50 protein-coding genes (2 of these 50 cut by a window edge) are annotated in these 57,530 nt (G+C 66.9%); 18 read left to right on the top strand and 32 right to left on the bottom strand.

The features are described from left to right. Nucleotides 1-1,194, bottom strand: the 5' end (the start) of a protein-coding gene (gene ppsA / locus LGN19_RS24890) for a phosphoenolpyruvate synthase (RefSeq protein WP_226217673.1). It extends 1,206 nt beyond the left edge of the window; the window shows 1,194 of its 2,400 coding nt (coding positions 1-1,194); the start codon lies at nt 1,192-1,194; its stop codon lies beyond the left edge, outside the window. Nucleotides 1,195-1,570: 376 nt separating this feature from the next. On the opposite strand from ppsA, the gene LGN19_RS24885 reads away from it, so the two are divergent. Then, on the top strand, nt 1,571-2,386 hold the full coding sequence (locus LGN19_RS24885) for a pyruvate, water dikinase regulatory protein (RefSeq protein ID WP_043190854.1): 816 nt from the start codon (nt 1,571-1,573) through the stop codon (nt 2,384-2,386). 96 nt (nt 2,387-2,482) lie between these two features. Here LGN19_RS24885 and LGN19_RS24880 read toward each other — a convergent pair whose 3' ends face one another. The 16 genes from LGN19_RS24880 to rpsB form a co-directional block, all read right to left on the bottom strand. Then, nucleotides 2,483-3,265, bottom strand: a complete 783-nt coding sequence (locus LGN19_RS24880; RefSeq protein WP_226217671.1) for a TrmH family RNA methyltransferase — start codon at nt 3,263-3,265, stop codon at nt 2,483-2,485. Further along, nucleotides 3,262-3,906, bottom strand: a complete 645-nt coding sequence (gene rnhB, locus LGN19_RS24875; RefSeq protein ID WP_226217669.1) for a ribonuclease HII — start codon at nt 3,904-3,906, stop codon at nt 3,262-3,264. The genes LGN19_RS24880 and rnhB overlap by 4 nt, the downstream gene beginning before the upstream one ends. Further along, nucleotides 3,903-5,072, bottom strand: coding sequence for a lipid-A-disaccharide synthase (lpxB, locus tag LGN19_RS24870; protein ID WP_226217667.1), 1,170 nt, complete (start codon nt 5,070-5,072; stop codon nt 3,903-3,905). Before lpxB ends, rnhB begins: the two co-directional genes overlap by 4 nt. Before the next feature lie 3 nt (nt 5,073-5,075). Continuing rightward, on the bottom strand, nt 5,076-5,864 hold the full coding sequence (lpxA, locus tag LGN19_RS24865) for an acyl-ACP--UDP-N-acetylglucosamine O-acyltransferase (protein ID WP_226217666.1): 789 nt from the start codon (nt 5,862-5,864) through the stop codon (nt 5,076-5,078). Nucleotides 5,865-5,922: 58 nt separating this feature from the next. Next, nucleotides 5,923-6,390 carry a 3-hydroxyacyl-ACP dehydratase FabZ gene (gene fabZ, locus LGN19_RS24860; RefSeq protein ID WP_021159112.1) on the bottom strand — a complete coding sequence of 156 codons (468 nt, stop codon included), beginning with the start codon at nt 6,388-6,390 and terminating at the stop codon, nt 5,923-5,925. Between the two features lie 129 nt (nt 6,391-6,519). Then, complete coding sequence (gene lpxD, locus LGN19_RS24855) at nt 6,520-7,599, bottom strand: UDP-3-O-(3-hydroxymyristoyl)glucosamine N-acyltransferase (RefSeq protein ID WP_122945696.1); 1,080 nt, start codon at nt 7,597-7,599, stop codon at nt 6,520-6,522. A 16-nt stretch (nt 7,600-7,615) separates the two neighbouring features. Further along, entirely contained in the window at nt 7,616-8,113 is a 498-nt protein-coding gene (locus LGN19_RS24850) for an OmpH family outer membrane protein (protein ID WP_174953350.1), read from the bottom strand. Between the two features lie 64 nt (nt 8,114-8,177). Next, nucleotides 8,178-10,487 carry an outer membrane protein assembly factor BamA gene (gene bamA, locus LGN19_RS24845; protein WP_122945697.1) on the bottom strand — a complete coding sequence of 770 codons (2,310 nt, stop codon included), beginning with the start codon at nt 10,485-10,487 and terminating at the stop codon, nt 8,178-8,180. Between the two features lie 61 nt (nt 10,488-10,548). Further along, nucleotides 10,549-11,919 (bottom strand): RIP metalloprotease RseP, encoded by a 1,371-nt coding sequence (gene rseP / locus LGN19_RS24840; RefSeq protein ID WP_226217664.1) that lies wholly within the window; start codon nt 11,917-11,919, stop codon nt 10,549-10,551. An 11-nt stretch (nt 11,920-11,930) separates the two neighbouring features. Beyond that, nucleotides 11,931-13,127, bottom strand: a complete 1,197-nt coding sequence (locus LGN19_RS24835) for a 1-deoxy-D-xylulose-5-phosphate reductoisomerase (protein ID WP_226217662.1) — start codon at nt 13,125-13,127, stop codon at nt 11,931-11,933. 15 nt (nt 13,128-13,142) lie between these two features. Continuing rightward, nucleotides 13,143-13,964 carry a phosphatidate cytidylyltransferase gene (locus LGN19_RS24830; protein ID WP_175223076.1) on the bottom strand — a complete coding sequence of 274 codons (822 nt, stop codon included), beginning with the start codon at nt 13,962-13,964 and terminating at the stop codon, nt 13,143-13,145. Then, nucleotides 13,958-14,740, bottom strand: coding sequence for a polyprenyl diphosphate synthase (gene uppS / locus LGN19_RS24825; protein ID WP_175223075.1), 783 nt, complete (start codon nt 14,738-14,740; stop codon nt 13,958-13,960). The genes LGN19_RS24830 and uppS overlap by 7 nt, the downstream gene beginning before the upstream one ends. A 49-nt stretch (nt 14,741-14,789) precedes the next feature. After that, nucleotides 14,790-15,350 (bottom strand): ribosome recycling factor, encoded by a 561-nt coding sequence (gene frr, locus LGN19_RS24820; RefSeq protein ID WP_048248629.1) that lies wholly within the window; start codon nt 15,348-15,350, stop codon nt 14,790-14,792. Between the two features lie 91 nt (nt 15,351-15,441). Next, nucleotides 15,442-16,155 (bottom strand): UMP kinase, encoded by a 714-nt coding sequence (gene pyrH, locus LGN19_RS24815; protein WP_174918843.1) that lies wholly within the window; start codon nt 16,153-16,155, stop codon nt 15,442-15,444. Between the two features lie 163 nt (nt 16,156-16,318). Beyond that, nucleotides 16,319-17,200, bottom strand: coding sequence for a translation elongation factor Ts (tsf, locus tag LGN19_RS24810; protein WP_124501689.1), 882 nt, complete (start codon nt 17,198-17,200; stop codon nt 16,319-16,321). A gap of 162 nt (nt 17,201-17,362) precedes the next feature. After that, nucleotides 17,363-18,103 (bottom strand): 30S ribosomal protein S2, encoded by a 741-nt coding sequence (gene rpsB / locus LGN19_RS24805; RefSeq protein ID WP_128848401.1) that lies wholly within the window; start codon nt 18,101-18,103, stop codon nt 17,363-17,365. A 378-nt stretch (nt 18,104-18,481) separates the two neighbouring features. On the opposite strand from rpsB, the gene map reads away from it, so the two are divergent. From map to LGN19_RS24790, 3 genes are read left to right on the top strand one after another with little or no spacing between them, the layout of a single operon-like run. Then, a complete protein-coding gene (map, locus tag LGN19_RS24800) occupies nt 18,482-19,297 on the top strand; it encodes a type I methionyl aminopeptidase (RefSeq protein ID WP_046545985.1) in 816 nt (271 codons plus the stop codon). 43 nt (nt 19,298-19,340) lie between these two features. Then, nucleotides 19,341-21,917 carry a [protein-PII] uridylyltransferase gene (locus tag LGN19_RS24795; protein WP_174959559.1) on the top strand — a complete coding sequence of 859 codons (2,577 nt, stop codon included), beginning with the start codon at nt 19,341-19,343 and terminating at the stop codon, nt 21,915-21,917. A gap of 16 nt (nt 21,918-21,933) precedes the next feature. After that, nucleotides 21,934-23,937 carry a pseudouridine synthase gene (locus tag LGN19_RS24790; RefSeq protein ID WP_226217659.1) on the top strand — a complete coding sequence of 668 codons (2,004 nt, stop codon included), beginning with the start codon at nt 21,934-21,936 and terminating at the stop codon, nt 23,935-23,937. 91 nt (nt 23,938-24,028) lie between these two features. Here the strand turns inward: LGN19_RS24790 and def are convergent, their stop codons facing one another. The 5 genes from def to LGN19_RS24765 all read right to left on the bottom strand — a co-directional run bounded on the left by def (nt 24,029) and on the right by LGN19_RS24765 (nt 32,741). Continuing rightward, nucleotides 24,029-24,562 carry a peptide deformylase gene (gene def / locus LGN19_RS24785; protein WP_122945705.1) on the bottom strand — a complete coding sequence of 178 codons (534 nt, stop codon included), beginning with the start codon at nt 24,560-24,562 and terminating at the stop codon, nt 24,029-24,031. After that, nucleotides 24,559-26,634, bottom strand: coding sequence for an NAD-dependent DNA ligase LigA (gene ligA, locus LGN19_RS24780; RefSeq protein ID WP_226217657.1), 2,076 nt, complete (start codon nt 26,632-26,634; stop codon nt 24,559-24,561). The genes def and ligA overlap by 4 nt, the downstream gene beginning before the upstream one ends. A 144-nt stretch (nt 26,635-26,778) precedes the next feature. Next, on the bottom strand, nt 26,779-28,062 hold the full coding sequence (locus LGN19_RS24775; RefSeq protein WP_226217655.1) for a cell division protein ZipA C-terminal FtsZ-binding domain-containing protein: 1,284 nt from the start codon (nt 28,060-28,062) through the stop codon (nt 26,779-26,781). An 85-nt stretch (nt 28,063-28,147) separates the two neighbouring features. Further along, nucleotides 28,148-31,660 carry a chromosome segregation protein SMC gene (gene smc, locus LGN19_RS24770; RefSeq protein ID WP_226217653.1) on the bottom strand — a complete coding sequence of 1,171 codons (3,513 nt, stop codon included), beginning with the start codon at nt 31,658-31,660 and terminating at the stop codon, nt 28,148-28,150. A 139-nt stretch (nt 31,661-31,799) separates the two neighbouring features. After that, nucleotides 31,800-32,741, bottom strand: a complete 942-nt coding sequence (locus LGN19_RS24765; RefSeq protein ID WP_226217795.1) for a DMT family transporter — start codon at nt 32,739-32,741, stop codon at nt 31,800-31,802. 159 nt (nt 32,742-32,900) lie between these two features. Between LGN19_RS24765 and dapC the strand changes: the two genes are divergently transcribed. The 6 genes from dapC (at nt 32,901) to cls (ending at nt 39,070) form a co-directional block, all read left to right on the top strand. Next, nucleotides 32,901-34,133, top strand: a complete 1,233-nt coding sequence (dapC, locus tag LGN19_RS24760) for a succinyldiaminopimelate transaminase (RefSeq protein WP_226217651.1) — start codon at nt 32,901-32,903, stop codon at nt 34,131-34,133. 43 nt (nt 34,134-34,176) lie between these two features. Beyond that, a complete protein-coding gene (gene dapD, locus LGN19_RS24755; RefSeq protein WP_014896723.1) occupies nt 34,177-35,004 on the top strand; it encodes a 2,3,4,5-tetrahydropyridine-2,6-dicarboxylate N-succinyltransferase in 828 nt (275 codons plus the stop codon). Then, entirely contained in the window at nt 35,004-35,372 is a 369-nt protein-coding gene (locus LGN19_RS24750) for an ArsC family reductase (protein WP_034184733.1), read from the top strand. The genes dapD and LGN19_RS24750 overlap by 1 nt, the downstream gene beginning before the upstream one ends. 90 nt (nt 35,373-35,462) lie before the next feature. Beyond that, the gene (dapE, locus tag LGN19_RS24745) at nt 35,463-36,602 is read left to right on the top strand and encodes a succinyl-diaminopimelate desuccinylase (RefSeq protein ID WP_226217649.1); all 1,140 of its coding nucleotides are present in this window, start codon (nt 35,463-35,465) and stop codon (nt 36,600-36,602) included. Between the two features lie 11 nt (nt 36,603-36,613). Continuing rightward, nucleotides 36,614-37,522 (top strand): 50S ribosomal protein L3 N(5)-glutamine methyltransferase, encoded by a 909-nt coding sequence (gene prmB / locus LGN19_RS24740; RefSeq protein WP_122945711.1) that lies wholly within the window; start codon nt 36,614-36,616, stop codon nt 37,520-37,522. A 108-nt stretch (nt 37,523-37,630) separates the two neighbouring features. Continuing rightward, complete coding sequence (gene cls, locus LGN19_RS24735) at nt 37,631-39,070, top strand: cardiolipin synthase (protein WP_226217647.1); 1,440 nt, start codon at nt 37,631-37,633, stop codon at nt 39,068-39,070. Nucleotides 39,071-39,130: 60 nt separating this feature from the next. Here cls and LGN19_RS24730 read toward each other — a convergent pair whose 3' ends face one another. Continuing rightward, entirely contained in the window at nt 39,131-39,610 is a 480-nt protein-coding gene (locus LGN19_RS24730; protein WP_089425699.1) for a glutathione peroxidase, read from the bottom strand. 136 nt (nt 39,611-39,746) lie between these two features. Between LGN19_RS24730 and LGN19_RS24725 the strand changes: the two genes are divergently transcribed. Then, nucleotides 39,747-41,678, top strand: a complete 1,932-nt coding sequence (locus LGN19_RS24725; protein ID WP_226217645.1) for an ATP-binding cassette domain-containing protein — start codon at nt 39,747-39,749, stop codon at nt 41,676-41,678. Between the two features lie 210 nt (nt 41,679-41,888). Here the strand turns inward: LGN19_RS24725 and LGN19_RS24720 are convergent, their stop codons facing one another. The 3 genes from LGN19_RS24720 to alr form a co-directional block, all read right to left on the bottom strand. Then, entirely contained in the window at nt 41,889-42,155 is a 267-nt protein-coding gene (locus LGN19_RS24720; RefSeq protein WP_039342663.1) for a DUF2866 domain-containing protein, read from the bottom strand. A 146-nt stretch (nt 42,156-42,301) separates the two neighbouring features. Beyond that, the gene (radA, locus tag LGN19_RS24715) at nt 42,302-43,678 is read right to left on the bottom strand and encodes a DNA repair protein RadA (protein WP_122946708.1); all 1,377 of its coding nucleotides are present in this window, start codon (nt 43,676-43,678) and stop codon (nt 42,302-42,304) included. An 11-nt stretch (nt 43,679-43,689) separates the two neighbouring features. Continuing rightward, entirely contained in the window at nt 43,690-44,760 is a 1,071-nt protein-coding gene (gene alr / locus LGN19_RS24710) for an alanine racemase (RefSeq protein ID WP_122945714.1), read from the bottom strand. Between the two features lie 218 nt (nt 44,761-44,978). Here alr and lplT point away from each other — a divergent pair, with 218 nt between their 5' ends. Both lplT and thiD read left to right on the top strand, forming a co-directional pair. Then, on the top strand, nt 44,979-46,286 hold the full coding sequence (gene lplT / locus LGN19_RS24705; protein ID WP_226217643.1) for a lysophospholipid transporter LplT: 1,308 nt from the start codon (nt 44,979-44,981) through the stop codon (nt 46,284-46,286). A gap of 58 nt (nt 46,287-46,344) precedes the next feature. Beyond that, on the top strand, nt 46,345-47,154 hold the full coding sequence (gene thiD, locus LGN19_RS24700; protein ID WP_226217641.1) for a bifunctional hydroxymethylpyrimidine kinase/phosphomethylpyrimidine kinase: 810 nt from the start codon (nt 46,345-46,347) through the stop codon (nt 47,152-47,154). Nucleotides 47,155-47,172: 18 nt separating this feature from the next. Here the strand turns inward: thiD and LGN19_RS24695 are convergent, their stop codons facing one another. The 4 genes from LGN19_RS24695 to tsaB are packed head-to-tail and all read right to left on the bottom strand — an operon-like array spanning nt 47,173 to nt 50,429. Further along, nucleotides 47,173-48,138 carry a DUF1853 family protein gene (locus LGN19_RS24695; protein ID WP_226217639.1) on the bottom strand — a complete coding sequence of 322 codons (966 nt, stop codon included), beginning with the start codon at nt 48,136-48,138 and terminating at the stop codon, nt 47,173-47,175. Next, nucleotides 48,135-49,178, bottom strand: coding sequence for a uracil-DNA glycosylase (locus LGN19_RS24690; protein ID WP_226217637.1), 1,044 nt, complete (start codon nt 49,176-49,178; stop codon nt 48,135-48,137). Before LGN19_RS24690 ends, LGN19_RS24695 begins: the two co-directional genes overlap by 4 nt. Next, entirely contained in the window at nt 49,165-49,665 is a 501-nt protein-coding gene (rimI, locus tag LGN19_RS24685; protein ID WP_226217635.1) for a ribosomal protein S18-alanine N-acetyltransferase, read from the bottom strand. The genes LGN19_RS24690 and rimI overlap by 14 nt, the downstream gene beginning before the upstream one ends. After that, nucleotides 49,662-50,429, bottom strand: coding sequence for a tRNA (adenosine(37)-N6)-threonylcarbamoyltransferase complex dimerization subunit type 1 TsaB (gene tsaB, locus LGN19_RS24680; RefSeq protein ID WP_226217633.1), 768 nt, complete (start codon nt 50,427-50,429; stop codon nt 49,662-49,664). The genes rimI and tsaB overlap by 4 nt, the downstream gene beginning before the upstream one ends. 147 nt (nt 50,430-50,576) lie before the next feature. On the opposite strand from tsaB, the gene LGN19_RS24675 reads away from it, so the two are divergent. The 3 genes from LGN19_RS24675 (at nt 50,577) to aceA (ending at nt 54,478) form a co-directional block, all read left to right on the top strand. Continuing rightward, complete coding sequence (locus tag LGN19_RS24675) at nt 50,577-50,846, top strand: acyl-CoA-binding protein (protein ID WP_043189214.1); 270 nt, start codon at nt 50,577-50,579, stop codon at nt 50,844-50,846. 362 nt (nt 50,847-51,208) lie between these two features. Beyond that, nucleotides 51,209-52,759 (top strand): DEAD/DEAH box helicase, encoded by a 1,551-nt coding sequence (locus tag LGN19_RS24670; protein ID WP_226217631.1) that lies wholly within the window; start codon nt 51,209-51,211, stop codon nt 52,757-52,759. A 411-nt stretch (nt 52,760-53,170) separates the two neighbouring features. Beyond that, nucleotides 53,171-54,478 (top strand): isocitrate lyase, encoded by a 1,308-nt coding sequence (gene aceA, locus LGN19_RS24665; protein ID WP_122945722.1) that lies wholly within the window; start codon nt 53,171-53,173, stop codon nt 54,476-54,478. A gap of 199 nt (nt 54,479-54,677) precedes the next feature. Here aceA and LGN19_RS24660 read toward each other — a convergent pair whose 3' ends face one another. Together LGN19_RS24660 and LGN19_RS24655 are read right to left on the bottom strand one after the other, a co-directional pair. Beyond that, the gene (locus LGN19_RS24660) at nt 54,678-55,112 is read right to left on the bottom strand and encodes a universal stress protein (protein WP_043189208.1); all 435 of its coding nucleotides are present in this window, start codon (nt 55,110-55,112) and stop codon (nt 54,678-54,680) included. A gap of 159 nt (nt 55,113-55,271) precedes the next feature. After that, entirely contained in the window at nt 55,272-56,177 is a 906-nt protein-coding gene (locus LGN19_RS24655; protein WP_122945723.1) for a LysR family transcriptional regulator, read from the bottom strand. 154 nt (nt 56,178-56,331) lie between these two features. Here LGN19_RS24655 and LGN19_RS24650 point away from each other — a divergent pair, with 154 nt between their 5' ends. After that, nucleotides 56,332-57,093 carry a haloacid dehalogenase type II gene (locus LGN19_RS24650; RefSeq protein WP_226217629.1) on the top strand — a complete coding sequence of 254 codons (762 nt, stop codon included), beginning with the start codon at nt 56,332-56,334 and terminating at the stop codon, nt 57,091-57,093. A 67-nt stretch (nt 57,094-57,160) separates the two neighbouring features. Next, nucleotides 57,161-57,530, top strand: partial view of a malate synthase A gene (aceB, locus tag LGN19_RS24645; RefSeq protein ID WP_226217627.1) — the beginning only. Its footprint extends 1,223 nt past the window's final position; 370 of the gene's 1,593 nt are visible here — the first part of the coding sequence; it begins with the start codon at nt 57,161-57,163; the stop codon falls past the right edge of the window.

The following is a 57,530-nucleotide window of genomic DNA, read 5'->3' as shown; positions in this document are numbered from 1 at the left end:
CAGCACGTCGCCCGGCTGCACGCGTTCCATTTCCGACGGATCCTGGATCACGCGCACGGGACCCGCACCGATCTTCTGGCCGATCGCACGACCCGTCGCCAGCACCTGCGACTGGCCCTTCAGCTTGAAGCGCTGCTCGGCCTTGCCGGTTGCCTGGCTCTTCACCGTTTCCGGGCGTGCCTGCAGGATGAAGATCTTGCCGTCGCGGCCATCCTTGCTCCACTCGATGTCCATCGGACGCTGGTAGTGCTTCTCGATGATGACCGCGTACTTCGCCAGCTCGATCACGTCTTCGTCGGTGATCGAGTAGCGGTTGCGCTGCTCGTGCGACACGTCGACCGTCTTCACGCGGCCCGGCTCGCCCGGCTGCGTGAATTCCATCTTGATCAGCTTCGAGCCGATCGAGCGGCGGATGATCGGGTACTTGTCCTGTGCGAGCGTCGTCTTGAACACGTAGAACTCGTCCGGGTTCACGGCGCCCTGCACGACGGTTTCGCCCAGGCCGTAGCTCGACGTGATGAACACGGCGTCCTTGAAGCCCGATTCGGTGTCGATCGTGAACATCACGCCGGCGGCGCCGACGTCCGAGCGGACCATGCGCTGCACACCGGCCGACAGGGCGACTTCCGCGTGCGTGAAGCCCTTGTGCACGCGGTACGAGATCGCGCGGTCGTTATACAGCGACGCGAACACGTGCTTCATGCGATCGAGGACATCTTCGATGCCGACGACGTTCAGGTACGACTCCTGCTGGCCGGCGAACGATGCGTCGGGCAGGTCTTCCGCGGTAGCGGACGAACGCACGGCGAACGACAGCTCGCCCGGCGAGCTGTTCTTCAGGATTTCGAACTGTTCGCGGATTTCCTGCTCGAGACGTGCCTGCATCGGCGCATCGACGATCCACTTGCGGATCTCGGCGCCGGCTTCGGCGAGCGCCTTCACGTCGTCGATGTCGAGCGACTCGAGACGCTTGGCGATGCGGTCGGTAAGGTCGTTGTGCGTGAGGAAATCACGGAACGCGAGCGCGGTCGTGGCGAAACCAGTGGGTACACGAACGCCTGCTTCGGAAAGCTGGCTGATCATTTCGCCAAGCGACGCATTCTTGCCGCCGACGATCTCCACATCGGTCATCCGCAACTGCTCGAACGGAATTACATACGCCTGGTCCTTTGCGACGTTTGCTGCGTTAGTCATACAAGCCCCTAAGTGTGAAAAAAATGCTCGATTGCGCAAGTGGGCTCGGACGCGGGCGCTTGCAAAAAGGCGCGGCGCGTCTTGCGCAACCTGTTAGATAAACAATCGCAGCGGCGAAAAATCTTCCGACCCGATTTGCAAAAATCCCGGCAGAAGGGCGATATTTGCAGACGAATCGCCAAACTTGCCGGGAATTTTTGAATCGCGCGGCGAAGCCTGGGGCGCCGTTCGCGCCCTGCCCCCGCAATTGCTTATCCAACAGGTTGCCGCTATTCTACCGTGCCGGCTGCCGGATGTGGCGCGACCTTGTCACTGCGTCTGGAGGCGTACCTCCAGCCGCCCGCGCAACCGCCCTTCACGTTCGACGCCCAGATTCATGCTGCCTACCGTATTCATCGTCTCCGACGGCACCGGGATCACTGCCGAAACCTTCGCGCACTCGATCCTCTCCCAGTTCGACCAGAAATTCCGCCTCGTGCGCGTGCCGTTCGTCGATTCGCTCGACAAGGCCTACGCGACCCTCGAGAAGATCAACGAGGCCGCCGTGCACGACGGCCGCCGCGCGATCGTGTTCACGACGCTCGTCGACAGCGAGTCGAACGACATCGTCAAGCGCTCGAACGCGCTCGTGCTCGACATGTTCCAGCGCTTCGTGGAACCGCTCGAGCAGGAGCTGGAGCTCAAGTCGAGCCACGCGATGGGCCGCGGCCACCAGAACGCGGACACCGAGGAATACAAGACGCGGATCGAGGCGATCAACTTCTCGCTCGCGCACGACGACGGCCAGTCGAACCGCAACCTGTCGGAAGCCGACGTGATCCTCGTCGGCGTGTCGCGCAGCGGCAAGACGCCGACGAGCCTGTATCTCGCGATGCAGTACGGCGTGAAGGCAGCCAACTATCCGCTGATTCCGGAAGATTTCGAGCGCGGCAAGCTACCGTCGGCGCTCGCCGCGTACAGCGAGAAGCTGTTCGGGCTGTCGATCGACCCGCAGCGCCTGTCGGAGATCCGTAACGAGCGCCGGCCGGGCAGCAAGTACGCGGCGCCCGAGAACTGCCGCTACGAGATCAACGAGGCCGAAGCGATGATGCGCCGCGAGGGGATCAAGTGGCTGTCGTCGACGCACAAGTCGATCGAGGAAATCGCGACGACGATCCTGCAGGAAATCCGTCTCGACCGGCAGTCGTACTGACACCGGGCGCTGGCGGCCGCGCGGCCGCCGCCGGAAACAAAAAGACCGCGTCGAACGCGGCCTTTTTCATGGTGCGGAGCGCGCACATGCGTGGCGTCACGCACGCCGCTGCTGACGCACCTGCTCGAACAGGCAGACCGCTGCCGCGGCTGCCACGTTCAGCGACTCCATCCCGCCCGGCTGCGGGATCGTCACGCGATGCGTAGCCACCTCGCGCCAGTACGCGGACACCCCCGCGCCCTCGTTGCCGAACACCCACGCCACGGGGCCCGACAAGTCGCAGTCGTAGACAGCCTGCGCGCCGTGCGAGTCGGTCAGCGCGACCGGCACATCGAGGCGTTCGGCGAGCGCGCCGGCTTCGACGTCCTCGTGGATCGACAGCAGGAAATGCGCCCCCATGCCCGAGCGCAGCACCTTCGACGACCATGCGTACGCGGTACCCGGCGCACAGAACACGTGGCGCACACCAGCGGCCGCCGCGCTGCGCAGGATCGAGCCGACGTTGCCGGCGTCCTGCACGCCGTCGAGCACGACCGACAACTGCGACACGCGCTCGGGCAGCGGCTGCGCCGGCCGGTCGACGAGCAGCAGGAAGCCGACGCCGTTGACGACGTTCGACAACTGTCCGAACAGCGCGTCAGGCAGCGTGACGATCCGTTGCGCATCGATGCGCGAGACGATCGCCTGGGCCTCGGCGTGGCCGAGTGCACCTTCGGTCGTGACGCACAGCTCGGGCGTCGCGCCCGTATCGAGGTACGCGCTCGCGAGATGGAATCCTTCGAGCAGCGCCTGGCCGCCGCGGCGCTGATGGGACGTCGAACCCGCGAGCGCCTTCAGGCGCTTGTACAGCGGGTTGTCGCGGGAAGTAATGCTTTTCATCGAATCAGGTCGAGTGCCGCGCGAACCGGCGCGAACGAGCGCCGATGCGCTTCGCACGGACCGTGCTCGCGCAGTGCGGCGAGGTGTTTCGCGGTGCCGTAGCCTGCATGCACGTTGAAGCCGTACACGGGGAAGCGTTCGTGGAGATCGACGAGCATGCGGTCACGCGTGACCTTCGCGAGGATCGACGCGGCCGAGATGCTCGGCACGAGCGCGTCGCCGCTGACGATCGCCTCGGCACGCACCGTCAGTGTCGGGCAACGGTTGCCGTCGATCTGCGCGAGCGTCGGCAGGACCGACAGGCCCTCGACGGCCCGCTTCATCGCGAGCATCGTCGCGTGCAGGATATTCAGCGTATCGATCTCGTCGACGCTCGCCGACGCAACGCAATAAGACAGCGAGCGCGCGACGATCAGCTCGTACAGCGCGTCGCGCTTCTTCGCGGACAGCGCCTTCGAATCGTCGAGCCCGTCGATCGGCTGCGCCGGATCGAGGATCACCGCAGCGGCCACCACCGGCCCCGCGAGCGGGCCGCGGCCCGCTTCGTCGACACCGCAGACGATCTCGTCGGGACGGCTGAAATCGAAGCCGCCCTGCACGTCGCCCGACGCGCGGCGGCGTGGTGCACGTACTGCGGTCATGCGCGCCCCTTGCGTTGTTCGAGCACGCGCACGACCGCTTCGGCCGCCTTCGCGGCCGTGTTCTGCCGCAGCGAAAGATGCATTTCGGTAAATACTTCGGTCAGTGTGCGGCGGTTCGCGTCGTCGCGCAGCTGCGTGAGCGTCGCATCGGCGAGCGCCTCGGGCGTCGCGAAATGCTGCAGCAGCTCGGGCACGACGAAGCGCCCCGCCAGGATGTTCGGCAAGCCGACGTACGGCAGGTAACCCTGCCGGCGCATGATCTGCCCGGTCAGCCAGGGCACCTTGTACGAGATCACCATCGGCTTCTTCAGCAGCGCGGCTTCCAGCGTGACCGTGCCGCTCTTCACGAGGATCGCATCGGCGGCCGTCATTGCGACCTGCGCACTGCCATCGGTAATCGTCAGCGCGAGTTGCGGATGCGCGTCGACGAGCGGCTGCAGCAGCGCGCGCAGCGCTGGCGTCGCCGCCGGCATCACGAAGCGCACGCCGGGCTCGCGCTGCTGCATCAGCGCCATCGCCGCGAAGAACGTCGGGCCGATCAGCGCGATTTCCGAGCGCCGGCTACCAGGCAGCACGGCGATCACCGGACCATCCGCCGGCAGGCCGAGCGCGATCCGTGCGCCATGCATGTCGGGCTCGAGCGGGATTTCGTCGGCGAGCGGATGGCCGACGTAGGTCGACGCGACGCCTGCCTTGTCGAGAATCGCCGGCTCGAACGGGAACAGGCACAGCATGTGGTCGACCGACTTGGCGATCTTCTTGATCCGGCCGCCACGCCATATCCAGATCGACGGGCATACGAAGTGGACCACCGGAATGCCCGCGTCCCGCACCGTCTGCTCGACGTTGAAGTTGAAATCAGGTGCGTCGATGCCGATGAACGCGTCCGGCCGCTCGGCCAGCAACTGGCGCTTCAGCTCGCCGCGAATCCGCAGGATCTCGGGAATCTGACCCAGCGCCTCGACATAGCCGCGCACGGTCAGCTTGTCCATCTGCCAGTGCGAGTCGAAGCCCTGCGCGATCATCCGCTGCCCGCCGATCCCGTAGTACTGGGCCGATTCGGGCAGCCGCTCGCGCAGCCCGCCGAGCAGCGACGCGCCGAGCAGGTCGCCCGACGGTTCGCCGGCCGCCATCGCGAGCCGGAGCTGAGTGGTCGGAAGCGGCATCGCTTAGCGGATGATGCCGCGTTGCGACGCGTCGATGAAATCGACGAGCGCCTTCACCGGCACATCGCCGTCGCCGCCCGCCTCCGCCAGCTCGCGCAATTGCACCTTCGCTTCCTCGAACGACAGGCCGTTCTTGTACAGCACGCGGTAGGCGCTGCGCAGCGCCGAGATCGCATCAGCCGAGAAGCCGCGCCGGCGCAGCCCTTCGACGTTGATCCCGTGCGGCTCGGCCTTGTTGCCCGCCGCGATCACGAACGGCGGGATGTCCTGCACGAGCGCCGACGCGCCGCCCAGCATCGAGTGCGCGCCGATGCGCACGAACTGGTGCACGCCCGACATACCGCCGACGATCGCCCAGTCGCCGATCTCGACGTGGCCGGCCATCTGCGCGTTGCTCGACAGGATCACGTTATTGCCGACGCGGCAGTCATGGCCGATGTGCACGTAGGCCATGATCCAGTTGTCGTCGCCGAGCGTCGTCACGCCGACATCCTGCACGGTGCCCGTGTGGATCGTCGTGAATTCGCGGATCGTGTTGCGATTGCCGATCACGAGCTTCGTCGGCTCGTCCTTGTACTTCATGTCCTGCGGACGACCGCCGACCGACGCGTAATGGCCGATGCGGTTGTCCTCGCCGAGCGTCGTATGGCCTTCGATCACGCTGTGCGAACCGATCGTCGTGCGCGCGCCGATCGTGACGTGCGGACCGACGATCGCGTACGGGCCGATCTCGACCGATTCGTCGATCTGCGCGCCCGGTTCGACAATCGCGGTGGGATGAATCCTGGTCATGCGCCGTTGCCTCTCGATGTGATGTGTCGCGTTGCGTTGCCTATGCGTGACGCGTCGCTCAGGGCGCCACGTCGGTCGTCTTGACCGTGCACATCAGTTCGGCTTCCGCAGCCACCTTGCCGTCCACTTCCGCCACCGCCTTGAACTTCCAGATGCCGCGGATGTAGCGTTCGAACGTCACGTTCAGAATCAGTTGATCGCCCGGCTCGACCGGACGCTTGAAGCGCGCACCATCGATCCCGACGAAGTAGTACAGCGTGTTCTCCGGATCCTTCGGCTGCTCTTCCGAGAACGTCAGCAGCGCCGCGGCCTGCGCGAGCGCCTCGAGGATCAGCACGCCCGGCATCACCGGCCGCTTCGGGAAATGCCCCTGGAAGAACGGCTCGTTGATCGACACGTTCTTCAGCGCTTTGATTCCCTTGTGCGGTTCGAGTTCGAGCACGCGATCGACGAGCAGAATCGGGTAGCGATGCGGCAGCAGCGTGAGGATCTTGTGGATGTCGAGATTGATTTTTTCAGTGCTCATGATGGTTCGTCTCACGCAGAGGCTGCGCGGTGGTGATGCAAAGGCTGAAGCGGGCCGCCGTGCGGCCCAGTCTGGCAAACCGGGCCGGTTGCGCTGGCCGTACCCGGTTCGAGATGTCGCATGATGCGCTCAGGCGTCCGTGCCGCCCTGGGCGGCGAGCGTGGCTTCGAGCGCCTTGATGCGCTCGCGCAGCTTGTCGAGGTTGCGCACGAGCGCGGCGCTCTTGTTCCATTCGCCGTGGTCGACGGCCGGGAACGCGCTGGTATAGATGCCGGCCTTCGGCAGCGACTTCGAGACGCCCGACTTCGCGGTGATGATGACATAGTCGCCGAGCGTCACGTGGCCGGCGATCCCGGCCGCACCGCCGATCATGCAGTGACGGCCGATCGTCGTGCTGCCCGCGATGCCCGCGCTGCCGGCGATCACCGTATAGGCGCCGATCCGGCAGTTGTGGCCGATCTGGACCTGGTTGTCGATCTTCACGCATTCCTCGATGACGGTATCCGCCATCGCGCCGCGATCGATCGTCGTGTTCGCGCCGATCTCGACGTCCGGGCCGATCGTTACGCCGCCGACCTGCGGGATCTTGACCCAGCTGCCGGTGCGCGCGTCGCCGTCGCCGACGAAATCCGGCGCGAAGCCGAAGCCGTCGGAGCCGATCACGGCGCCCGCATGGATGATCGCGCGCGGGCCGATCTTGCAGCCGTGGTACACCGACGCGTTCGGATACAGGTGCGAACCCGCGCCGATCGTCGTGCCGCGGCCGATGAAGACGTTCGCGTCGAGCTGCACGCCCTCTTCGATCACCGCGCCGGCTTCGACCGTCACGTGCGGGCCGATCACCGCGCTCGCGGCGACCTGCGCGGCCGGATCGATCGTCGCGCTCGGATGCACGCCGGCGGCACGCTGCGGCGTGGCCAGGTCGATGAACATCTGCGCGACGCGCGCGAAGTACGCGTACGGATTCGGCGTGACGATGAAGTTGCGACCGTTAGCGGCCGCACCAAGCTTTTCCAGATCCTTCGGCGCGATCAGCACCGCACCGGCGCGGGTCGACTCGACCTGCGACAGGTACTTCGGATTCGCGAGGAACGCGAGTTGCTGCGGGCCTGCCTGGTCGAGCGGTGCGAGACCGCCCACCTTGCACTGTGCGTCGCCGGCGATCTCGCCGCCGAACCGCTTTACGAGATCCTCAAGCGTCAATGCCATTCGTCGTCTGCTCCGTTCAGTTCGTCGAGCCGGACGCGAGCGCCTTGAGCACCTTGTCGGTGATGTCGATGCGCGGGCTGACGTACACGGCTTCCTGCACGATCAGGTCGTAATTCTGCTGCTCGGCGATCTGCTTGATGACCTTGTTCGCCCGCTCGAGCACAGCCGCCAGTTCCTCGTTGCGGCGCTGGTTCAGGTCTTCGCGGAACTCGCGCTGCTTGCGCTGGAAGTCGGTATCGAGCTGCGCGAGATCGCGCTGCTTCTGCGCACGGTCGGCCGCCGACAGCGACGCGCCGTTCTTGTCCAGCGAATCGGACATCGATTTCAGACGCGCCCCGAGGTCCTGCAGATCCTTGTCACGCTTCGCGAACTCGGCTTCGAGCTTCGTCTGCGCCGCCTTCGCGGGCGCCGACTCGCGCAGGATCCGATCCGAATTGACCGCCGCGATGCGGGCGACGTCCTGTGCGTGCACCGTCGCCGCGCCCAAGGCCAGCGCAACGGTCAGCGCGCACATCACTCGTTTCGAAAACTTACCGGTTAGCAAAATTACCCTCTCGTTGCTGTTGTCATGCGTTCGATCAGAACGCCGTCCCGATCTGGAACTGGAATTTCTGGTACTGGTCGCCTTCATGCTTCTGCAGCGGGAAGCCGAGGCTCAGCTTAAGCGGGCCGATCGGCGAGATCCACGCCAGACCCACACCGTAGCCGTAACGCAGGCCGTTGGCGCCCGTACTCGTGCCACCCGGCGCGTTGCCCCACACGTTACCGCCGTCGAGGAACGTGAACACGCGCAGCGTGCGGTCGTAGCCCGTGCCCGGCAGCGGGAACGTCAGCTCGATGTTGCCGACGAGCATCTTCGAACCGCCGATCGGGTCGTTCGTCTTCGTGTCGCGCGGGCCCAGCGAGCTCGGCTCGTAGCCACGCACGGAGCCGATACCGCCCGCGTAGTAGTTCTTGAAGATCGGGTACGGGTTGCCGATACCGTTACCGTAGCCGCCTTGCAGGTTCATGCCCAGGATGAAGCCGCGCGAGAACGAATAGTAGTACTGGGCCTGCAGGTCGGCCTTGTAGTACTGGATCTTGCCGACCGGTACGCCGTACTCCATGTTCGCCTGCGTGAAGTAGCCGCGGCTCGGAATCAGCGCGCTGTCACGCGCGTCGCGCGACCACGCGACCGTCAGCGGCACCGTGTTCGACACGCGGCCGAACTGGTTCACGTAATCCTGGTAGCTCTGCGGCGTGTTCGAATCGACGTCGAGACGGTTCTGCTCGAAACCGGCGCCGAAGTAGACGGTGTCGACTTCCGAGAACGGAATGCCGAACTTCAGGTTGCCGCCCGCGCTGATGATCCGGAAGCTCGAGCTCGTCGAATAGTAGAGCGGCTGGTACGTACGGTAGAAGACGTCCGTGATCCGCTTGATGCCGTCGACCGTGAAGTACGGGTCGACCTGCGTGACGGTCAGCGTGCGGTAGCTCTTCGCGGTGTTGACGTTCACCGACAGGCTGGTACCCGAACCGAACACGTTGTCCTGCGACACGCCGGCCGACAGCACGACCTTGTCCGTCGACGAGAAGCCGGCGCCCAGCGTGATCGCGCCGGTCGGCTTTTCATCGACCTTCACGTTCACGTCGACCTGGTCGTTCGTGCCGTCGACCGGCACGGTCGTCACGTCGACGTTGGTGAAGTAGCCGAGACGGTTCACGCGATCCTTCGACAGCGCGAGGCGGTTCGAATCGAACCACGAGCTTTCGAGCTGGCGCATTTCGCGGCGCACCACTTCGTCGCGCGTGCGCGTGTTGCCGACGACGTTGATGCGGCGCACGTACACGCGGCGGCTCGGATCGACGACGAGGTTCAGGTTCACCTTGTGGTTCGCCTGGTCGATGTCCGGCTGCGCGTTGACGGTCGCGAATGCGTAGCCGTATTCACCGAGCTTGTCGACGATCGACTTGGTGGTCTGCTGCAGCTTTTCGGCCGAGAAGCGATCGCCCGCCTTGATCTTGATCAGCTTGGTGAGCTCGGCTTCGCGATCGAGCAGGTTGCCCGACAGCTTGATGCCCGACACCGTGTACGGCTCGCCTTCGTGCAGCGTGACCGTCAGGTACATGTCCTTCTTGTCGGGCGAGATCGACACCTGGGTCGACTCGATGTTGAACTCGAGATAGCCGTGGTTCAGGTAGTACGAGCGCACCGCTTCGAGGTCGCCCGTCAGTTTTTCCTTCGAGTACAGGTCGTTCTTCGTGTACCAGGAGAACCAGTTCGGCGTCGACAGCTGCATCTCGTCGCGCAGCGTGCTCGTGCTGTACGCCTTGTTGCCGATGAAGTTGATCTGGCGGATCTTCGCGCTCGGGCCTTCGGCCACCGCGAACAGGATCGACACGCGGTTCGCGTCGACCGGCGTGACCGTCGTCTTGACCTCGGCCGCGTAGAAGCCGCGCGTGAGGTACTGGCGTTTGAGCTCCTGCTCCGCCTTGTCGACGAGCGCCTTGTCGTAATAGCGGCCGTCGGCGAGACCGACTGCGCGCAGTGCCTTCGTCAGGTTGTCCTTGTCGAATTCCTTCGTGCCGGTGAAGTCGATCGACGCGATGGCCGGACGCTCCTGCACCTGCACGATCACGACGTTGCCCTGCGTGGCGATGCGTACGTCGTTGAAAAAGCCCGTCGCGTACAGCGCGCGGATTGCTTCGGATGCCTTGTCGTCCGTGAAGGTATCGCCCTGCTTGATCGGCAGGTAGGCGAACACCGAACCCGCTTCGACGCGCTGCAGCCCCTCGATCTTGATGTCTTGCACCACGAACGGTGCCGCTGCATGCGCCGCGAGGCCGTGCGCGGCGAGCGCGGCCGCTGCAACTGTCTTAGGTACAAAACGATGAGGTTTGAACAACATGCATCCCCAATATTTAGCTGCATCAAATCAGGCGGCTGCCTAGCGGCCGCCGCCTGACGCTTCAGAAATGGATTAACCGAGCCAGATCGTTGAACAGCGCGATCGCCGATAATGCGACGATGCAGATCAACCCGGCTCTTTGCAGAATCAGCTGCCAGCGCTCCGAGACGGCTTTCCCGGTCGCGGCTTCAACCGCATAATATAACAGATGCCCCCCGTCCAAAACGGGAATCGGCAACAAGTTCAGGACGCCAAGGCTAATGCTGACAAGGGCGAGGAACGACAGGAACGCGGTCGGACCGAGCCGTGCGCTCTTGCCCGCGTAGTCGGCAATCGTCACCGGGCCGGACAGGTTCTTCAGCGATGCATTGCCCGTGATCATGCGCCCGAACATCCGCAGCGAATACACGGAGATGTCCCACGTACGGTGCGCGCCGAGCTGCAGGCTTTCGATCGGCCCGTACCGCACGTCGACGGACGGCGTATGCATCGACAGCGCCGCGCCGATCCGGCCGACCTGCTGCCCCGACTCGTCGTCGCGCTGCGTCTGCGGCACGATCGACACCGTCTGCGCGGCGCCGTCGCGCTCGATCTGCAGGTCGAGCGGCTTGCCCGCATGGTGCTTCACGAAATCGATGAAGCGCGACGCACCGCCGATCGGCTTGCCGTCGAGCGCGACCAGCTTGTCGCCGGACTTCAGGCCCGCCTGCTCCGCCGCGCTGCCGGGCTGCACCGACGCGACCGACAGCGTGCCGCCGCCGGTGTCGAAGCCCAGATGGGCCATGAAATCGTCATCGAGCTGACTTTCGGGAACATGGCGGAGGTCGACGCGGAAATCGAACGTCGAGTTGCCGTCGCGTGCGCCGAGCACGATCTCGCGGTGGTCGAACGCGGCCGCCAGCAGCTTCCAGCGCAGGTCCGACCACGACCGCACCGGCTCGGACTCGCCGCCCTGCGCGTTGCGGATCGACACGATCGTCTCGTTGCCGTCGAAGCCCGCGCGCGCCGCCAGCGTGCCGGCGGCCGGCGGTGCGACGATCGCGGCCGGCTCGGTCACGCCGCTCGCAAATACGATGGAAAACAGCGCAATTGCCAACAGGAAATTGGCAATTGGCCCGGCCGCGACGATCGCGATGCGCTTGTAGACCGACTGGCGGTTGAACGCCTGCCCGAGTTCCTCGGGCGGGATACCGGAGCCGGGATCGCGCTCGTCGAGCATCTTCACGTAGCCGCCGAGCGGCAGCGCGGACAGCGTCCACTCGGTGCCCGTCCTGCGGCTGACCCAGCGCGCGACGGGCTGGCCGAAGCCGATCGAGAAACGCAGCACCTTCACGCCGCACCAGCGCGCGACACGATAGTGTCCGTACTCATGCACGACGACCAGCACCCCGATCGCCACCGCAAACGCGATCAGTTCGACCAGCACGTTCATGAGCACCCCATTCAGACAGTGCGCTCCACGCGTGGCGCAGGCGCTTTCGCAATGATTTCGGCGGCGAGGCGGCGTGCCTCGGCATCCGCCGCCAGGACATCGTCGAGCCCGTCGGGCACGCGGTTCGGCAGCGTGTTGAGCACGGCGTCGACCGTCGCCGCAATCGCCATGAAGCCGATGCGGCGCTCGAGAAACGCTTCGACCGCCACTTCGTTCGCTGCGTTCAATGCGGCGCTCGCGATACCGCCTTCGTCAAGCGCCTTCAAGGCGAGCGCGAGGCACGGGAAGCGCGCGTAATCGGGCTTCTCGAACGACAGCTGCGCGATCTGCGCGAGGTCGAGCTGATCGACGCCCGCATCGACACGCTCGGGGAACGCGAGCGCGTGCGCGATCGGCGTGCGCATGTCGGGGTTGCCGAGCTGTGCGAGCACCGAGCCGTCGCGGTACGACACGAGCGAATGGATCACGCTCTGCGGATGGATCAGCACGTCGATCCGGTCGCCCGGCAGCCCGAAGATCCAGTGCGCCTCGATCACCTCGAGGCCCTTGTTCATCATCGTCGCGGAATCGACCGAGATCTTGCGGCCCATCACCCAGTTCGGGTGCTTGCACGCTTCGTCCGGCGTCACGTCGACGAGCGTGGCCGGCTCGCGCGTGCGGAACGGGCCGCCCGACGCGGTCAGGATGATCTTCGAGATCCCGCCGTGCTCGGCCGCGTCGCGCGGCATGCACTGGAAGATCGCGTTGTGTTCGCTGTCGACCGGCAGCAGGATCGCGCCATGGTCGCGCACCGCGTCCATGAAGATCGCGCCCGACATCACCAGCGCTTCCTTGTTCGCGAGCAGGATGCGCTTGCCGGCGCGCGCGGCCGCGAGGCTCGGCGCCATGCCGGCCGCACCGACGATCGCCGCGACCACCGTGTCGCAGCCGTCGCTCTTCGAGACGTCGACGAGCGCCTGCGGCCCGTACAGCACCGCGGTCTTGCTGCCCGCCGCGCGCAGCTTCGCTTCGACCTGCGCGGCCGTCTGCGCATCGCCGACCACCGCGACTTCAGGCGCGAAGCGCAGGCACTGCTCGACCAGCTTGTCGCCGTTGCGGTGTGCGGTCAGCGCATAGACCGAGAAGCGCTCGGGATGGCGCGCGACCACGTCGAGCGTGCTGTCTCCGATCGAGCCCGTGGAACCGAGCAATGTCAGACGTTTTTGCATAACAGAAATAATGGTTTAACCAAGCAGCAGCATCGCGAGCGGCAGCACCGGCAGCAGCGCGTCGACACGGTCGAGCACGCCGCCATGACCCGGCAGCAGTCCGCTCGAATCCTTCACGCCCGCCTGCCGCTTCAGCAGCGACTCGAACAGGTCCCCGATCACGCTGTACGCGACCAGCAGCGTCAGTGCAGCCCACGCGCCGGGCATCCCGTAGCGCACGGCGAACGCGGAAAACAGGGTCGGCTCGAACGCGTGCGCAGCCATCGCGACGCCGGCGACGACCATCACGGCGAGCCAGCCACCGATCGCGCCTTCCCAGCTCTTGCCGGGACTGATCGTGATGGCCAGTTTACGCTTTCCGAAGGCCTTGCCCGCGAAGTATGCGCCGATATCGGCGAGCCAGACGACCAGAAGCAGCGACAGCACGAACGGCACGCCCTGCGCGCGCGCCGCGACGAGCGCATGCCAGCAGGCCGCGAAGACCACGAGGCCGGCCACCAGCAGGAACGGACGCCATACGCCGCCCGCGAGCTCCGGCTTTCGCCGCAGCGTGAACGGGCCGACCAGCAGCCAGAACACGCCGGCTGCCATGAAAAGGGGACGGGACGAAGCCGCGTCGACGCCGAGCGGCGCCGTTGCTGCGAGCGCAAGCGCCGCGACGACGGCATAGATGACCGGGCCGGCACCGCCGAGCTTGAGCAGGCGCGCCCATTCCCACGCGGCAAACACGAGCACGACGCCAATGAGCGCGCCGAACGCGGTGAGCGGCGCGAACAGCGTCACCGGCAGCAATACCGCCAGCATCACGATCGCCGTGATCACACGGGTTTTCAGCATGAAAGGGAGTCGGCGTTCTGCGATTGCGGTTCGAGCTGTGCGCTCGTGCGGCCGAAACGGCGCTCGCGCTCCGTATACGACGCCATGGCGTCGGCCAGTGCCGCGCCGTCGAAATCCGGCCAGTATTTGTCGGTGAAATAGAATTCGGCGTACGCGAGTTGCCACAGCAGGAAGTTGCTGACGCGCTGCTCGCCACCGGTACGGATGAAGAGATCGGGCTCCGGCGCATAGGCCATTGCCAGGTGCGGCGCGAACGCGTCCTCGGTCACTTCGACCTCGCGACCCTCGCGCACGGCCTGCTCGATGAGCTTCTTCGTCGCCTGCAGGATGTCCCACCGGCCGCCGTAGTTGGCCGCGATGGTGAGCGTAAGACGGGTGTTGCGCGCCGTCTTGGTTTCGGCGCGTCGAATCAGTTCGCGGATGCGCGGCTCGAAGCGGTCGAGATCGCCGACGACACGCAGGCGGATCCCGTTCGCATGAAGCTTGCCGACCTCGCGCTCGAGCGCGGTGATGAAGAGGCGCATCAGGAACGACACTTCGTCGTTCGGCCGGCGCCAGTTCTCCGAACTGAACGCGAACAGCGTCAGGTACTCGACGCCGGCGCGCGCGCAACCTTCGACCACCGACCGTACGGCATCGACGCCACGGGTGTGCCCCGCGACGCGCGGCAAGCGGCGTTCGGTCGCCCAACGGCCGTTGCCGTCCATGATGATCGCGATGTGACGCGGCACGACGCCGACGTCAGGCACGCGAACGGTAGAGCTGGTATAGGTCATGGCCGTTGAGACAGTAATGCGGGAAGAAGGCGGCGCGCGAGGACGGTCGTCAGACCGTCATGATCTCGGCTTCCTTGCTCTGCACGAGCTTGTCGATTTCGGCGACGTGCTTGTCGGTCAGCTTCTGCACGTCGTCGCTCGCACGGCGCTCGTCGTCTTCCGAGATTTCCTTGTCCTTCACGAGCTTCTTGAGCGCTTCGTTCGCATCGCGGCGCAGGTTGCGGATCGCGACCTTGGCCGTTTCGCCTTCGCTCTTGACGACCTTGGTCAGCTCGCGGCGGCGCTCTTCCGTCAGCGCCGGCATCGGCACGCGGATCAGGTCGCCGGACGTGGCCGGGTTCAGGCCGAGATCGGCTTCGCGAATGGCCTTCTCGACCTTCGCAACCATCGGCTTTTCCCACGGCTGCACACCGATCGTGCGCGCGTCGACGAGCGTCATGTTGGCAACCTGCGAAATCGGCACCATCGACCCGTAGTAGTCAACCTGCACGTGATCGAGCATGCCGGTGTGCGCACGGCCCGTACGGATCTTCGCCAGATCGCTCTTGAATGCATCGATCGAGCGCTGCATCTTCTGCTCGACGCCCTTCTTGGTATCAGCGACACTCATTTCAACCTCCGAACCTTCAAACCTTCAAAGAACGCGGACCCCACCCGGCGCATCTGGTGCGCCGCGGCCGATGGCCCGCATCCGCGGGAGTTTACACGTGGACGAGCGTACCTTCGTCCTCGCCCAGCACGATGCGCTTGAGCGCACCCGGCTTGTTGATCGAAAACACGCGAATCGGCAGCTTCTGGTCGCGGCACAGCGCGAAGGCCGTCGCGTCCATCACCTGCAGGTTGCGGCCGATCGCCTCGTCGAAGCTGATCGTCGTGTAGCGCGTGGCCGACGGATCCTTCTTCGGATCGGCAGAATATACGCCATCGACCTTGGTCGCCTTCAATACGACCTCGGCGCCCACTTCCGAACCGCGCAGCGCGGCGGCCGTGTCCGTCGTGAAAAACGGGTTGCCCGTGCCGGCCGCGAAGATCACGACGCGGCCTTCCTCGAGCTGGCGGATCGCGCGAGGCCGGATGTACGGCTCGACGACCTGGTCCATCCGCAGCGCGGACTGCACGCGCGCCTCGATGCCGGCGTGGCGCATCGCGTCCTGCAGCGCCAACGCGTTCATCATCGTTGCGAGCATCCCCATGTAGTCCGCCGTCGCGCGATCCATGCCGGCCGCGCCGCCCGCAACGCCACGGAAAATATTACCGCCACCGATCACGACCGCGAGCTGCGTGCCGAGACGCACCACTTCCGCGATATCGGCCACCATCCGTTCGATCGTCGCGCGATTGATGCCGAAGGCATCGTCGCCCATCAGCGCTTCGCCGGAAAGTTTGAGAAGGACGCGTTTATAGGCATTGGACATAGGGGCTTCCGAGCGACGAGAGGATGACAACCACGAACTGTAGGGGCGAAATACTGATTCGGGCAAGCGCCGACGGTCGGACCGGGTTTCCCGGCCGGCCGGCGGCGGCGCCGACCGCGGCGGAGCGGACGCCCGCCGCGGATACTGCCTGACTGCTTACGGCTTACTGCTGCTTTGCTGCTGCGACTTGCGCGGCCACTTCGGCGGCGAAGTCGTCCTGGCGCTTCTCGATGCCTTCGCCGACGACGAACAGCGTGAACTTCTGCACGGCGGAATCCGCTGCCTTCAGCATCTGTTCGATCGACTGCTTGTCGTTCTTCACGAACGTCTGGTTCAGCAGCGACACTTCCTTCAGGTACTTCTGGACGCTACCGTCGACCATCTTCGCGACGATCTCGGCCGGCTTGCCCGATTCCGCAGCCTTCTGCTCGGCCACGCGGCGTTCCGTCTCGATCAATTCCGCCGGCACGTCAGCCGACGACAGCGCGACCGGCTTCATCGCCGCGATGTGCATCGCGACGTCCTTGCCGACCTGCTCTTCCGCACCCGTGTACTCGACGATCACGCCGATACGCGCGCCGTGCAGGTACGTTGCGATCTTGTTTGCGGTTTCGAAACGGACGAAACGGCGGATCGAGACGTTCTCGCCGATCTTGCCGATCAGTGCCAGGCGCACTGCGTCGACCGTCGAGCCTTCGAGCGGCAGTGCCGACAGCGCAGCCACGTCAGCCGGGTTTTGCGTCGCGACGAGTTCTGCAACCGTCTTCGAGAATGCGAGGAAGTCGTCGTTCTTCGCGACGAAGTCGGTTTCGCAGTTCAGCTCGACCAGCGCGCCTGCGTTGCCGCCGACGAACGATGCGACGACGCCTTCTGCCGTCACGCGCGATGCCGCCTTGCTCGCCTTGTTGCCGAGCTTGACGCGCAGCAGCTCTTCAGCCTTGGCCAGATCGCCGTCAGCTTCCGTCAGCGCCTTCTTGCACTCCATCATCGGTGCGTCGGTCTTTGCGCGCAGTTCTGCCACCATGCTTGCGGTAATTGCCGCCATCATTCGCTCCTTGAGTCTGTATTCACAACGCCGCCCGCTTGGACGCGAACGGCCGAGATTCGGTTCCGGACCCGCGCCGATTCGGCGCGATCAGGTCCGGCGCACAAGCTTAAAAAAAGGGGGCCTGTTGAGAGCCCCCTTTTTGCGCCGGCTCGGGGCCAGTTACGCGTTTTCCTCGACGTACTCGTCGTCGCCGCGTGCGGCCTGGACCACTTCGTTGACCGCGTTCGCACGGCCTTCGAGGATCGCGTCGGCCACGCCTTCAGCGTACAGCGCGACTGCCTTGCTCGAGTCGTCGTTACCCGGGATCACGTAATCCACACCTTCCGGCGAGTGGTTCGTATCGACCACGGCGATGACCGGCACGCCCAGCTTGTTCGCTTCCGTGACGGCGATCTTGTGGTAGCCGACGTCGACGACGAAGATTGCGTCCGGAATGCCGCCCATGTCCTTCACGCCGCCGATCGACTTCTGCAGCTTGGCGATTTCACGTTCGAACAGCAGCGCTTCCTTCTTGCTCATCTTCTCGGTTTCGCCCGATTCGACGGCCGCTTCCATGTCCTTCAGGCGCTTGATCGAAACCTTCAGCGTCTTGAAGTTGGTCATCATGCCGCCGAGCCAGCGTGCGTTGACGAACGGCATGCCTGCGCGCTGCGCTTCCTGGGCGATCGTGTCACGCGATTGACGCTTCGTGCCGACGAACAGGATCGTGCCGCGGTTCGCTGCCAGCTGGCGCACGTACTTCTGTGCGTCCGTGAACATCGGCAGCGTCTTTTCGAGGTTGATGATGTGAATCTTGTTGCGGTGACCGAAAATGAACGGAGCCATCTTCGGGTTCCAGAAGCGCGTCTGGTGACCGAAGTGGACACCTGCTTCCAGCATTTGGCGCATCGTAACTGCCATGTAAATTCTCCACGAGGGTTGGGTCTTAAGCCGGCCGCCGTACCGCCGCGCGAACCCGCCCCAAAGGGCACCGATTCCGCGCGGCCGGCACCCTTGGTTGCGCCGGCTTGCGATTCGACACGAGCAAAACGCCCGTGCCGTAAGCCTTTCACCGCCATGCCGCCCCAAAACGGGCAAGCTCGGCATTTGGATGTCGACTTAGCCAAAGAGTATAGCACGCCGATTTGTCCGCTCTCAAGTCGCTCACCACTTTTGCTTGCCGCGCGGCGACCGGGCGGACAATCCGCGAAAACCCGCATCCGCACCACCGGCAGGGGCTGCGACGCCTGCCAGAAGGTGCGATAATCCGTCAATTCACCGCATTCCAGGCATACCTCGATGGCTATTACGCTCAAAAACGAACACGATATCGCCGAGATGCGCGTCGCCTGCCGTCTCGCGAGCGAAGTGCTCGACTTCATCACCCCGCACGTCGTCGCGGGCGTCACGACCGCCGAACTCGACCGCCTCTGCCATGAGTTCATGCTCAACGAGCAGGGCACGATCCCCGCGCCGCTGAATTACCAGCCGCCCGGCTATCCGCCGTACCCGAAGGCCACCTGCATTTCGGTCAACGACGTGATCTGCCACGGCATCCCCGGCGAGAAGGTGATCAAGAACGGCGACGCGCTGAACATCGACATCACCGTGATCAAGAACGGCTACTTCGGCGACACGAGCCGCATGTTCATCGTCGGCGAAGGTTCGATCCTCGCGAAGCGCCTCGTGCAGACCACCTACGAATGCATGTGGCTCGGCATCGACCAGGTCAAGCCCGGCGCGCACCTCGGCGACATCGGCTACGCGATCCAGAAGCACGCGGAAGCGCAGGGCTACAGCGTCGTGCGCGAATACTGCGGCCACGGCATCGGCACGGTGTTCCACGAGGATCCGCAGGTCGTCCACTACGGCCGTCCGGGCACGGGCATCGAACTGAAGGCCGGGATGATCTTCACGATCGAGCCGATGATCAACGCCGGCAAGCGCGACATCCGCACGATGCCCGACCAGTGGACGGTCAAGACGCGCGACCGCAGCCTGTCCGCGCAGTGGGAGCACACGGTGCTCGTCACCGAAACCGGCTACGACGTGCTGACCGTGTCGGCCGGCACGCCGGCGCGCCCCGTGTTCGCGCAACCGGCCGCCGCCGTCTGAGCGCCGTCGCCTGCCCGCCCCACTCGCACCTGAACGGCCGCCCATGAGCGCTCACGCCGCCCCCTCGCCCGACGCGCTGTCGCGGCGCGCCGAATTCAAGGCCGCCAAGACGGAGATGCTCGAGCGCTTCCGCCGCGCGACGAACGTCGCGTCGCTGATGCACGCGCTGTCGAAACTCACCGACGATGCGCTCAAGCGCGTATGGGACGACTGCGGGCTACCCGCGACGCTCGCGCTCGTCGCCGTCGGCGGCTACGGGCGCGGCGAGCTCGCGCCCTATTCCGACGTCGACATCCTCGTGCTGCTGCCCGATGCGCACGACCCGGCGCTCGATGCGCGCATCGAGCGCTTCATCGGGATGGCGTGGGATCTCGGCCTCGAGATCGGCAGCAGCGTGCGCACGGTCGCGCAGTGCATCGAGGAAGCGTCGCAGGACGTCACGGTGCAGACCTCGCTGCTGGAAGCACGCCGCATCGTCGGCAGCACCGCGCTGTTCGAACGCTTCACGGTGCGCTACCACGAGGCGCTCGACGCCCGCGCGTTCTTCACCGCGAAGGTGCTCGAGATGCGCCAGCGCCACGCGAAGTTCCAGGACACGCCGTACAGCCTCGAACCGAACGTGAAGGAAAGCCCCGGCGGGCTGCGCGACCTGCAGACGATCCTGTGGATCGCGCGCGCGGCCGGTTTCGGCAGCAGCTGGCGCGAACTCGACACGCGCGGCCTCATCACCGATCGCGAAGCGCGCGAGCTGCGCCGCAACGAAGGATTCCTGAAGACGCTGCGTGCGCGGCTGCACGTGATCGCCGGCCGCCGCCAGGACATGCTCGTGTTCGACCTGCAGACGCAGGCCGCCGAGAGCTTCGGCTACCAGCCGACGCAGGCGAAGCGCGCGAGCGAACAGCTGATGCGCCGCTATTACTGGGCCGCGAAAGCCGTCACGCAGCTCGCGACGATCCTGATCCAGAACATCGAGGCGCAGCTGTTCCCCGCGACGAGCGGCATCACGCGCGTGCTGTCGCCCGACCGCTTCGTCGAGAAGCAGGGCATGCTCGAGATCGTCGACGACGGTGTGTTCGAACGCCACCCCGACGCGATCCTCGAAGCGTTCCTGCTGTACGAGACGACCCGCGGCGTGAAGGGTCTGTCCGCCCGCACGCTGCGCGCGCTGTACAACTCGCGCGAGATCATGAACAACACGTGGCGCCGCGATCCGCAGAACCGCGACACGTTCATGCGGATCCTGCAGCAGCCCGAAGGCATCACGCACGCGTTCCGGCTGATGAACCAGACGAGCGTGCTCGGCCGCTACCTGCTGAATTTCCGCCGTATCGTCGGCCAGATGCAGCACGACCTGTACCACGTGTACACGGTCGATCAGCACATCCTGATGGTGTTGCGCAACATCCGCCGCTTCGCGGTGGCCGAGCACGCGCACGAATATCCGTTCTGCAGCCAGCTGATCGGCAACTTCGAGCGCCCATGGGTGCTGTATGTCGCGGCGCTGTTCCACGACATCGCGAAGGGCCGCGGCGGCGACCACTCGACGCTCGGGATGGCCGATGCGCGGCGCTTCTGCCGCGAGCACGGCATCGCCGGCGACGACGCGGCGCTGATCGTGTGGCTCGTCCAGCATCACCTGACGATGAGCCAGGTCGCGCAGAAGCAGGACACGAGCGACCCCGAAGTCATCAAGCGCTTCGCCGAAGTCGTCGGCAACGAACGGTATCTCACCGCACTGTACCTGCTGACCGTCGCCGATATCCGCGGCACGAGCCCGAAGGTGTGGAACACGTGGAAGGGCAAGCTGCTCGAGGATCTGTACCGCATCACGCTCGCGGTGCTCGGCGGCGCGAACCCCGATGCGCATTCGGAGCTGAAGTCGCGGCAGGAACAGGCACTCGCGCTGCTGCGCCTGGAAACCGTGCCCGACGACGCGCACCGCGCGCTGTGGGATCAGCTCGACGTCGGCTTCTTCCTGCGTCACGACGCGGCCGACATCGCGTGGCAGACACGCGTGCTGTACCGGCACGTGAACGCCGAAACCGCGATCGTCCGCGCGCGGCCGTCGCCGATCGGCGACGCGCTGCAGGTGCTCGTGTACGTGAAGGACCGCCCCGACCTGTTCGCGGGCATCTGCGCGTATTTCGACCGCAACGGGCTGTCGGTGCTCGACGCACGCGTCAGCACGACGCGGCACGGCTATGCGCTCGACAACTTCATCGTCACGCAGACCGAACGTGACGTGCGGTACCGCGACATCGCGAATCTCGTCGAACAACAGCTCGCGTCGCGGCTCACCGAAACCGCCCCGCTGCCGGAGCCGTCCAAGGGCCGCCTGTCGAGGCTGTCCCGGACGTTTCCGATCACGCCGCGCGTCGACCTGCGGGCCGACGAGCGCGGCCAGTACTACATCCTGTCCGTGTCGGCCAACGACCGGCCGGGCCTTCTCTATTCGATCGCGCGCGTACTCGCCGAGCATCAGATCGGCGTCCACGCGGCGCGGATCAATACACTCGGCGAACGCGTCGAGGACATCTTCCTGCTCGCGGGTGCCGGCCTGTCCGACAACCGCCTGCAGATCCAGCTCGAAACCGAATTGCTGCGTGCGATCGCAGTCTGAATGAATTCCAGCGTTTATGCGCACCAAATTAACCGTCAAGAATCCGAAGCCGGCGTCGCCGACCCGCGCCCCTGTCCGCTCCGGCAGCCTCGTCGCCCGCAAGGCGGTGCGTCCCGCTACGCCGCCCGCGGGGGACAAGCCGGCCCGCCCGAAGAAGGCCGCCCCGGCAGCCTCCGGCGAACGCACGTTCAAGCCGCGCGCTGCCGCGGGTGCCGAACGCCCTGGCGCGGATCGCGCACCGGCCAAGCGTGCGCCGCGTGACGGCGGTGCCGAACGCGGCACGCGTGCCCCTTATCGCGACAACGCGGCCGGCGAAGGCGCGAAGCGTAGCTTCGGCGACCGTCGCACGTCGTCCGATCGCCCGCCGCGCCGCGATGACGATGCGCGTCCGCGTCGTGCAGGTGCCGGCGAAGGCGGTGCACGCGCACTCTATCGCGACAACGCCGGCGGTGAAGACGCAAAGCGGAGCTTCGGCGACCGCCGCACGTCCTCGGATCGCCCGCCCCGTCGCGATGACGACTCACGGCCGCGTCGCGCGGGTGGCGAAGGCGGCGCACGCCCGCCTTATCGCGACAACGCCGGCGGTGAAGGCGCAAAGCGCAGCTTCGGCGACCGCCGCACGTCCTCGGATCGCCCGCCGCGCCGCGATGACGATGCGCGTCCGCGTCGTGCAGGTGGCGAAGGCGGCGCACGCGCACCCTATCGCGACAACGCCGGCGGTGAAGGCGCAAAGCGCAGCTTCGGCGACCGCCGCACGTCGTCGGATCGCCCGCCCCGTCGTGATGACGATGCACGCCCGCGTCGCACGGGTGGCGAAGGCGGCGCACGCGCGCCGTATCGCGACAACGCATCCGGCGAAGGCGCGAAGCGCAGCTTCGGTGACCGCCGCACGTCGTCCGATCGCCCGCCGCGCCGTGATGACGATGCACGGCCGCGTCGCACGGGTGGCGAAGGCGGCGCACGCACACCGTATCGCGACAACGCATCAGGCGAAGGCGCAAAACGCAGCTTCGGCGACCGCCGCACGTCGTCCGATCGCCCGCCGCGCCGCAACGACGATGACCGCCCGCGCCGCGCAGGCGCCGACGAGGGCAAGCGCCCGTCGTATCGCGACAAGCCCGCCGGCGAAGGCGCGAAGCGCAGCTTCGGCGACCGCCCGGCCCGCCCCGCACGCGACGACGAGCGCCGCTCGTTCGGCGCGGTCAAGACCGCGCAACCGGTCAAGCGCGCCGCCGCAGCCGACGTCGACTACGGCGACGAATCGGGCCTGATGCGCCTGTCGAAGCGGATGTCCGAGCTCGGCATGTGCTCGCGCCGCGAAGCCGACGAATGGATCGAAAAGGGTTGGGTACTCGTCGACGGCGAACGCATCGACACGCTCGGCACCAAGGTACGCGCCGACCAGAAGATCGAGATCGACGAACGGGCGAGCGCCGCGCAGGCCGCGCAAGTGACGATCCTGCTGCACAAGCCGGTCGGCTATGTGTCGGGCCAGGCGGAAGACGGCTACGAGCCCGCGGCCGTGCTGATCACGCGCGCGAACCGCTGGAGCGGCGACCATTCGCCGGTGCGCTTCTCCCCGCAGCACCTGCACGCGCTCGCACCGGCCGGCCGCCTGGACATCGATTCGACCGGCATGCTCGTGCTGACGCAGAACGGCGTGATCGCGAAGCAGCTGATCGGCGAGCAGTCGGACATCGACAAGGAGTACCTGGTGCGCGTGCGCTTCGGTGAACAACTCATCGACATCGACCAGCACTTCCCCGCGGAATCGCTCGCGAAGCTGCGCCACGGCCTCGAGCTCGACGGCGTCGCGCTGAAGCCCGCGATGGTGAGCTGGCAGAACGGTGAGCAGTTGCGCTTCGTGCTGCGCGAAGGCAAGAAGCGCCAGATCCGTCGCATGTGCGAACTGGTGGGCCTCGAAGTGATCGGCCTGAAGCGCGTACGGATGGGCCGCGTGATGCTCGGCGCACTGCCGCAGGGTCAATGGCGCTATCTGTCGGCCGACGAGACGTTCTGACCGCGAGCGCGCCACACGGGCGCCACGCAATGAAAAAGCCCGCGCAAGCGGGCTTTTTTGTTTCCTGCGAGAAGCCGGGACAGTCGGCCGATCAGTCGTCCGAAGCCGGATCGAGCCCGGGGAACAGCACTTCCGTGAAGCCGAAGCGCGTGAAGTCGGTGATCCGCATCGGATACAGCTTGCCGATCAGGTGATCGTATTCGTGCTGGACGACGCGTGCGTGAAAGCCGTCGGCAACGCGATCGATCTTCTCGCCGAACTGGTCGAAGCCGCTGTAGCGCACCTTCGCGTAACGGCTGACGACGCCCCGCATGCCCGGCACCGACAGGCAGCCCTCCCAGCCCTCTTCCATGTCCGGCGGCATGTACTCGACCTTCGGGTTGATCAGCACCGTCTCAGGCACCGGCGGCGCATCCGGGTAGCGGTTGTTGTTGCCGAAGCCGAAGATGATGAGCTGCAGCCCGATGCCGATCTGCGGAGCGGCCAGCCCGGCGCCGTTCGCATGGTGCATCGTCTCGAACATGTCCGCGACGATCTCGTGCAGTTCGGGTGTATCGAACCGCTCGACCGGCTTGGCGACTTCGAGCAGGCGCGGATCGCCCATCTTCAGGATCTCGCGAATCATGGCGTATTGCCCTCCAGGAGTTGGTGCAGGCCGTCTTCGTCCAGCACGGGGATGCCGAGTTCCTCGGCCTTCGCGAGCTTGCTGCCGGCTTCGGCGCCCGCGACCACGTAATCCGTCTTCTTCGATACCGAACCAGCCACTTTCGCGCCCGCCGCTTCGAGCATTTCCTTCGCGGCATCGCGCGTGAGCGTCGGCAGCGTGCCCGTCAGCACGACCGTCTTGCCGGCCAGCACGCCCTGCGGCGCCTTCGGCGCGGGCGGCCCTTCCGGCCACGTCACCTTGCCCGGCGCGCGCAACTGCTCGATCACGGTCCGGTTGTGCTCTTCCGCGAAGAACTGGTGGAGCGACTCGGCGACGATCGGCCCGACGTCGTTGACTTCGAGCAGTTCTTCGATCGAGGCGTCCATGATCGGCGTCAGCGAGCCGAAATGCTTCGCGAGATCCTTCGCCGTCGATTCGCCTACATGACGGATGCCGAGCCCGTAGATGAAGCGCGCGAGCGTCGTGTGCTTCGCCTTCTCGAGCGAATCGAGCAGATTCTGCGCCGACTTCTCGGCAAACCGGTCGAGCTCGGCGAGCGTCGCAAAGCCGAGATTGAACAGGTCGGCCGGCGTGCGCACGAGATTCACCTCGACGAGCTGGTCGATGATCTTCTCGCCGAGCCCGTCGATGTCGAGCGCGCGGCGCTGCGCGAAGTGCCACAGCGCCTGCTTGCGCTGCGCCGGGCAGAACAGGCCGCCCGTGCAGCGCGCGATCGTTTCGTCCGGCAGGCGCTCGATCTTCGAGCCGCACACCGGGCATTCGGTCGGCATCACGAATTCGGCCGCATCGGCCGGGCGCCGGTCGAGCAGCGCGCCGACCACCTCGGGGATCACGTCGCCCGCGCGGCGCACGATCACGGTATCGCCGATCCGGATGTCCTTGCGGCGCACCTCGTCCTCGTTGTGCAGCGTCGCGTTGGTCACGGTCGCACCGCCGACGAACACGGGCTCGAGGCGCGCGACCGGCGTGATCGCGCCCGTGCGGCCGACCTGCACGTCGATCGCGACGAGCTTGGTCAGCGCTTCCTGCGCGGGGAACTTGTGCGCGAGCGCGAAGCGCGGCGCACGGGACACGAAGCCGAGGCGCTCCTGCTCGTCGCGCCGGTTGACCTTGTAGACGACGCCGTCGATGTCGTACGGCAGCGATTCGCGCTTCTCGCCGACCTTGCGGAAGAAGTCGAGCAAGCCTTCGGCGCCCTGTACGACCGCACGCTCGCGGTTCACGGGCAGGCCGAGCGATTCGTACCAGTCGAGCAGCGCGCTGTGCGTATCGGGCATCGGCATCCCGTCGAGCACGCCGATCCCGTACGCGAAGAACGACAGCGGACGCTGCGCGGTGATCTTCGAGTCGAGCTGGCGAAGGCTGCCGGCCGCCGCGTTGCGCGGGTTCGCGAATTCACGCTGCTCGGCCGCGCGCTGGCGTTCGTTCAGGCGTGCGAAATCGCGCTTGAACATCAGCACCTCGCCGCGCACGTCGAGCACGGCCGGCACGTTCGTGCCCTTCAGCTTCAGCGGAATCGAGCGGATCGTGCGCACGTTCTCGGTCACGTCCTCGCCCGTCGTGCCGTCGCCGCGCGTCGACGCCTGCACGAATACACCTTGCTCGTAGCGCAGCGAGATCGCGAGGCCGTCGAACTTCAGTTCGCACGCGTATTCGACCGGCTCCGTCACCGAGCCGGCGAGATCGGTCGTCTTGTCGAGCGCGCCGGCGACACGCTTGTCGAACGCGGTGATGTCCTCGTCGGCGAAGCCGTTGTTCAGCGACAGCATCGGCGCATCATGGACGACCGGCGTGAAGCCGCCGGCTGCCTCACCGCCGACGCGCTGCGTCGGCGAATCTAGCGTCACGAGTTCGGGATGGTCGGTTTCGAGCTGCTGCAGTTCGCGGAACAGCCGGTCGTATTCCGCGTCGGGCAGATCCGGCTGGTCGAGCACGTAATAGGCGTAGTTCGCCCGCTCGAGTTGGTCGCGCAGCCACGCGGCGCGCGCGTCGGGCTGGCTGGCTAGCGGTTCGGCTTGGGTTCGGGCCATGCTGGCGGCAGATTCGTTCTGAGAAAATCGGATGCCCGATTATCTCAGTTTGCCGCCGCGGCGGGGCGTGCTGCAGCGCAAACAGCGAGGTGTGCGCCGCAGTGACGAACGGCGGCACCGAAGCCCGCCGTCCGCGCATTCGCGTTACTGGCTGAAGAGGCGGCGTGTGACCGGCGAACCGGCCGGGATGCCGGCTTCCTCGAGCTTCGCGTACAGCTTCATCAGTTGCTGGTCGATCGCGACCAGCGTCGACTCCGGCAACGGCCGGCGCGAATCGTCGACCACGCGAGCGCCGATCCGTTCGGACAGCGACTTCGCGTAATCGCACATCAGCCGGAACGGCAGGATGTCCTCTTCGGCAACCGGCACGTCGAGCACCAGCGTGATCATGTTGCCGCCCTTGTACGTGAGGTCGTCGCGCAGGAAGTTCGTGTCGCCGAACTGCAGCATGAACACGGGGTTCTGCTTCGCGTCGAGCTTCACGAAACGCGTGCCGTCGCGCGACAGCAGCAGCCCATCCTGCGACGCCACGGCCTGCACGTAGTTCGCCGACCACGGCGCGCCGTCCGACATCACGTTGACCGACAGCTGCGCGTCGCACTGCGCGGCAAAGGCGTCGAGCTCGCGCGCCATCGCGACCGTTTCCATCATGTCCGGGAATTCCGGCGCGCCGTCGATCGCGTCGGCGAACTGCTGGACACCCGTCACGAATTCGGAGAACTCGAGCTCGTTCAGTGCGCCGCTGCGGTTCGCGAGCTGGGCGGCTGCGCGCAGTTCCTCGTAGCGCACACCGTTCTGCAGCAGCTCCCACTGGCCGCCTTCCGGCTTGCCTTCGATATGCACGGGCTTGCTGCCCGCGCGGCGCAGTCGCTGCGCGGCCGGCAGGATCTTGTCGCCCGGCAGCGGCCCGCCAAGGCGGATCGGCACGATGCAGTCGATCCGACGGTCGACGATTGCCGGCGGTGCCGACGAGATCGTCGTCGCGGCTGGCAGCACGGGTTCGGCCGGCTCGGCAGCTTCGGCGGTCGCTGGGTGCGCGACGGCAGGCGCGGCCTCTTCACCGGCAACCGGCTCGACCGACTCGGCCGGCGTGTCGACGCCGGTCGCCTCGGCCTGCAGATCGGCCGGCATGTCGGCAGGCGCTACCCCACCGAACGTCGGCTCGACGCGCGCGACTTCGGCCGGCGTGCCGGCCGTGGCGGCCGCCGCGGCCGGTGCCGCGGGCTCGCGCCGCACCGGCTGACGCACCGGCTCGATGAACGGCAGTTCTTCTTCCCGTTCGGGGCGGTTCATCGCCTCGGCCGCTTCCTCCGGCATCGGGCGCGGCATCTTGCGCCGCACCTTCGCGCCCTGCCATGCGTTGTAGACCACGACGCCGCCCACCACGACGGCGCCCGCGCCGATCAAACCGAGTGTCAACTCGTCCATGCACGCTCCATCAGCAATTCTTGTTCGTCGGAACCGCGAACGGGCGCCCATGCGCCGCGCGAACGCGGTCCGGTTTCGTCAAACGTCAATTCTGGGCAAAACCCGCGGCGGTTTCCATGTCCACCGCGACGATCCGCGACACGCCCTGCTCCTGCATCGTCACGCCGATCAGCTGCTGCGCCATTTCCATCGCGATCTTGTTGTGCGAGATGAACAGGAACTGCGTCTTGTCGGACATCGCGCGCACGAGATTCGCGAAACGCTCGGTGTTCGCATCGTCGAGCGGTGCGTCGACCTCGTCCAGCAGACAGAACGGCGCCGGGTTCAGCTGGAACATCGCGAACACCAGTGCGGTCGCGGTCAACGCCTTCTCGCCGCCCGACAGCAGGTGAATCGTCGCGTTCTTCTTGCCCGGCGGCTGCGCCATCACCTGCACGCCGGCATCGAGGATTTCGTCGCCCGTCATGATCAGCTTCGCCTGGCCGCCGCCGAACAGGCGCGGGAACAGGTCGCTGAAGTGACGGTTGACCTCGTCGAAGGTGCCCTGCAGCAGCGTGCGGGTTTCCTGGTCGATCTTGTGGATCGCATCCTCGAGCGTCGTGATCGCGTCGATCAGGTCGGCCGACTGCGCGTCGAGGAACACCTTGCGCTCGCTCGCGGCCTTCAGCTCGTCGAGCGCGGCCATGTTCACCGGGCCGAGCGCGTTGATCGCGTTGTTCAGGCGCGTGACCTCGCCCTGCAGGTACGACGGTTTCAGATCCGGCGTGAGCTTCGCGGACAGGGCCACCTCGTCGACCTCGGCCGTCACGAGCTGCTCGGCGAACTGCTCGACCGACAGGCGCGCGGCCTGCTCCTTCAACTGCAATTCGGTGATGCGGTCGCGCAGCGGCTGCAGCGAGCGCTCGGCGACGAGGCGCTGCTCGTCCGACGCCCGCAATTTTGCGGTCAGGTCGTCGAGTTCGATCCGCGCGGCCTGCAGCGCTTCTTCCTTCACCGCACGAATCTCGAGCGCGTCCTGCAGGCCCGTGTGCGCGGTCTGCTCGTTGATCGTCTCGAGCTCGGCACGCGCGTCTTCGAGCGATGCTGCAACACGCTCGCTCTGTTCGTGTGCGACCTGAATGCTGCGCTTGAGCTCGTCGATCCGGGTCACCGCGTTGCGCGCGGCGAAGCGCGCGTCGTTCGCGCCGCGCTCCAGGTCGCGCGCTTCCTGACGCGCCTGCGTCAGCGATTCGTCGAGCGCTTCGAACGCGAGCTGGTTGTCCTCGAAGCGCGCCTGCAGTTCCGCGAGTTCGCCGTCGAAACGCTCGAAATTCGCTTCCGACTCCGCGCGCATCGCGCGCTGCTCTTCGATCTGCGCGCCGATTTCCTCGAGTTCCTCGCGAATCTGCGTGCTGCGCTGCGTGTAACGCTCGTGCGCCTGCGCGAGCTTCAGCACGTCCATCTGCAGCGCGTGCACGCGCTGCGTCGCACGCTCGGCCTGTGCGCGGACGTCGCCGAGCGCCTGCGTGGCCTGCGTGTGCGCGGCTTCCGCGCGTACGGCGGCCGTGCGCGCCTCGTCGGCGAGCAGCGCCTGCGCACGCACCTGGCGCGTCAGGTTTTCGATTTCCTGCTGGCGAGCCAGCATCCCGGCCTGCTCCGAATCGGCCGCATAAAGCTGCACGCCGACGCGCGTGACGATATGGCCGGCCTTGACGACGAACGCGCCGCCTGCCGGCAGCTGCGTGCGCGTCGCGAGCGCCTGTGCGACGTCGTCGGCGACATACACGTTGCCGAGCCAGTCGTTCAGCACCGCGCGGATGCCTGCATCGTCGATACGCACGAGCGACAGCACCGGACGCAGCCCTGCTACGGCCGCAGGCGGTTCGCCGGCCGCGGGCGGCGCGTAGAACGCGAGCTTCGCGGGCGGCGCATCGGTGGCGAATGCCTTCACCCAGTCGAGATTCGACACTTCGAGCGCGGCGAGGCGCTCGCGCAGCACGGCTTCGAGCGCGGCTTCCCAGCCGGCTTCGACATGCAGCTTCTTCCAAAGACGCGGCAGCGCGCCGAGCTCGTGCTTGTCGAGCCACGGCTGCACCTTGCCTTCGGTCTGTACGTTTTCCTGCAACTGCTTCAGCGCGGCGAGACGCGCCTCGAGCTGGTGGATCTGCGCGGCTTCGGCCTGCACGCGCTCCTGTGCGGCACGGCGTTCGCCATCGAGGCGCGGCACCGTTTCCTGTGCGTCGGCGAGGCGCGCCTGCGCTTCGGCCAGGATCTCTTCCTGCTCGGCGAGCTGCATGCGCAGCTCTTCGAGCTGAGCCTCGTCCGGCGCGTCGAGCCCGCCCGCTTCGCTCTTCAGGCGCTCATGGCGCTGCTGAAGCTGCTGGAGCTGCTGGTCGGCGTTGCGCTGGTGCGCGGCTTCGAGCTTCAGCGACTGTTCGGTCTGCGCGATCCGCGCGCGCTCGTCGTTGAGCTGCGCCTGCGCATCGCGGAATTTCGCTTCGAGCGCCGGCAGCGCGTCGTGCTTCGCGGCGGCGTTGTCTTCGGCGAGCGCGGCCTTCTCGTCGGCCATCGCGCGCGCTTCCTCGGCATCCTCGAGTTCGTCCTGCGCCTTCTCGGCCTGCGCGCGCCATTGCTCGCGCTGCGCATTCAGCGCGGCGATCTGCGCCTGCACGCGATTGCGCGATTCGACGATGAACTTGATCTCGGCTTCGAGGCGGCTCACCTCGGCGTTCGCTTCGTAGAGCGAACCCTGCGCGCCCTGCATCGCGTCGCTTGCCGAGTAATGCGCGACGCGCAGCGTCTCGAGCTGCGCCTCGACCTCGCGCAGCTTCGCGGTTTGCGCCTCGAGGTCGATCTGCGCCTGTTCGATCGCGCGCTGCTGCTTCTGCTGCTCGCCGGCGGCCTCGTTCTTGCGCAGCAGCCACAACAGGCGCTGCTTCTCCTCGCCGTCGGCGACGAGTTCCTTGTACTTGGTGGCAACGACGGCCTGCGCCTCGAGCTTCTCGAGGTTCGCACCGAGTTCGCGGACGATATCTTCGACGCGCGTCAGGTTCTCGCGCGTGTCGTGCAGGCGGTTCTCGGTCTCGCGGCGGCGTTCCTTGTACTTCGACACGCCCGCGGCTTCCTCGAGGAACACGCGCAGCTCTTCCGGCTTCGCCTCGATGATCCGCGCGATCATGCCCTGCCCGATGATCGCGTACGCACGCGGCCCGAGGCCGGTGCCGAGGAAGATGTCCTGGATGTCGCGGCGGCGCGCCGGCAGGTTGTTGATGTAGTAACTCGACGTGCCGTCGCGCGTGAGCACGCGCTTCACGGCGATCTCGCCGTACTGGCCCCACTGGCCGGCCGCGCGGCCGTCGGAGTTGTCGAAGATCAGTTCGACGCTGGCCCGGCTACCGGGCTTGCGGGCGGTCGAGCCGTTGAAGATCACGTCCTGCATCGACTCGCCGCGCAGCTCGGAAGCGCGCGACTCGCCGAGCACCCAGCGCACGGCGTCGATGATGTTGGACTTGCCGCACCCGTTCGGGCCCACCACGCCGACAAGCTGGCCCGGAACCTGGAAATGCGTGGGATCGACAAAGGATTTGAAGCCAGCGAGTTTGATCGAGCTCAGACGCACGGCGGTATCGGATGTGAAGAAGGTGTGAAACGGACGGAGCCGCACTGCGCGAGGCCGGACGGCCCATGCGCGCGACGCGCCCCGGAATTCAAAAGCGGGGCCGCGCGCATACAGCGTTGGGCCCCGCAAACGGCTTCCATCATACCATCGCGCGTGCACCGTCCCGACCGTCGCCGGGTTTGTCCGGTGCCGGCGCGGCACGATGGACCCGGCTCGACAGCAGCGTCGCCAGCACGATGCACACGCCGCCCGCCCACTCGCGCGCGGTCGGCAGCTCGTTCGCGAACACCCACGCCGACAGCGCGGTGATCACGATCTCGAACAGCATGATGATCGACGCACGGTTCGCCGGCACGCGCGCCAGCCCGTACTGCACGAGCAGGTTGTTCGACGCCATCGTCACGCCGATCGCGACGATGATCAGCGCGGCCGTGCTGAAGTGGCCGCCCGCCGGTGCAGCCGGTATCCCCTCGAACAGCGACGCGATCGCGCCGAACACGGCCGCGCCGCCGAACAGCGTCGCGGTACGCATCTCGGCGCGCATCTCCGGCAGCTCGCGGCTCGCCTTGATCACGAGCACGTTGCTCATCGCGAAGCTCAACCCGGCCGCGAGCCCGGCCCATTCTGCCGGGCTGGCCGGCAGCGGCAGGCCGAGCTGCGGCGACCACAGCATCAGCATCGCGCCGCCGATCGACAGCGCCGCGAGCCCCGCGCCGGCCCAGGTCAGCCGCTCGCGCAGCAGGAAGTGCGCGTAGATCGCGGTCCACGCGGGGGTCAGGTAGAACAGCAGCATCACGCGCAGCACTTCGCCGTGGATCGTGCCCCACACGAACCCGAGGTTCGTCACGCCGGCCGTGACCGCGATGCCGGGCAGCACCCAGTGCCAGCGCAGCGTCGCGATCGTGCGGTGCCGCGCGACGATCACGAACAGGAATGCGACGAGGCTCGTCAGCGCGCTCGCCAGCGTGCCCGTCACGCCGAGCGACGCCAGGATCCGCAGCGGATACCAGATCAGGCCCCATACCGACGCGCCGATCAGGATGGCCAGCGTCGGCAGGCTGCCGCGTACCGCGTTATTCATTTTGTTCAATACCCTTTATTCAGCCGGCCCGGCCGCCGTTCCGGCGGGCCGTGACCGCATTCCGTCACGCTATAATCGTCCGTTGCAACTCGCGCGCCATCGGCGCCCGTTCGCAGCTGCGCGGCGCGCCCGCCGCTTCTTTCGCTCCAACCGGCCGCGATGGCCGCTTCGCCCGTGAACCCTCGACTCGACTCGCTCCAGCCCTATCCCTTCGAAAAGCTGCGCGCCCTGTTCAAGGACGTGACGCCCTCCGGCGCCCTCAAACCGATCAGCTTCGGCATCGGCGAGCCCAAACATGCGACCCCGGCGCTGATCCGCGACGCCGTGGTGGCCGCGCTCGACGGTCTCGCGTCGTACCCGGCCACCGCCGGCTCGGACGCGCTGCGCACGTCGATCGCGCACTGGCTCGAGCGCCGCTACGGGCTGCCGGCCATCGATCCGGCCACGCAGGTGCTGCCGGTGTCGGGTTCGCGCGAGGCGCTGTTCTCGCTCGCGCAGACGGTGATCGATGCCCGCCCGTCCGAACAGGGCGAGAAGGCGATCGTACTCTGTCCGAATCCTTTCTATCAAATTTACGAGGGCGCGGCGCTGCTGGCCGGAGCCGAACCCTATTTCGCGAACAGCGACCCGGCCCGCAACTTCGCGTGCGACTACGCGTCCGTGCCCGACGAAGTCTGGGCGCGCACGCAACTGCTGTACGTGTGCTCGCCGGGCAACCCGACCGGTGCCGTGCTGACGCTCGACGACTGGCGCGAGCTGTTCGCGCTGTCCGACCGCCACGGTTTCGTGATCGCATCCGACGAGTGCTATTCGGAAATCTATTTCGACGAAGCGGCACCGCCGCTCGGCGGCCTCGAGGCCGCGCACCGCCTCGGCCGCGGCTTCGAGCGGCTCGTGATGCTGTCGAGCCTGTCGAAGCGCTCGAACGTGCCGGGCATGCGCTCGGGCTTCGTCGCCGGCGACGCGGCGCTGCTGAAGAAATTCCTGCTGTACCGCACGTACCACGGCGCGGCGCTGTCGCCGGTCTGGCAGCACGCGAGCATCGCCGCGTGGAACGACGAGGCGCACGTGCGCGAGAACCGCGCGCTGTACGTGCAGAAGTTCAATACCGTCACGCCGATGCTGGCCGACGTGATCGACGTGAAACTGCCCGACGCGGCGTTCTACCTGTGGGCCAACGTGTCGCGCACCGGGCTGTCGGACACCGAGTTCGCCCGTCGCCTGTACGCCGACTATAATGTGACGGTTCTGCCCGGCTCGTACCTGGCGCGCGACGCGCACGGCACGAATCCGGGCCGCGATTTCATCCGGATCGCGCTCGTCGCGGGCACCCCCGAATGCGTCGAGGGCGCGCAACGCATCGTCGATTTCTGCCGGTCTCTCGCGCGGTAATCGTCCATCCGATCAATTCCATCCATCTCCTGCGAAAACGAACATGTCGCAACAACTTCAGCAAATCATCGATACCGCCTGGGACAACCGCGCCGAGCTGTCGCCGAAGGCCGCACCGGCCGACGTCCGCGAAGCCGTCGCGCACGCGATCGAGCAGCTCGACAAAGGCGCACTGCGCGTTGCCGAGAAGATCGACGGCAACTGGACCGTGCACCAGTGGCTGAAGAAGGCCGTGCTGCTGTCGTTCCGCCTGGAGGACAACGCGCCGATGCCGGCCGGCGGCTACTCGCAGTTCTACGACAAGGTGCCGTCGAAGTTCGCGAACTACACCGCTGAAGATTTCGCCGCGGGCGGCTTCCGCGTCGTCCCGCCGGCCATCGCGCGCCGCGGCTCGTTCATCGCGAAGAACGTCGTGCTGATGCCGTCGTACACCAACATCGGCGCCTACGTCGACGAAGGCACGATGGTCGACACGTGGGCCACGGTCGGTTCGTGCGCGCAGATCGGCAAGAACGTGCACCTGTCGGGCGGCGTCGGCATCGGCGGCGTGCTCGAGCCGCTGCAGGCGAACCCGGTCATCATCGAAGACAACTGCTTCATCGGCGCGCGCTCGGAAGTCGTCGAAGGCGTGATCGTCGAGGAAAACTCGGTGATCTCGATGGGCGTGTACCTCGGCCAGAGCACGAAGATCTACGATCGTGAAACCGGCGAAGTCAGCTACGGCCGCATCCCGGCCGGCTCGGTCGTGGTCGCCGGCAACCTGCCGTCGAAGGACGGCTCGCACAGCCTGTACTGCGCGGTGATCGTCAAGAAGGTCGACGCGAAGACCCGCGCGAAGGTCGGCCTGAACGAGCTGCTGCGAGGCGACTGATGGCGAAGCCGCACACCGTGGTCGTCTACGGCATTCCGAACTGCGACACCGTGAAGAAGGCCCGCGTGTGGCTCGACGATCACGGCGTCGAATTCGAGTTTCACGACTTCAAGAAGCTCGGTGTCAGCGCACCGCTCGTCGAGGACTGGCTGAAGGACGTGTCGCTCGACGCGCTCGTCAACAAGCGCGGCACGACGTGGCGCGGCCTGGACGATGCAATGAAGGCGGCCGCCGAAACGAAAACCGGCGCGGTCGCGCTGATGATCCACAAGCCGTCGGTCATCAAGCGCCCCGTGCTGGTGGTCAACGGCCGCGTGAAATCGCTCGGCTTCGCGGCCGATCAATACGCGGCGCTGTTTGCCGCATAGGGCTGCCCGCGCTGCGCCTGTCGGCGCAGCCCGACGTCTTGTCGCTGCCGGCCACCGCGCCGGCATTTTTTATCGAAAGTGGTCCGAACCATGTCCACCACCCTAGCCCTTACCGAACAGCTGATCGCCCGCGCGTCCGTGACGCCCGACGACCAGCACTGCCAGCAGATCATGACCGAGCGCCTCGCCGCGCTCGGCTTCGAATGCGAGACCATCGCGTCGCACGGCGTGACCAACCTGTGGGCCGTCAAGCGCGGCACCGACGGCCGCGACGGCAAGCTGCTCGCGTTCGCGGGCCACACCGATGTCGTGCCGACCGGCCCGCTCGAGCAGTGGAGCTCGCCGCCGTTCATCCCCGCCCATCGTGACGGCAAGCTGTACGGCCGCGGCGCGGCCGACATGAAGACGTCGCTCGCGGCGTTCGTCGTCGCGTCCGAGGAATTCGTCGCGGCCCATCCCGGCCACCGTGGCGCGATCGCGTTCCTGATCACGAGCGACGAGGAAGGCCCCGCCACCGACGGCACCGTGAAGGTCGTCGAGCTGCTCGAAGCGCGCGGCGAACGCATGGACTACTGCATCGTCGGCGAGCCGACGTCGACCGCCGAGCTCGGCGACGTCGTCAAGAACGGCCGCCGCGGCTCGATGTCGGGCGAACTGGTCGTCAAGGGCGTGCAGGGTCACATCGCGTATCCGCACCTCGCGAAGAACCCGATCCACCTGCTCGCGCCGGCGCTCGCCGAGCTCGCCGCCGAGCAATGGGACGAAGGCAACGAATACTTTCCGCCGACCACCTGGCAGGTGTCGAACCTGCACGCCGGCACCGGCGCGTCCAACGTGATTCCCGGCCACGCCGACCTGCTGTTCAACTTCCGTTTCTCGACCGCCAGCACGGTCGAGGGCCTGCAGGCACGCGTGCACGCAATCCTCGACAAACATGGCCTCGAATACACGCTGAAGTGGTCGGTGAGCGGCCTGCCGTTCCTCACGCCGCGCGGCGAGCTGTCGGGCGCGCTGGAAAACGCGATCCGCACCGAGACCGGCATCACGACCGAGCTGTCGACCACGGGCGGCACGTCGGACGGCCGTTTCATCGCGCGCATCTGCCCGCAGGTGATCGAGTTCGGTCCGCCGAACGGCAGCATCCACAAGATCGACGAGCACATCGAAGTGCGCTTCGTCGACCCGCTGAAGAACGTGTACCGCCGCGTGCTCGAACAACTGATCGCCTGATGGAGCCTCGCATGACGACACCTTTTGCAACTGTTCGCGACCTGCTGCGCTACGCGGTGACGCGCTTCTCGAAGGCGAAGCTCGCGTTCGGCCACGGCTCCGACAATGCGTACGACGAAGCGGCCTACCTCGTGCTGCGCACGCTCGACCTGCCGCTCGACACGCTCGAGCCGTTCCTCGACGCGCGGCTGCTGCCCGACGAAATCGCGGCCGTGCTCGCGGTGATCGAACGGCGTGCGGCCGACCGCGTGCCGGCCGCGTACCTCACGCATGAAGCGTGGATGCACGGCCACCGCTTCTACGTCGACGAGCGCGTGATCGTGCCGCGCTCGTTCATCGGCGAACTGCTCGACGACGGGCTGCAGCCGTACGTCGCCGACCCCGAGCAGGTCGGCGCGGTGCTCGAGCTGTGCACGGGCTCCGGCTGCCTCGCGATCCTCGCGGCGAGCGCGTTCCCGAACGCCGAGATCGACGCGGTCGACCTGTCCGACAAGGCACTCGAAGTCGCCGAGATCAACGTGCGCGACTACGGCCTCGAAGACCGCATCGGGTTGCACCGCGGCGACCTCTACGCGCCGCTGCCCGCGTTCCGCACCGACCCGGGCTCCCGCTATGACGTGATCCTGACGAACCCGCCGTACGTGAACGCATCGTCGATGGCCGCCCTGCCGCCCGAGTACCGGCATGAGCCGGAGATGGCGCTCGCGGGCGGCGACGACGGGATGGACATCGTGCGACGCATCGTCGCCGAAGCCCATCGCTGGCTGCACGACGACGGCGTGCTCGTGGTCGAGATCGGCAACGAGCGCGAAAACGTCGAAGCCGCGTTCGGCGGCCTCGAGCTCACGTGGCTGCCCACCAGCGCGGGCGACGACGCCGTATTCCTGATCCAGGCGTCGGACCTGCCCCGCAAGGCCTGAGCCGTTTCGGCTCACCCACCGTGCGGTGCACCGTTGCGCCGCACGGTTGGGTAAGATGCGCGTAGGCGGCCGCCCGGCCGCGCGACCTCAGGAGTCCGTCACGCGCCCATGACCCTCGACTGGCTACATCTCGGCACCCTGATCCTGACCATCCACGTGCTCGGGATCGTCGCGGCGTGCCACGCGATCATGAACACGCGCACGTCGCAAGGCGCGATCGCGTGGGCCGTCTCGCTCGCGGCCATGCCGTACCTGACGCTCATCCCGTACCTGTTCCTCGGCCGCAGCAAGTTCTCCGGCTACGTCGACGCGCGGCGCCACGAGCTGGAAATGTTGCGCATGCACACACCGCGCTCGCCGTGGCTCAGCAGCGACGCGACCGACGGGCCGGCCGCCGATGCAATCGGCCAGGCCGCGGTGCTCGCGCTCACGCGGCTAGGCGGCATGCCGTTCCTCGGCGGCAATTCGGTGCGCACGCTCGTGAACGGCGACGCGACGTTCTCGGCGATCCTGGCGGCCATCGACGCCGCGCGCGACTACGTAGTGGTGCAGTTCTTCATCGTGCGCGACGATGCGCTCGGCCGGATGCTGCGCGACTCGCTGCTCGCACGCGCGGCAGCCGGCGTGCGCTGCTGCCTGCTGTACGACAGCATCGGCAGCTTCGACCTCCCCCACAGCTACGTCGACGCGTTGCGCCGGGGCGGCGTCGAGGTTCATCCGTTCGCGACCAACCGGAAGTTCGTGAACCGCTTCCAGCTCAACTTCCGCAACCATCGCAAGATCGTCGTCGTCGACGGCAATCGCGCGTTCGTCGGCGGCCACAACGTCGGCGTCGAGTATCTCGGCGCGAAGCCGCGCCTGTCGCCGTGGCGCGACACGCACATCGAGATCCGCGGCCCGGTGGTCGCGAGCATCCAGTACGTGTTCGCCGAAGACTGGCACTGGGCCACGCAGAAGCTGCCACCGCTCGCGCTGCCGCCGCCCGCGCAGCCCGGCGACAACATGCATTGCCTCGCGGTGCCGATGGGGCCGGCCGACAAGCAGGAGACGGGCTCGCTGTTCTTCGTCGAGGCGATCAACGCCGCGCGTGAGCGGGTCTGGATCACCACGCCGTACCTCGTCCCCGACGAAGCCGTGATCTCCGCGCTGAAGCTCGCGGTGATGCGCGGCGTCGACGTGCGCATCCTGATCCCGAGCCGGCGCGACCACTACGTGGTATTCGAAGCGTCGAAGCTGTACGCGCGCGACCTGGTCGATGCGGGCGTCAAGGTGTTCCGCTACCGGCCCGGCTTCCTGCACCAGAAGGTCGTGCTTATCGACCGCATCGCGGCGGCGATCGGCAGCGCGAATCTCGACAACCGCTCGTTCCGCCTCAATTTCGAGATCATGGTGCTGACCGTCGACCGCACGTTCGCGGACGAGGTCGAGACGATGCTCGATGCCGATTTCGCGCAGGCGTACGAGGTCGATGCGACCGAATACCGCCAGTCGCCCGCGTGGCGGCGCATCGCGATGCATGTCGCGCGGCTGTTCGCACCGATCCTGTAACGGCCGGGACGACGGCGCCCGTGCGATCCGCACCGGCGCCGCGAACGCCGCCGGCAGCCGTCACAGCAGCTTGTCGATATCCGCGGCGATTTCGTCGGGTTTGGTCGACGGCGCATAGCGCTTGACGATGCGCCCTTCGCGATCGACCAGGAATTTCGTGAAATTCCACTTGATCGCCTTGAGGCCGAGAATGCCGGGCGCCTCGTCGGTCAGGTAGCGGTACAGCGGATGCGCATGGTCGCCCTTCACGTCGATCTTCGCGAACATCGGGAACGTGACGCCGTAATTGCGCTCGCAGAACGCGCCGATCTGCGTGGCGTCGCCGGGCTCCTGCTTGCCGAACTGGTTGCACGGGAAGCCGAGCACATAGAAGCCGCGCGCCGCGTACTGGTCGTACAGCTTCTGCAGGCCCGCGTACTGCGGCGTGAAACCACACTCGCTCGCGGTGTTGACGATCAGCAGCACCTTGCCGCGATACGCGTCGAGCGAGGCCGGCGCGCCGGCAAGCGTCTCTGCGCTGAACGAATACAGGGTGGACATCGGGCACTCCTTTTATGAAACCGGATCGACGTGGAGTCTAGGCGAAATTGCCCCATTGCGGCATCCGCCGAACGGTCAATGCCCGGCGCAAGCGGCGCGCAGTCTAGAATAGCGGTTTTGGCCAGTCATTTCCGCCGTGATCCGTTTCAATCAGTTCAGCCTTGCGCGCGGCACCAAGCCGCTGTTCGAGTCGACCTCCTTCGTGCTCAATCCCGGCGAGAAAGCCGGCCTGATCGGCGCGAACGGCGCCGGCAAGTCGACCCTGTTCTCGGTCCTGCGCGGCGAGCTGCACTCGGACGGCGGCGATTTCTCGATGCCGCCGTCGTGGCGAATCGCCCATGTGTCGCAGGAAACGCCCGCCGTCGATCGTTCAGCGCTCGACTACACGCTCGACGGCGACGCCGCGCTGCGCGAGATCGAGGCGCGCATCGCCGCAGCTTCCGCCGCCCATGACGGCGCCGCCGAAGCCGACGCGCACGCGGCGTTCGCCGACGCCGACGGCTACACCGCGCCCGCCCGCGCCGAGGCGCTGCTGCTCGGCCTCGGCTTCACGCTCGCGCAGACGCGCGAATCCGTCGCCAGCTTCTCCGGCGGCTGGCGCATGCGCCTGAATCTCGCGCAGGCGCTGATGTGCCGCTCCGACCTGCTGCTGCTCGACGAACCGACGAACCACCTCGACCTCGACGCGATCGTCTGGCTCGAGGATTGGCTGCACCGCTACCCCGGCACGCTCGTCGTGATTTCGCACGACCGCGAATTCCTCGATTCGATCTGCAACGTCACGCTGCATCTGGAAAACCGCCAGGTGAAGCGTTACGGCGGCAACTACTCGCAGTTCGAAGTGCTGCGCGCGCAGCAACTGGCGCTGCAGCAAAGCGCGTACGAAAAGCAGCAGAAGACGATCGAGCACCTGCAGAGCTTCGTCGACCGCTTCAAGGCCAAGGCGACCAAGGCCAAGCAGGCGCAAAGCCGGATGAAGGCGCTGGAGAAGATGGAGCTGATCGCGCCGGCGCACATCGCGTCGCCGTTCACGTTCGAATTCCGCACGCCCGATGCCGCGCCGAACCCGATGATGGTGATGGAAGACGTCCGCTGCGGCTACCACGCCGACGGCGGAGCGGAAATCCCGATCGTCGAGCGCGTCGCGCTGTCGATCCAGAACGGCCAGCGTATCGGCCTGCTCGGCGCGAACGGCCAGGGCAAGTCGACGCTGATCAAGACGCTGGCCGGCACGCTTGCGCCGCTGTCGGGGCACGTCCGCGACGGCAAGGGGCTGACGATCGGCTATTTCGCACAGCACCAGCTCGAAACGCTGCGCGAGGACGATTCTCCGCTCGCGCATCTGGCGCGGCTCGCGCCCGACACGCGCGAGCAGGAACTGCGCGATTTCCTCGGCGGCTTCAACTTCTCGGGCGACATGGCGACCACCCCGGTTGGGCCGTTTTCCGGCGGTGAAAAGGCTCGCCTCGCACTCGCGCTGATCATCTGGCAGAAGCCGAACCTGCTGCTGCTCGACGAACCGACGAACCACCTCGACCTCGAAACGCGCCATGCGCTGACGATGGCGCTCGCGCAGTTCGAAGGCACGCTGATCCTCGTCTCGCACGACCGCCATCTGCTGCGCGCAACGACCGACCAGTTCATGCTGGTTGCGAAGCACCGGCTGCAGCCGTTCGACGGCGACCTCGACGACTACCGCGACTGGCTGCTGCAGCACGCGGCCGAGCAGCGCGCCGCCGCGAAGGCCGACAGCGCGGCTTCTTCGGGTGCGGGCGCGGCGGCCAACCGCAAGGACCAGAAGCGTCAGGCTGCCGAAGAACGTCAGCGCCTGTCGGTGTTGAAAAAGCCGCTGCAGACGCGCATCACGAAGCTCGAAAAGGAAATGGGGACGCTGCACGCGGAAAAGGCACGCCTCGACGCATTCGTCGCCGATCCGGCGAGCTACGAAGCCGAGCGCAAGACGGAGCTGACCGACGCGATCCGCAAGCTCGGGGACGTCAACACGCGTCTCGAAACGGTCGAGGGCGACTGGCTCGCCGCACAGGAAGAGCTCGAGCAGATCGGCTGACCGCTGTCGCGGCGCAGCCGGCCACTATGCCGATACGCCGGCCCGGCGTGCCGGCTGCCTCGGCGCCGCGGTACCTCGGTATCGCGGCGCCGCGAACGACCATCGGGCCCGCTGTGGGCCCAGATGCGACAAGGCCGGGCGCGCGAGCCCGGCCTGTTCATTCATTACCGTCGCCATACCATTCGCCGGCTGCTCGCCGCGCGGGTCGGCTCAGCGTCGCGGCAACGTGTCGCGCGGCATCTGCTCGTCGTCGCCCATCAGGTGCCGGCGCCCTTCGGTCGGCCGCCTGATCGCCGCGGCGACTTCCGCTTCCGTCACGTCCTCGGACACGACCTTGCGCGCCAGGCGCCCCTCGTCGTCGATCCATTCGACGATCCGGCATCCGCCGCCCCAGGGTTGGCGAATCGGCTCCGACACGCGGCAGCCACGCAGGTTGTAAAGGCGTCCGCTCGGCGCTTCCCCATACGATTTCAACATAGGATCCCTTCGCATTGCGCGGTTCGACAATCCGGCAAAGGATAGGGAAAAGCGATGTCCGGCGGGTTACAGAACCCTACATCTTCTTTACAGCGAATTACGCGACAGATCGCCGGCAGGCCCGGCACGAGCACCTGCCGGGCCGGTCACTCGAGATCGCGCACGCGGTCGATCGCCTGTTCGAGCCGATCGACGGCCATCACGTTCAGCCCTTCGATCGGCTGCTTCGGCGCATTCGCCTTCGGAATCAGCGCGGACGTGAAGCCGAGCTTCGCCGCCTCCCGCAAGCGCTCCTGCCCGCGCGGCGACGGCCGGATCTCGCCCGCCAGCCCCACTTCGCCGAACACGATCAGCCCCTTCGGCAGCGCCTTGTTGCGCATCGACGAATGGATCGCGAGCAGCACCGCGAGGTCGGCAGCCGGCTCGGTGATCTTCACGCCGCCGACTGCATTGAGGAACACGTCCTGGTCGAAGCACGCGATGCCCGCGTGCCGGTGCAGCACCGCGAGCAGCATCGCGAGCCGGTTCTGCTCGAGGCCGACCGCGAGCCGGCGCGGGTTCGGCACGTGCGCGGTGTCGACGAGCGCCTGGACTTCGACGAGCAGCGGCCGCGTGCCTTCCTGCGTGACGAGCACGCACGAGCCGGGCACGACCTGTTCGTGCTGCGACAGGAACAGCGCGGACGGATTCGCGACACCGCGCAGCCCGCGCTCGGTCATCGCGAACACGCCAAGTTCGTTGACCGCGCCGAAACGGTTCTTGAACGCACGCACGAGCCGGAACGACGAATGCGTGTCGCCTTCGAAGTACAGCACCGTGTCGACGATGTGCTCGAGCACGCGCGGGCCGGCCAGGTTGCCTTCCTTCGTCACGTGCCCGACCATGATGATCGCGGTGCCCGACTGCTTCGCGATGCGCGTGAGCTGCGCCGCGCATTCGCGCACCTGCGCGACCGAGCCCGGCGCCGACGTGAGCGCTTCCGAATAGACGGTCTGGATCGAGTCGATGACGGCCACGTCCGGCCGTTCCGCGTCGATCGCGGCCTGGATCTTTTCGAGCTGGATCTCGGCGAGCAGCTTCAGTTCGTCCGCCACCGCACCGCCGTCGAGCAGCGCAAGCCGTTGCGCGCGCAACGCGATCTGCGCGGCCGATTCCTCACCGCTGATATAGAGCGCGCGCCGCTGGCTCGCGATGTCCGCGAGCGACTGCAGCAGCAGCGTCGACTTGCCGATGCCCGGATCGCCGCCGATCAGCACGACGCCACCGGCGACCAGCCCGCCGCCGAGCACGCGGTCGAATTCACCGATGCCGGTCGAGAAGCGCGGCACGTCAGCCGCTTCGATGTCGACGAGACGCTGGACGGGCGCCCGCTTCGCGAGCGACTGGAAACGATGGGCAGCCGGCGATTCGGCGACCGATTCAACCAGCGTGTTCCAGGCCTGGCACGACGGGCATTGGCCCTGCCACTTCGGGGTCTGTCCGCCGCACTCGCTGCAGACGTATACGGTTTTCTGTTTGGCCACGCGCAACGCCCTTATTCCGCGCGCACGGGCACGCGGCCGGCGACCGCACACATCAGCTCGTAGCCGATCGTGCCGCAATGGCGGGCGACGTCGTCGATCGACAGCGCGTTGCCCCACAGTTCGACGCGCGCGCCGACGCCTGCCTGCGGGCACGGGGACAGATCGACCGTGATCATGTCCATCGATACGCGGCCGACGATCCGCGTGCGGATGCCGTCGACGATCACGGGCGTGCCTTCGGGCGCGACGCGCGGATAGCCGTCCGCGTAACCGCAGGCGACCACGCCGATCCGCATCGGCGCCTGCGCGGAGAACGTCGAGCCATAACCGATGGCCTGCCCCTTCGCGATCGTCTGCACCGCGATCAGCTCGGACGCGAGCGTCATCGCTGGCTTCAGTCCCGTATCGGCGATATCGGACGACAGCCCGGACGGCGACGCGCCGTACAGCACGATCCCCGGCCGCACCCAGTCGAAATGCGTGTCCGGATGCCACAGCACGGCTGCCGAGTTCGCGAGACTGCGCGCGCCGGCGATGTTTTCCGCACCGCGCTCGAACGTCGCGAGCTGCTCGGCGACGCCGCGCTCGTTGTCCGCATCCGAAAAATGGGTCATCAACGTGATCTGGCCGATGCCGGGGCACGCGCGGGCGCGTTCCCACGCGGCGCGGTATTTTTCCGGCAGGTAGCCGAGCCGGTTCATCCCGCTGTTCATCTTGAGCTGCACGTTGACGGGCTTCGACAGCCGCGCCGTTTCCAGCATCCGCATCTGCTCGTCGTTGTGGACGGTCGTCGTCAGGCTGTAGCGGTCGATCACGTCGATGTCGGTCGAACGGAAGAACCCTTCGAGCAGCAGGATCGGGCCGGCCCAGCCGAGCTCGCGCAGCTTGACGGCCTCGTCGAGGTCGAGCAGGCCGAAACCGTCGGTGCCGCGCAGGCCGGGAAACGCGCGGGCGAGACCGTGGCCGTACGCGTTGGCCTTGACGACCGCCCATACCTTGGACGGGCCGGCAAAGCGGCGGACGACGGAGAGATTGTTCGCGAGAGCGGCGGTGTGGATGGTGGCGGAGATCGGGCGCGGCATGGGAAATTTACGTAAAGACGCTTGCGAATCATCAGCTTACCGCGCCTTTTGAGCACTGAAGCCGACAATTTGCGGAACGATCGGGGAATCTTGCTAGTCCGAATTGGCGTATTTTCATGTTATAAAGCCGTGCGCACAACCCATTTCGAACGGAATAAGCCGATCGCATACGAGGCGGCCTACGCGGCCCTGCCGCAGCGACGAAAGCATCGCATCAGATGAAAAAAGGTTTTTACACCATCATGGCCGCGCAGTTTTTCTCGTCGCTGGCCGACAGTGCGCTCCTCATCGCCGCCATAGCCCTGCTGAAAGACCTTCACGCACCCAACTGGATGACACCGCTGTTGAAGCTGTTCTTCGTGTTGTCCTATGTGGTGCTGGCGGCGTATGTCGGCGCCTTCGCGGATTCGCGCCCGAAGGGCCACGTGATGTTCATCACCAACTCGATCAAGGTGATCGGCTGCCTGATCATGCTGTTCGGCGCCCACCCGCTGATCGCGTACGGGATCGTCGGCTTCGGCGCGGCGGCCTACTCGCCCGCCAAATACGGCATTCTTACCGAGCTGCTGCCGGCCGACCGGCTGGTCGCGGCGAACGGCTGGATCGAAGGCACGACCGTCAGCTCGATCATCCTCGGTACCGTGCTCGGCGGCGCGCTGATCAGTCCGCATATCGCGTCGCACGTCATCGCGCATACGCCGGCGTGGATCAGTACGCCAGCCGAAGCCGCGATCGCGGTCATCCTGTTGATCTACGTGATCGCCGCGCTGTTCAATCTGCGCATTCCCGATACCGGCGCGCGCTACCCGAAACAGCAGCATGGGCCGATCAAGCTGGTGGCCGACTTCGCCGACTGTTTCACGGTGCTCTGGCGCGACAAGCTCGGCCAGATCTCGCTGGCGGTCACGACGCTGTTCTGGGGCGCGGGCGCGACGCTGCAGTTCATCGTGCTGAAATGGGCCGAAGTGTCGCTCGGCATGTCGCTGTCCGAGGGTGCGCTGCTGCAGGCAGTCGTCGCATTCGGCGTCGCGGCCGGCGCGATCGCCGCGGCCAGCCGGGTGCCGCTCAAGAAGTCGCTGACCGTGCTGCCGGTCGGCATCATCATGGGCATCGCGGTGATGCTGATGGCGTTCTATTCGCGCGACCTGTTCCCGCCGCACTGGGCCGCGCACCTGGGCCACCTGCGCCTGCCGGTTTACCTGATCATCGCGTACATCTTCCTGATCTGCGTCGGCGCGCTGTCCGGCTACTTCGTCGTTCCGATGAACGCGCTGCTGCAGCATCGCGGCCACGTGCTGCTGTCGGCCGGCCACTCGATCGCGGTGCAGAACTTCAACGAGAACCTGTCGGTGCTCGTGATGCTGTGCCTGTATGCGGTGCTCGTGTGGCTCGACGTGCCGGTCGGCGTCGTGATCGTGCTGTTCGGCACGTTCGTCTGCCTGACGATGTGGCTCGTGATGCGCCGCCACCAGGCGAACCAGCGTCAGTTCGACTCGGTCGCGCTGATCGGCGAATCGCGGCACTGACGCTACACTTTCCGTTTCCGTCCGCCAGCGCCGGTCTTCGAACCGGCGCGTTGCCCCGATGACGCACCCGATACCCAACATCCTGACGATCGCCGGCTCCGATTCGGGCGGCGGCGCAGGCATCCAGGCCGACCTGAAGACCTTTTCCGCGCTCGGCGCGTACGGCGCGAGCGTGATCACTGCGCTGACCGCCCAGAACACGCGCGGCGTGACCGGCGTGCATGCGCCGGATGCGGCGTTCGTGACCGCGCAACTCGACGCGGTGTTCAGCGATATCCGCATCGATGCGGTCAAGATCGGGATGCTCGCGAATGCAGCGATCGTGCACGCGGTAGCCGACGCGCTGCGCCGCTACGCGCCGCGCTTCGTCGTGCTCGACACGGTGATGATCTCGAAGAGCGCGCATGCGCTGCTCGCGCCCGATGCCGTCGACGCGTTGCGCGAGGCACTGCTGCCACTCGCGACGGTCGTGACGCCGAACCTGCCCGAAGCGGCCGCGCTGCTGAACGATGTGCCCGCAACCACGGAACCCGACATGGTCCGGCAAGGCCAGGCATTGTTACGGACGGGCGCGCGCGCCGTGCTGATGAAGGGCGGCCACCTGCCCGACGCGTCCGCGAGCCCCGACTGGCTCGTCGAAGCGACACGCACCGTCCGGCTCGACGGCGCGCGCGTGCCGGTCAGCAACACGCACGGCACGGGCTGCACGTTGTCGTCGGCGATCGCCGCGCTGCTGCCGCAGCAGCCCGACCTCGAAAGCGCGGTGCGCGAAGCCAAGACCTACCTGACCGGCGCGATCGCCGCGAGCGGCCACCTCGACGTCGGCCACGGCGTCGGCCCTGTCCATCACTTCCATCGCTGGTGGTGAGCGCCGGCTGACGCGGCGTCAGTGATCCTGCGCCGCGAACGCCTGTGCGCGCACCGGCCAGTCGTCCGGCACGACGAAGCCGCGCGCCCGTTCGCGCCACGTGCCGTCACGGCCCTTTTCATGAATGCCGATCAGCGCGGGGGCCTCGCGCGCCGTCAACACGGGCGGCAGGTCCAAGGCGGCCGCCAGCGGCTCGGGTTCGAACCCGGCATCGGCGGCGGCACGTCGCGGCGCCAGCCACGCCAGCCTCGGCAACACGCTCCATGCGGCCCCGGCACGCTGCGCGGCCGCCCAGGCCGGCCACTGCGCGTGCGTCAGCCAGAAACCGCGCGGGTGATCCGGCGCGATTTCCGCGGACACCGGCGGTAACGGCGCATCGTACGGATAGAACAACCAGCCCTTGATGAACATCTGCGCGTCGGACGGCGCGCCGTAACCGAGCCGCGCAAACCCATCGCGATCGCCGAGCCGCAGCTGGTGATCGAGCAACCGGCTGCGCTTGCGGTCGAACCGGTCGACGAGGTTGGGGCCGACAAAATCGGCGAGCGACGCACCGGCTTGCACCGGCGCGCACAGATAGCACTTCACCGCGAGTTCCCAGTGCAGGCGCCGCCCGTCCGGCGTGTCGACGAGAAAATCGACTTCGCCGAGCGTCTTGCCGTTGCTGCGCAGCGGCAGATTGGCCGCGACGAGCCGCAGCGACGGCCCGTGCGTCAGGAAATACTCGAGCAGGCATTCGGCGTAGCGGCCGAGCCGGGTGGGCCGGAACCCGTCGAGCGCGCGATGCAGCGGCTCGGGCTGTGCATCGAGCGCGGCGAGCCACGCTTCGACGGCCGACTGTCCGGCCGCATCCGGCCATGGGCGCGCAAGCGGCGCGTCCGGTACCGCGGTGAGCAGGCTCGGACTGGCCAGCAGCCAGCCCAGATCCCGAACCGCGACGTCGTGCAGCGTATCGATGAATGCGAACGCCGCGTCGGCCGTCATTGTCCGGCCGGCCCGTTCGCGTCGGCGCCCTCTGCGCGCCGGAACGTGTCGCGCGCGAGGCACAGGTCGGCCCAAGCCTTCGACTTGTCCTGCAGGCTGCGCAACAGGTACGCCGGGTGGTAGGTCACGATCACCGGCACGCCTTCGTACGTATGCACGCGGCCGCGCAGCGACGCAATGCTCGCGTCCGTCTTCAACAGGGTCTGCGCGGCGAAGCGGCCGAGCGCGACGATCAGCTTCGGCTTCACGAGCGCGACCTGGCGCTGCAGATAAGGCTCGCAACTCGCGACCTCGTCCGGCTCCGGATTGCGGTTGCCGGGCGGCCGGCACTTGATCACGTTCGCGATGTACACGTTGTCGCCGCGCTGGAGCGACAGCGACTGCAGCATGTTGTCGAGCAGCTTGCCGGCCTGGCCGACGAACGGCTCGCCCTGCTTGTCCTCGTTCTCGCCCGGCGCTTCGCCGATCAGCATCCAGTCCGCTTCGCGGTCGCCGACACCGAACACGGTGTTGGTCCGCTTCTCGCACAGCCGGCACAGCGTGCAGTCGGCCACGCGCGCGGCCAGCGCATCCCAGTCGAGTGCGGCAACCGGCGTGCCGACGCGACGCGATTCGACCACCGGCACGGGGTCGCCCGGCGGCGCCGCATCGAACCACGCGAAATCGTCGGCTTCGGCTGGCGGCGTGTCGTCCATCGGCGGCATCGTGTCGGTCGACGCGATCGGTGCGACCGGCGTGGCCGGTGCAGGCGCGCGATCACCGTCGTCGACGCGTCGCGCCGGAGCGACAGGCTCGCGAACCGGCGAAGCATCGACGCGACGCGTCACTGCCGGCGGCGCCTCGTCCCGCCCCGGCGTACGCGCGGTGCGTGCAGGTCGCTCGGTCGCGGCAGCCGGTGCAGTGCCCACCGCGCCGGTTTGCACCGCGGCGTGCGCTTCGGCTGCCGCGCCCTCGTCCGTGCCCGCCTCCGCGCTTTGCCCGCGCCGCACCCAGATCTGCGCGAGGCCCATTTCCTCGAGCGCCGCTTCAGCCCATGCCATGCGCGTCCCCTTCGTCCTTGTTCAGCGTCAGACGCATCACGATCGCGTCCTCCCGGCTGTGATGTTTCGCCGGGTAATAATTCTTGCGCCGGCCGATCGTCAAGAAGCCGAAACGCTCGTACAGATGGATCGCGTGCAGATTCGACGGCCGCACCTCGAGCAGCATGCCGTCGAGCCCTTCCGCGCGCGAAATGCGCACGGCCTCGCGCAGCAGCGCAAGGCCCGCCCCCGCGCGCTGCGCAGCCGGCGCGACGCACAGGTTCAGCAGGTGCATCTCGTCGATCACGGGCATCAGCACGCAATAGCCGATCAACGCGCCTGTCACGTGCCGCAGGCACACGCCCAGGTAGCCGTTGCGCAACGAATCCTCGAAGTTGCCGCGGCTCCACGGGAACTCATACGCGACGCGCTCGATCGCGACGATCTCGTCGAGATCGGCATCCGTCATCGGCGCCAGATACCTGTCGCTCAGCAGTACGCCCGTCATCCCTTCGCTCCGCCCTTCTGCGCGGCCCGTGCCGCGACGCGCTCGGCGGTCGTCTGCGCAACCTTGTCGCGCACGTACTCCGGCGCGGCCTGATCGGCCGGCACCGCGCGCCCGGCACGGAACGCGCGCAGTGCGGCGTGGGCGACCGCCAGCGCGTGCGGCATCGCGTCGCCGTCGATCACGGCCGCGTGCGCCGCGGCCGGCAACTGCGCACCGAACGCGGCGGCTGCATTGCCCGCGAGCGTGAACGGCGCATCGGGCACGCCGACGGCACCCGGTGCATCGAGCGAGGCCGGATGCAGCGTGCGCCAGTCGCCGACGCTGTCGTCCCACGCGAAGTCCGCCCAGTAGGCTTCATCCATCCGCGCATCCAGCGCGGCAAGCACGCGGGTCGTGCCGGGCGCGCGCAGCCGCGCGTGCTCGGCGCACACGAGCAGCGTGCCGATCGGCACGACCGGCAGCCCGCGCCCGAATGCGAGGCCCTGGGTGATGCCCGTCGCGGTGCGCAGGCCCGTGAACGAGCCAGGGCCCGCGCCGAACGCGATCGCATCGCAATCGGCGAGCGTCAGCCCCGATTCGGCGAACAGCGCCTGGATGGCCGGCAGCACGCGCGTGCTCGACACGGCGCCCGTCAGCTCGTGGCGGACCCAGGTTTGCGGGGTGGAAACGGCGTCATCGGCGTGGGCCGAGCGCAGCAGCGCGACCGAGCAGTATTCGGTCGACGTATCGATGGCGAGGAGCACTGTTTGCGTCATGGGCGACATTGTAATGCGACGCCCCGCTCCGACGGGCGATCGGGCCCGATCCGCGTGCATGCGCAGGCCGGATGGCGGTTTGGAAGGATCGCTCGACCCCGCGCGGCGGTCCGCTTGTTAAGATCGCCCGACCTGAAACCCTTACGGAGACACCCGATGAGCGAACTCACCACCCAATTCGACCAGGCCCAGATCGACGTCAAGCAACTGACGGAACGGCCGGGCAACCTGACCCTGCTGCGCCTGTACGCACTCTTCAAGCAGGCGACCGACGGCGATGCCCACGGCGACAAACCGGGCTTCACCGACATCGTCGGCAAATACAAGTACGACGCCTGGGATGCGCTGAAGGGCACGTCGCAGGATGCGGCAAAGCAGCAGTACATCGAGCTCGTCGAATCGCTGAAAAACGGCACGGCTTCCTGACCGAATCGCCTCCTGTCGCAATAGGCAATCAAATCAGTGGCGCAGCGCAGCAAATCTCTTTATAATGCTGGCTGCGTCACCCCCGCGCTCGGCTCGCAAGCCGTTCCGGCCTGACGCCTCGTAGCGTTAAGCTCCAATCCGGTTTAGAACCTGTCCCCTCCTGCTTCGACCTTCACGGTCGTCACTTATCAGGCTGGCGGCCCCGCTCCTGAAGCGCGCCGCACCCAAAACAGCTTCTAATGCCTCATCCGCTGAAGGTTCGGCGGATTGCACCCCCGTTTCCCGATTTGCTCGCTGAATCCGACGACTTGGGTATGCGCGATTGGCGCCGACGTTTCACCCACTGTGTTTCAAGGATTGTTATGACTTCGAGCATCAACTCCAGCCCGCTCAACGCGATCGCCGACCAGGCGCTCGGTCTCGACGACGCCGCCGTACCGGCCGCGGTCGAACCGGCGTCGGACGAGCCGAGCTTCGCGTCGCTCGGGTTGTCGCCGGAGATCGTCTCCGCGCTGCAGGCCGCCGGCTACGTGAAGCCGACGCCGGTCCAGCAGCGCGCGATTCCGGCCGGCATCGCCGGCCGTGACCTGCTGGTCTCGAGCCCGACCGGTTCGGGCAAGACCGCTGCATTCATGCTTCCCGCGATCGAACGTTTCGCGCAGCTCCAGAAGGCGCAGGCGCAGCAACCGCGCGCGCCGCGCGAACCGAACCAGGGCGACCGCCGCGCGCGCCGCCCGCAACCCGTCGCGCGCCCGGGCCTGCTCGTGCTGACGCCGACCCGCGAACTCGCGATGCAGGTCACCACGGCCGCAACGACCTACGGCAAGCACCTGAAGCGCCTGCGCACGGTCAGCATCCTCGGCGGCGTCGCCTACGGCCAGCAGCTGATGCTGCTCGCGAAGAACCCGGAAATCCTGGTTGCCACGCCGGGCCGTCTGCTCGACCACCTCGAGCGTGGCCGCATCGACCTGTCCGAACTGAAGATGCTCGTGCTGGACGAAGCCGACCGCATGCTCGACATGGGCTTCATCGACGACATCGAAACGATCGTCGCCGCGACGCCCGAGTCGCGCCAGACGATGCTGTTCTCGGCCACGCTCGACGGCAAGATCGGTTCGCTGACGAGCCGCCTGCTGAAGGATCCGGAGCGCATCGAGATCCAGCAACGCCTCGAATCGCGTACGAACATCGCGCAGACCGTGCACTACGTCGACGACCGCGACCACAAGGATCGCCTGCTCGATCACCTGCTGCGCGACGACGCGCTCGACCAGGCGATCATCTTCACGGCGACCAAGATCGACGCCGACCAGCTCGCCGGCCGTCTTGCCGACGCAGGCTTCGAATCGGCCGCACTGCACGGCGACCTGCCGCAGGGCGCGCGTAACCGCACGATCCGTGCGCTGCGCGAGCGCCGCGTGCGCGTGCTGGTGGCAACCGACGTCGCGGCACGCGGCATCGACATCCCGGGCATCACGCACGTGTTCAACTACGACCTGCCGAAGTTCGCGGAAGACTACGTGCACCGTATCGGCCGTACCGGCCGTGCGGGCCGTTCGGGCACGGCAGTGAGCCTCGTGCACCACGCCGAGCAAGGCGCGCTCAAGCGCATCGAGCGCTTCGTGCGCTCGCCGCTGCCGGTCAACGTGATCGAAGGTTTCGAGCCGCGCAAGGCGCCCCCGCGTAACGGCGGCAACGGCGGCCGCGGCCGTCCGGGTGGCGGCAACGGCGGTCGCCGTTTCGGCGGCAAGCCGGGCGGCGGTTATGGCGGCAACGGTAACGGCAACGGCCGCAGCTACGGCGGCGGCAATGGCGGCGGCTGGAGCGGCAAGCCGGGTGGCAGCCGTGACGGCGGCCCGCGTCGCGACGGTCAACGCAGCGGCGGCCCGCGTCGCAGCAACTCCGCGTCGTAAGCACGCACGGGCGGCCACCGGCCGCCCCACGGAGGGCAGACCCGCGGATAACCGCCCTGCCCATCCAGCCAACCGGCGCATCCGCGCCGGTTTTTTTTCGCCCCGCCCCACATTTCACGATACGGAAAATTTTTTTGTGTCGTAAAAAATCATGCTGCGCGGCACAACCCGGGCGATTGCGGGATGGGAAAAAGCATTTCTTATCTCGAAATTTCAATTTCAAGACATTGATTTAAAACAATTAAATATTTACCCCACTCTTCAGCAAGCCCCCTGTCCCGCTCCGGTCGATTTGCCTAGACTCTTATACAAGACCTCGCGAACCGGAACACCCCGCTCCCGGCTTCGAGAACAGCCTCACCACTGTCAGATTCAACCCATCAGGCATCGCACCGCATCAAGGAGCTCATCATGTCGCGTCAGCAACAGGCACAGGAACTGCAAAAGCAATGGGAAACCGATCCGCGCTGGAAGGGCATCAAGCGCAGCTACTCGGCTGAAGACGTGGTCCGCCTGCGTGGTTCGATCCCGATCGAGCACACGCTCGCCAAGCGCGGCGCGGAAAAGCTGTGGAGCCTCGTCAACCACGAGCCGTTCGTCAACGCACTCGGCGCACTGACCGGCAACCAGGCGATGCAGCAGGTGAAGGCCGGCCTGAAGGCCATCTACCTGTCCGGCTGGCAAGTGGCCGGCGACGCGAACGTCGCGGGCGAAATGTACCCGGACCAGTCGCTGTACCCGGCAAACTCGGTGCCGCTCGTCGTGAAGCGCATCAACAACACGCTGACGCGCGCCGACCAGATCCAGTGGTCTGAGGGCAAGAACCCGGGCGACGAAGGCTACGTCGATTTCTTCGCACCGATCGTCGCTGACGCGGAAGCCGGTTTCGGCGGCGTGCTGAACGCATTCGAACTGATGAAGGCGATGATCGAAGCCGGCGCATCGGGCGTCCACTTCGAGGACCAGCTCGCGTCGGTGAAGAAGTGCGGCCACATGGGCGGCAAGGTGCTCGTGCCGACGCGTGAAGCCGTCGCGAAGCTGTCGGCCGCGCGTCTCGCGGCCGACGTGATGGGCACGCCGACCGTGCTGGTCGCCCGCACCGACGCGGAAGCGGCCGACCTGATCACGTCCGACGTCGACGACAACGACAAGCCGTTCCTGACGGGCGAGCGTACGGTGGAAGGTTTCTTCCGCACGAAGCCGGGCATCGAGCAAGCGATCTCGCGCGGTCTCGCGTACGCACCGCACGCCGACCTCGTCTGGTGCGAAACGGGCAAGCCGGATCTCGAGTACGCGAAGAAATTCGCGGAAGCGATCCACAAGCAGTTCCCGGGCAAGCTGCTGTCGTACAACTGCTCGCCGTCGTTCAACTGGAAGAAGAACCTCGACGACGCGACGATCGCGAAGTTCCAGAAGGAACTCGGCGCGATGGGCTACAAGTTCCAGTTCATCACGCTTGCCGGCTTCCATGCGCTGAACTATTCGATGTTCAACCTCGCGCACGGCTATGCCCGCACGCAGATGAGCGCGTTCGTCGAACTGCAGCAGGCCGAGTTCGCGGCAGCGGACAAGGGCTTCACGGCCGTCAAGCACCAGCGCGAAGTCGGCACCGGCTACTTCGACGCGGTGACGCAGACGGTCGAGCGCGAAGCATCGACGACCGCGCTGCACGGCTCGACCGAAGACGAACAGTTCTTCGACGGCAAGAAGGTCGCGTAAGCAGAAAGACACGACGCGCCACGCGTCGTGCCGATGCCCGCCCCGTCTCGCGACGGCGCGGCATCGGCCACCGAACAAAAATCAGGGAGGAGACGGCAGGCGCGCGATACCGATCGCGCGACCGGCCGCGCGGCCTGCGGGCCGCCAGCAACGACGCGCGCCGGCTTCGTCCGGCGCGCCCTTTTTCCAGGGCGCCGCCCTACCGATAGACGATCACCGGAATTTTCGTATGGGTCAGCACGCGCTGCGTCTCGCTGCCGATCAGCAAGCTGCCGAGCCCGCGGCGTCCGTGGGACGCCATGAAGATCACGTCGCAGCCGCCGCGTTCGGCCGCCTCGATGATGCCGAGATACGGCGACGGATGCACGCTCGTCCAGGTGTCGCAATCGACGCCGGCGGTCTTCGCGGCCGATTCGACCTCGTCGAGATGCGCGCGCGCCTCGCGCTCGCTGCGCGCCCGGAAATCGGCGGGCGGCTCGATGATCACTTCGGAAAACGGCGAGTACGGATACTGCGGCAGGCACGCGTAGGCCGTCACACGTGCACCGACCGCCCGAGCCAGGTCGATCGCACCGTCGATTGCCTTCTGCGACAGTTCGGAACCGTCGGTTGGAACGAGGATGTGCCGGAACATCGCGCCCTCCTTCGTCAATCGCACTCCGCACGCCGCGATCCCATCCGAGCCGGCCGCGACGCGTCGGTCATGCCTGCTACGAGTGTAGTGCGCGAAACCGCGCAATCGGCACCGGCAGCGGGTTCGCCCTCATATCGGAAACGCGCGGGCAAACGGGGCCTACTCGCCCCAATACCCGGGCTGCTCGTAGGTGTGCTTCAGGTAATCGAGAAACAGCCGCACGCGCAGCGGCAGATGCCGGCGTTGCGGAAACACCGCGTGGATGCCGATCGGCGGCGCGGCGAACGCGTCGAGCACGCTGACGAGACGGCCGGCCGCGATGTCGTCGCCGACCTCCCACCACGAGCGCCACGCGAGGCCATGGCCGGCGAGGCACCACTCGTGCAGCACCGCGCCGTCCGAGCATTCCATCGTGCCGCTCACGCGGATCGACACGACCTTGTCGTCCTCCTGGAACGCCCAGCCGCGTTGCTGGTTCGCGTTTGCCGCGAGCGCGAGGCAGTTGTGCCGCGCCAGCTCCGCGAGCGTGGCCGGCGTGCCGCGCCGCGCGAGATACGCGGGCGACGCAACACACACGCGGCGATTCTCGCCGAGCTTCAGCGACACGAGCGACGAGTCGGGCAGCTCGCCGAGCCGCACCGCGCAATCGAACCCCTCGTTGACGAGGTCGACCATCCGGTCGGACAGGTCGAGCGTGACCGAGACATCCGGATGCCCGACGCTGAACTCGGGCACGAGCGGCGCGACGTGCCGCCGGCCGAAGCCGGCCGGCGCGGAAATGCGCAGGTGGCCGCTCGCCTTGACGCCGCCGGCGGACACGCTCGCCTCCGCGTTCTGCATGTCGTTGATGACGCGCTGGCAATCCTCGAGGAACGCCGAGCCCTCGAACGTCAGCGTGAGCTTGCGCGTCGTGCGCACCAGCAGCTTGACGCCGAGCCGCTCCTCGAGCGCATCGAGGCGGCGGCCGATGATCGCCGGTGCGACGCCTTCCGCGTGCGCGGCCGCCGACAGGCTGCCCTTTGCCGCGACCGCGGCGAACGTTTCGATCTGCTTGAACCGGTCCATGACGCGCAGGGGCGGCGGTGCCGCCCTTCAAATAGCTTAAACCGCTCAAGATTAGGTAGATGAAAGTAAAAGATCAAGTGATGTTTAGCGTCTTTTTTAGCACATACGATCACGAATAGAATTCACCTGACCTCTGAAACTGGAGCGCAAGGCTATGTCGGCCACAACGACACTCTCCTCTCCCGACGCAATCCTCTTCGACGCATTCGGCACGTTGTTCGACGTGCGCGCCGTCCTGGCCGCGGCGGAGCAGATGTTTCCCGGTCACGGGGAACGGTTGTCGCAGCTGTGGCGACGCAAGCAAATCGAATACTCGCAGTTGCGCACGCTCGCCGATCCGGCCGGCGCGCGCTATCGCCCGTTCCGGGACATCACGCTCGATGCGCTGCGGTTCGCCGCGCGCCGGCTCGGGCTCACGCTGAACAGCGCGGCCGAGAAGCGGTTGATGGACGAATACGCGTGCCTGTCCACCTATCCCGATACGGTGCCCGCGCTGCGCAAGCTGCGCGCGCTCGACCCGCGCCCGCCGCTCGGGATCCTGTCGAACGGCACGCCGCAGATGCTCGACATCGCGATCAAGAGCGCTGGCATGTCCGGGCTGTTCGATCGCGTGCTGTCGGCCGACACCGTGCGCGCGTACAAGCCGAGCCCGGCCGCCTACGCACTCGGCACCGACGCGTTCGGACCGAACCGGCGCGGCATCGTGTTCGTGTCGTCGAACGCATGGGAGGTCGCCGGCGCCGTCTGGTTCGGCTACACGACGTTCTGGCTCAACCGAACGGGCGCGCCCGCCGAGGAACTCGGCGCGCCGCCCGACGGCACAGGCACCGGCATGGCCGACCTGCTCGCCTTCCTCGCCACCCCGGCTCCGTCCGGCAGATCCGCAAACCGCACGCGCCCCGGCCCGGGTGCATGACGTTCGCAGCGCTGCCGCCTTCCCCCTTCACCGAAACCGCAACTGACCGACCAAGGAGATGAGACTCATGAGCACCCCGATCACGCTGCCGCAAGGCATGGCGATCACCGGCGAAATCAAGCCGGGTTACGAAGCAATCCTGACGCCTGAAGCGCTCGCACTCGTCGCGGCGCTGCACCGCACGTTCGAACCGCGCCGCCAGGCGCTGCTGCAGGCGCGCGTCGAGCGCACGAAACGCCTCGACGCGGGCGAGCGCCCCGACTTCCTGGCCGAGACGAAGGCGATCCGCGAAGGCGACTGGAAGGTCGCGCCGCTGCCTGCCGACCTGCAATGCCGCCGTGTGGAAATCACGGGCCCCGTCGAGCGCAAGATGATCATCAACGCGCTGAACTCGGGCGCCGATTCGTACATGACGGACTTCGAGGATTCGAACGCGC

This window comes from Burkholderia sp. AU30198 (assembly GCF_020419825.1).
Taxonomy (GTDB): Bacteria; Pseudomonadota; Gammaproteobacteria; order Burkholderiales; family Burkholderiaceae; genus Burkholderia.
Note: the sequence above shows the minus strand (reverse complement) of the source record. Positions and strands in the feature narration are given on the sequence as shown.

Coding starts and splice junctions, on each gene's coding strand:
- LGN19_RS24885 (WP_043190854.1), top strand. CDS start 1,571: ATGCTGCCTACCGTATTCATCGTCTCCGACGGCACCGGGATCACTGCC.
- LGN19_RS24880 (WP_226217671.1), bottom strand. CDS start 3,265: ATGAAAAGCATTACTTCCCGCGACAACCCGCTGTACAAGCGCCTGAAG.
- rnhB (WP_226217669.1), bottom strand. CDS start 3,906: ATGACCGCAGTACGTGCACCACGCCGCCGCGCGTCGGGCGACGTGCAG.
- lpxB (WP_226217667.1), bottom strand. CDS start 5,072: ATGCCGCTTCCGACCACTCAGCTCCGGCTCGCGATGGCGGCCGGCGAA.
- lpxA (WP_226217666.1), bottom strand. CDS start 5,864: ATGACCAGGATTCATCCCACCGCGATTGTCGAACCGGGCGCGCAGATC.
- fabZ (WP_021159112.1), bottom strand. CDS start 6,390: ATGAGCACTGAAAAAATCAATCTCGACATCCACAAGATCCTCACGCTG.
- lpxD (WP_122945696.1), bottom strand. CDS start 7,599: ATGGCATTGACGCTTGAGGATCTCGTAAAGCGGTTCGGCGGCGAGATC.
- LGN19_RS24850 (WP_174953350.1), bottom strand. CDS start 8,113: ATGTGCGCGCTGACCGTTGCGCTGGCCTTGGGCGCGGCGACGGTGCAC.
- bamA (WP_122945697.1), bottom strand. CDS start 10,487: ATGTTGTTCAAACCTCATCGTTTTGTACCTAAGACAGTTGCAGCGGCC.
- rseP (WP_226217664.1), bottom strand. CDS start 11,919: ATGAACGTGCTGGTCGAACTGATCGCGTTTGCGGTGGCGATCGGGGTG.
- LGN19_RS24835 (WP_226217662.1), bottom strand. CDS start 13,127: ATGCAAAAACGTCTGACATTGCTCGGTTCCACGGGCTCGATCGGAGAC.
- LGN19_RS24830 (WP_175223076.1), bottom strand. CDS start 13,964: ATGCTGAAAACCCGTGTGATCACGGCGATCGTGATGCTGGCGGTATTG.
- uppS (WP_175223075.1), bottom strand. CDS start 14,740: ATGACCTATACCAGCTCTACCGTTCGCGTGCCTGACGTCGGCGTCGTG.
- frr (WP_048248629.1), bottom strand. CDS start 15,350: ATGAGTGTCGCTGATACCAAGAAGGGCGTCGAGCAGAAGATGCAGCGC.
- pyrH (WP_174918843.1), bottom strand. CDS start 16,155: ATGTCCAATGCCTATAAACGCGTCCTTCTCAAACTTTCCGGCGAAGCG.
- tsf (WP_124501689.1), bottom strand. CDS start 17,200: ATGGCGGCAATTACCGCAAGCATGGTGGCAGAACTGCGCGCAAAGACC.
- rpsB (WP_128848401.1), bottom strand. CDS start 18,103: ATGGCAGTTACGATGCGCCAAATGCTGGAAGCAGGTGTCCACTTCGGT.
- map (WP_046545985.1), top strand. CDS start 18,482: ATGGCTATTACGCTCAAAAACGAACACGATATCGCCGAGATGCGCGTC.
- LGN19_RS24795 (WP_174959559.1), top strand. CDS start 19,341: ATGAGCGCTCACGCCGCCCCCTCGCCCGACGCGCTGTCGCGGCGCGCC.
- LGN19_RS24790 (WP_226217659.1), top strand. CDS start 21,934: ATGCGCACCAAATTAACCGTCAAGAATCCGAAGCCGGCGTCGCCGACC.
- def (WP_122945705.1), bottom strand. CDS start 24,562: ATGATTCGCGAGATCCTGAAGATGGGCGATCCGCGCCTGCTCGAAGTC.
- ligA (WP_226217657.1), bottom strand. CDS start 26,634: ATGGCCCGAACCCAAGCCGAACCGCTAGCCAGCCAGCCCGACGCGCGC.
- LGN19_RS24775 (WP_226217655.1), bottom strand. CDS start 28,062: ATGGACGAGTTGACACTCGGTTTGATCGGCGCGGGCGCCGTCGTGGTG.
- LGN19_RS24765 (WP_226217795.1), bottom strand. CDS start 32,741: ATGAATAACGCGGTACGCGGCAGCCTGCCGACGCTGGCCATCCTGATC.
- dapC (WP_226217651.1), top strand. CDS start 32,901: ATGGCCGCTTCGCCCGTGAACCCTCGACTCGACTCGCTCCAGCCCTAT.
- dapD (WP_014896723.1), top strand. CDS start 34,177: ATGTCGCAACAACTTCAGCAAATCATCGATACCGCCTGGGACAACCGC.
- LGN19_RS24750 (WP_034184733.1), top strand. CDS start 35,004: ATGGCGAAGCCGCACACCGTGGTCGTCTACGGCATTCCGAACTGCGAC.
- dapE (WP_226217649.1), top strand. CDS start 35,463: ATGTCCACCACCCTAGCCCTTACCGAACAGCTGATCGCCCGCGCGTCC.
- prmB (WP_122945711.1), top strand. CDS start 36,614: ATGACGACACCTTTTGCAACTGTTCGCGACCTGCTGCGCTACGCGGTG.
- cls (WP_226217647.1), top strand. CDS start 37,631: ATGACCCTCGACTGGCTACATCTCGGCACCCTGATCCTGACCATCCAC.
- LGN19_RS24730 (WP_089425699.1), bottom strand. CDS start 39,610: ATGTCCACCCTGTATTCGTTCAGCGCAGAGACGCTTGCCGGCGCGCCG.
- LGN19_RS24720 (WP_039342663.1), bottom strand. CDS start 42,155: ATGTTGAAATCGTATGGGGAAGCGCCGAGCGGACGCCTTTACAACCTG.
- alr (WP_122945714.1), bottom strand. CDS start 44,760: ATGCCGCGCCCGATCTCCGCCACCATCCACACCGCCGCTCTCGCGAAC.
- lplT (WP_226217643.1), top strand. CDS start 44,979: ATGAAAAAAGGTTTTTACACCATCATGGCCGCGCAGTTTTTCTCGTCG.
- thiD (WP_226217641.1), top strand. CDS start 46,345: ATGACGCACCCGATACCCAACATCCTGACGATCGCCGGCTCCGATTCG.
- LGN19_RS24695 (WP_226217639.1), bottom strand. CDS start 48,138: ATGACGGCCGACGCGGCGTTCGCATTCATCGATACGCTGCACGACGTC.
- LGN19_RS24690 (WP_226217637.1), bottom strand. CDS start 49,178: ATGGCATGGGCTGAAGCGGCGCTCGAGGAAATGGGCCTCGCGCAGATC.
- rimI (WP_226217635.1), bottom strand. CDS start 49,665: ATGACGGGCGTACTGCTGAGCGACAGGTATCTGGCGCCGATGACGGAT.
- tsaB (WP_226217633.1), bottom strand. CDS start 50,429: ATGTCGCCCATGACGCAAACAGTGCTCCTCGCCATCGATACGTCGACC.
- LGN19_RS24675 (WP_043189214.1), top strand. CDS start 50,577: ATGAGCGAACTCACCACCCAATTCGACCAGGCCCAGATCGACGTCAAG.
- LGN19_RS24670 (WP_226217631.1), top strand. CDS start 51,209: ATGACTTCGAGCATCAACTCCAGCCCGCTCAACGCGATCGCCGACCAG.
- aceA (WP_122945722.1), top strand. CDS start 53,171: ATGTCGCGTCAGCAACAGGCACAGGAACTGCAAAAGCAATGGGAAACC.
- LGN19_RS24660 (WP_043189208.1), bottom strand. CDS start 55,112: ATGTTCCGGCACATCCTCGTTCCAACCGACGGTTCCGAACTGTCGCAG.
- LGN19_RS24655 (WP_122945723.1), bottom strand. CDS start 56,177: ATGGACCGGTTCAAGCAGATCGAAACGTTCGCCGCGGTCGCGGCAAAG.
- LGN19_RS24650 (WP_226217629.1), top strand. CDS start 56,332: ATGTCGGCCACAACGACACTCTCCTCTCCCGACGCAATCCTCTTCGAC.